This is a genomic window from Geodermatophilus amargosae (genome assembly GCF_041028265.1).
Classification (GTDB): domain Bacteria; phylum Actinomycetota; class Actinomycetes; order Mycobacteriales; family Geodermatophilaceae; genus Geodermatophilus; species Geodermatophilus amargosae_A.
Map to the genome: position 1 here is coordinate 458,824 of NZ_JABGCW010000002.1, position 57,668 is coordinate 516,491.

The following is a 57,668-nucleotide window of genomic DNA, read 5'->3' on the forward strand; positions in this document are numbered from 1 at the left end:
GTCCGGGCCGCCGAGGCGCTCCATGTCGACGTCCTCACCGGTGACCGAGCGGACCACGTCGGGACCGGTGACGAACACCCGCCCGGCCGGTCCCATGATCACCAGGTCGGTGAGCGCCGGCCCGTAGGCGGCGCCGCCGGCGGCCGGGCCGAGGACCACCGAGATCTGCGGCACCCGGCCCGAGGCCCGCACCATGGCGGCGAAGACCTCGCCGACGGCGTGCAGCGCGGTCACGCCCTCGGCCAGGCGCGCGCCGCCGGAGTGCCAGATGCCGACGACCGGCACCCGCTCGCGCAGCGCGGTGTCGATGGCGTCGACGACGTGGCGGCAGCCGTCGACGCCCATCGCGCCGCCCATCACGGTGGCGTCGGTGCAGAAGGCGACCGCGGGGGTGCCCGCCACCGTCCCCCGCGCGGCCATGACGCCGGAGGCGTCGCGGGGGACGAGCAGCGTGACGGACCCGCCGTCGAAGAACCGCTGCAGGCGGTCCTCGGGATCGCGGGGGTCGGGGCTGGGCAGGGTCGGGACGGCGTGGACGGTGGTCACCGGGCCTCCAGGGTCTCCCGGCAGCAGACCGGGTGGGCGGTGGCCCCGCTGCAGATCCCGCCGCGGGCTCGCGAGGGGCAGCGGGATCTGGGTCAGGCGGTCGTGAAGACCAGCGCGATGTTGTGGCCGCCGAAACCGAAGGAGTCGTTGACCGCGGCGTCGAAGGAGGCCTTCCGCGGCTCGCGGCGGACGATGTCGAGCGCCTGCACGGCCGCGTCGTCGTCGGGGTCGTCGAGGTTGACCGTGGCCGGGACCACCTGCTCGCGCAGCGCGAGGATGGTGAACACCGACTCCAGGGCGCCCGCGGCACCGAGCAGGTGGCCGGTCTGGCTCTTGGTGGCCGAGACCATGGCGTGCTCGCCGACGGCGCTGTGGATGGCCGCGGCCTCGGCGGTGTCGCCGACCGGCGTCGAGGTGGCGTGCGCGTTGACGTGGCCGATGTCGGTGGGGGAGAGGCCGGCGTCGCGCAGCGCCGCGCCGATCGCCCGGGCGGCGCCCTCGCCCTCGGGGTGGGGGGCGACCAGGTCGTAGCCGTCGGCGGTCGCGCCGGCGCCGGCCAGCCGGGCGTGCACCCGGGCGCCGCGGGCGGCGGCGGTGTCGGCCCGCTCGAGGACCAGCGCCGCCGCGCCCTCACCGAGGACGAAGCCGTCGCGGCCCTTGTCGAACGGCCGCGAGGCCCGCTCGGGCTCGTCGTTGCGGGTGCTCATCGCCCGCATCGCGGCGAACCCGGCCATGGGCAGCGGGTGCACGCAGGCCTCGGTGCCGCCGACGATGACGACGTCGGCGCGGTCGAAGCGCAGCAGGTCCAGGCCCCAGCGGATCGCCTCCGCGCCGGAGGCGCAGGCGCTCACGGGGGCGTGCACGCCGCCGCGGGCGCCGACGGCGAGCCCCACGGCCGCGGCCGGGCCGTTGGGCATGAGCATCGGGATGGTGAAGGGCGAGACCCGCTTGGGGCCCTTCGCCTCCAGGACGTCGTCCTGGCCGAGCAGGGTCAGCGCCCCGCCGATGCCGGTGCCGAAGACGACGGCGATGCGCTCGGAGGGCACCCCCGCCTCCGCGGCACCGGAGTGCGCCCAGGCCTCCTCGGCGGCGATGACCGCGACCTGCTGGCTGCGGTCCAGCCGCCGGGCGCGGACCCGGTCGATCTGCGAGGCCGGGTCACTGGCCAGCGCGGCGACGAGCTGGGCGGGGAAGTCCTTCGCCCAGTCGTCGGTCAGCCGGCTGATCCCCGACCGCCCGGCCAGCAGGGCCTCCCAGGTGCTCGCGACGTCGCCGCCGAGCGGCGTGGTGGCACCGAGACCGGTGACGACGACGTCGCGGTCGGACGTGCTCATGACGTGTTCCTCCTGGGATGGGGCGGCCGGGGGCCGGGGGAGCGGGCTGTCAGCCCTTGTTCTTCTGGATGAAGCTGATCGCGTCGCCCACGGTCTTGATGTTGGCGAGCTCGTCGTCGGGGATGGCCACGCCGAACTTGTCCTCGACGGCCGTGGCGATCTCGACCATCGACAGCGAGTCGACGTCGAGGTCCTCCGTGAACGACTTCTCCGGGGTGGCGTCGGCGGGGGCGACCCCGGCGACCTCCTCCAGGATCTCGGCCAGACCTGCCTGGATGTCCTCGCTCACGCGGGGGTCCTCTCTCTCGGTGGTGACGGGCGGTGCCCGCCGTCGGGCCCGGGGGATCCGGGGGCTGGGGTGCCGGTCAGGGCAGGACGAGCACCTGGCCGGCGAAGGTGAGGCCGGCGCCGTAGCCGAGGACCAGCGCGAGGTCCCCGCTCTTGGCCTCGCCGGACTCCATCAGCGCGGTGAGCGCCAGCGGGATCGAGGCGGCCGAGGTGTTGCCGGACTGCACGACGTCGCGGGCGACGACGGTCTCCTTGCCGAAGCCGAGCCGCTTGGTCATCGACTCGACGATGCGCAGGTTGGCCTGGTGCGGGGCGAACACGTCGATGTCCTCGGGGCCGACGCCGGCGGCCTCCATGGCCTGGATCAGCGTGTCGGTGAGCCGGGTGGTGGCCCAGCGGTAGACCGCCTGGCCGGCCATGGTCATGGTCCCGGTACCGGCGGCGATCTCGATCGCGGAGAACTGGTCGCCGTCGCTGCCCCACGCGACCGGGCCGATGCCCGGCTCGTCGGACGCGCCGACCACGGCCGCACCCGCACCGTCGGCGAAGATCACCGCGGTGGAGCGGTCGGTCTGGTCGACGACGTCGGTGAGCCGCTCGACGCCGACCACCAGCGCGTTGCGCGCCGAGCCCGCCCGGATGGACGACGCGGCCACCTCCAGCGCGTAGCAGAAGCCGGCGCACCCGGCGTTGAGGTCGAAGGCACCCGGGCGCGGGATGCCGAGGCGGTGGGCGACCTGGGGGCCGATGCCCGGGATCGGCTCCTTGAGGCTGGCGCTGGCCAGGATCACCAGGTCGACCTCGTCGGGGGAGAGGCCGCTGGCGGCCAGCGCCTTGCCGCCGGCAGCGACGGCCATCTCCTGCAGCGTCTCGTCCTCCGACGCCCAGCGGCGCTCGGCGATGCCGACCCGCGTCTGGATCCACTCGTCGTTGGTGTCCATCACCTGGGCGAGGTCGTCGTTGGTGACCCGCCGGCGCGGGCGGTAGGCGCCCAGGCCGAGGATGCGCGCGCCCGGGGCGCCCTCCGGCAGTCGGATGCTCACGCGGGGACCTCCGGGTAGAGACGGGCGAGGGGGTCGCCGGCGCCGACCAGGTCGCCGTCGTGCACCAGCCACTCGGCGAGGACGCCGTCGTAGGGGGCGGAGACGTTGACCTCCTCGCGGCGGCTGCGCACGCAGCCGAGCGGGGTGCCGGCGGGCAGGCGGGTGCCCTCGGGGACGTCGGCGGGGCTCACCGTGCCGCGGACGGGGGAGACGACGACGCGCCAGTCGGGCTGGTGCTCGGCCTCGGGCCGGCCGCGCGCGGCGTCGATGAGCGACCGGGCGCGGTCGAGGTCGCCGGGGCCGGCCAGCGCCAGCACCTCCACGTCGGTGCCCTTCCACTCCCGCTTGGCCAGGCCGGCGAGGGCCCCGGCCGGCGGCAGCTCGAGCGCCGCGGTGACGCCGAGCTCGTGCAGGGTGGTGAGGCACGCGTCGAAGTGGACCGGGCTGGTGACCTGGCTGACCAGGCGGGTGAGCACCTCGGCGCCCGTGGAGACCGCGGCGCCGTCGGCGTTGGACAGCAGCAGCCGGCTCGGGTCGGCCGGGCGCAGGCCGCCGACGAGGCCCTCGAGCTCCTCGCGGGCCGGGGCCATGTAGGAGGTGTGGAAGGCGCCGGCCACCGACAGCGGCACGACCCGCGCCTTGGCCGGCGGCTCGGCCTTGAGCGCGGCCAGCCCCTCCAGCGGACCGGCGACGACGACCTGGCCACCGCCGTTGAGGTTCGCCGCGCTCAGCCCGTGCCGCTCCAGCGCCGCCGACAGCTCGTCGGGGTCGCCGCCGAGGACGGCGGACATGCCGGTCGGGGTGAGACCGCAGGCGCGGGCCATCGCGCGGCCGCGGACGGCGGTCAGCGCGATCGCGGCCTCGACGGACAGGACGCCGGCCAGCGCGGCCGCGGTCAGCTCGCCGACGCTGTGCCCGGCGATGACGACCTCGCGGCCGGTGTGCGGCGTGTGCGCCACCGGACCGGGCAGGCCGCCGAGCTCGCGGGCGACGAACAGGCTCATCGCCACGACCAGCGGTTGGGTGACGGCGGTGTCGCGGATCGCCTCCGCGTCACCGGTCGTGCCGAGGGTCAGCAGGTCGGCGTCGGCGATCGCGCCGGCCCAGCGGAAGAAGGACTCGGCGCCGGGGAGCTCCAACCAGGGGGTGAGCATCCCGGGCTTCTGCGCACCCTGCCCGGGTGCGAGGACGGCCAGCACCTCCTCACCGTCTCATCCGGTCGGGGGTCCCGCGCGCTCGTCCGGAACGAAAGGACACCACATCCCTTTGGAGGATCTCCACAATCGGAGGACGCGGACGGGCCGTCGGGGAGCCGTTCCGTGGTGGGGACCACACGGAGCGCTCGGTCCCCTAGTGCCAGAGGGAGCGGTCGCCGTCGAGGTCGGCCAGTGCCAGCGCGACCTGCAGGGTCCAGGCGCCCCGGGGGTCGGTCACCACCAGGCCGGTCAGCTCGGCGGCCCGCTTGAGCCGGTACCGCACCGTGTTGGGGTGCACGAACAGCGCCCGCGCGCTGGCCTCCAGGTTGCCCCCGGCGGTGAGCACCGCCCGCACCGTCTCCAGCACCTCGCCGCCGGCGGCGCGCAGCGGCAGCACCGCCCGTGCGGTGAGGGCGGCGCGGGCCAGCGGGTCGCCGTCGAGCGCCCGCTCGGGCAGCAGTGCGTCGGCGGACACCGGACGCGGGGCGCCGGGCCAGGCGCGCGCGGCCCGGAGGCCCGCCAGCGCGGCGGCCGCCGACCCGCCGGCCGCGCTGAGCCGGTCGACCACGGGCCCGAGGACGACGGGGCCCGGCCCGAACTCCTCGGCCACCCGCTCGGCCGCCGTCGGCACGTCCTCGGCGCCGCCCAGGACGACCACCAGCTGCTCGGCGTGTACGCCGACGAGCACCTCGCAGCGCTGCGAGCGGGCCGCGCGCCGGACGCCGGTGTGCGCGTCGCCGTCACCGGGCGCGGCCCCGACCAGCACCGACACCGGGCCGGTCCCCGCCCAGCCGAGCGCGGCGGCGCGGCCGGGCAGCTCCTCGGAGCGCTCGCCGCGGACCAGCGCGTCGACGACGAGGGCCTCCAGCCGCGCGTCCCAGGCGCCGCGGTTCTCGGCGAAGCTGGCGTACACGTGCGCGGTGGCGAAGGCGACCTCGCGGCTGTACTGCAGCACCGCCATGCGCAGCGTGTCGGCGTCGCCGGGCGCGGCCACCGACTCGACGTGGTCCTCCATCACCTCGACGGTGAGCTTGACCAGGTCCACGGTCTGCTTGAGCGGCACGGCGCGGACCAGGTCGCGGGGGGCGGCGCCGAACACCTCGCCGGTCAGCCGGGGCGGGCGGCCGGGCGCGCGGCACCACTCGACGAGCGAGGCGATGCCGGCCTGGGCCACGAGCATCACCCACGAGCGCTGGTCGGCCGGCATGGTGCGGAACCACGGGAGGTCCTCGTCCATGCGGGCGACGGCGCGGGTGGCGATGGCGCCGGACGCGCGCTCGAGCCGCCGCAGCGTCGCCGCCGTCGGCGGGTGGTCGATCACCCGGTGGGCCACACCGGTCAGCGTGTCACGGTCCGGCGCGTCGGGGAGAGTGGGGGAGTGAGCGCCCCGACCACCACCCGTGCCCGGCTGCGCCGCCGGGTGCTGGCCGCCGCGGGCGCGGGGGTCGTCGTCCTCACCGTCCTGGGCGCCGGGGTGGCCGCCCGCTTCGGCCCGCAGGTGCGCCTCGACGACGCGGTCAGCCGCGGGCTCTACGCCGGCGACGACCGGTCGGCCCTGCGCGGCGGCCTGCTGGAGGTCCTCACCACCCCCGGCGTCACCTGGTTCCGCGTCCTCGTCTTCCTGCCGGTGCTCGTCTGGCTGGTGCGCCGCCGCGCCTGGCGCACCGTGGTGTGGGTGGTCGTCGCGATCACCGCGATCGGGCCCCTGACCACCGCGATCAAGGAGCTGGTCGGCCGCGCCCGCCCGGCGTTCGAGAACGGCGGCCTCGTCTACGAGGGGCTCAGCTTCCCGAGCGGGCACTCCTCGGGGATCGCCACGCTCGTCGTCGTCGGGCTCGTGCTGGCCTGGCCGCGGCTGGGCCCGCCGGGGCGCCGGGCCGCCGTCGCCGCCGGGGTCGCGCTGGCCGTCCTGGTCGGGCTGACCCGTGTGTGGCTGGGCGTGCACTACCCGTCCGACGTCGTCGGCGGGTTGAGCCTCGGGACGGCGTGGTCGCTGCTGCTGGCCCTGGGAGCCGGCGGCTTCCCCGGCGGGCCCGGCGCGCTGCCGGAGCGGGACGCCGTGCCGTGACCGGCCCCGAGGGCAGCACGCTGCTCGAGCCGGGCGACGGCTCGCTCGGACCGCTGCTGCGGGTCACCGACGACCGGCTGCCGCCCGGCGCCGGCTACGGCGTGCACGCCCACCGCGCGGTCGACGTCGTCGCCGTGGTGCTGGCCGGGTCGGTCACGCACCGCTGGGGGGCGGGCGCACTGGTGGGCGCCGGCGACGTGGGGGTGCTGCGGGCCGGCACCGGGCTCGAGCACGACGAGGTCGCCGGCCCCGACGGCGCCCGGGTGTTGCAGTCCTACCTGCGCCCCGCCGCGGCCGGGGCCGCGCCGGCGCACGAGGTGGTGCACGCCCCGCGCGGCTGGGTCGACCTCGGCCGCCCCGACGCGCGGCTCTGGCTGGGGGAGGACGGCCCGGACGTCCCCGCCGGCGTCGTGCTGCGCCCCGGCGGCGGGGTCGCCGTCGTGTGGCGGGTCGACGCCGCCCGCCCCGCCTGGGCCGGGTGACCGGGAGCCCTCCAGGTCGCCTCAGGCGGAGGCGCGCACCACGAGCCGGGTCGGGCAGACCCGTGCCTGCACCCCGGCGTCGCCCTCCACCTGGCGCAGCAGCAGGTCGGTCATGTGGCGGGTCATCTCGTCCAGCGGCTGCGCGACCGTGGTCAGCGGCGGGTCGGTCGTAGCGGCCGCCGCGGCGTCGTCGAAACCCACCACGGCGACGTCGCCGGGCACGGAGCGGCCGGCGTCCCGCAGTGTCCGCAGTGCCCCGACCGCCATCGCGTCGGAGGCCGCGAACACCGCGTCGAGGTCCGGCGCCCGCTCCAGCAGCGCGGCCATCGCGCGGGCGCCGCCGGCCTCGGTGAAGTCCCCCGCCGTGACCAGGGCGGGGTCCGGCGCGATCCCGGCGCCCTCGAGCGCCGCGCGGTACCCGGCGTGCCGGTCGATGCCGGCGATCATGTCCTGCGGGCCGCTGATGGTGGCGATCCGCCGCCGCCCTCCCCCGAGGAGGTGCGCGGTGGCGTCCCGGGCGCCGCCGGTGTTGTCGGCGTCGACGTAGCAGACCGAGTGGCCGTCGAGGGGCCGGCCGGACAGCACCAGGGGCACCCGGGCCTCGGCCAGGACGGCGGGCAGCGTGTCCTCGCGGTGCAGCGACATGAGGATGACGCCGTCGACGTGCCCCTGGCGGACGTAGCGGGCGACCTTCTCCTGCTCGCGCTCCCCGCGGGCGGCGAGCAGCACCAGGTTCAGGTCGGTGTCGGCCAGCGCGGCCGACAGCTCCCGGACGACCCGGGCGAAGAACGGATCGCTGAAGACCTGGGTGTTCGACTCCGAGAGGACCAGCGCGATCGTGTCGGTCCGCCGGGTGACCAGGCTGCGGGCCGCGGGGTTGGGCACGTAGCGCAGCTGGGCGACGGCCTCCTCGACGGCGCGGCGGGCCTCCGGGCGCACCTTCGGTGAGCCGTTGACCACGCGCGACACCGTCGCGCGGGACACCCCGGCGAGCTGGGCCACCTCGTCCAGGGTGGGCGAGGAACCGCGTCCGGCGAGCGTCGTCACGGGCCCTCCTCCTGTCGCGCGGCGGGTCCATCGTGCACGGCCCGGGCCTCCGGCGCCTTCTGCGACGTGCCCTCTTGACAGCGGTGTGTGGTGCCCATCACTCTCCTCCCATCGGTCGTGAGAGCGCTTTCACGGCCGTCACCATAGCCCGAGCGGAGCCGTTCGGGAACCGATCCTGGAGGACCGATGACCGTTCCCCCGAGACGCAGGGTGGCGCTCGGCGCCGCGCTCGTCGCGACCCTGATGGCCGCCGGTTGTGGGGGCTCCGGCTCCGACGACGGCACGATCACCCTCGACCTCGGACTCTTCGGCACGTTCGGCTTCGAGGAGGCCGGGCTCTACGACGAGTACATGGAGCTGCACCCCGAGATCCGCATCGAGGAGGAGTCGGTCGAGCGGTCGGCCGACTACTACCGGGCGCTGCAGACCCGCCTGGCCGCGGGCTCCGGCCTCGCCGACATCCAGGGCATCGAGATCGGCTTCGTCGCCGACGTCGCGGCCAACCACGCCGACGCCTTCGTCGACTTCGCCGCCCGCGACAACGCCGACGAGGTCCTCGGGCACTACTACGACTGGAAGGTCGAGGGGGCCACCACCTCCGACGGCCGCGTGGTCGGCCTGGGCACCGACGCCGGGCCCGAGGCCATGTGCTTCCGCCGCGACCTGTTCGAGCAGGCCGGCCTGCCCACCGACCGGGAGCAGCTCGCCCAGCTGTGGTCCACCTGGGACGGCTACCTCGAGCTGGGCCGGCAGTACGACGCCTCGCCGACCAAGCCCGAGGGCAGCGCGTTCCTCGACAGTCCGGCCAGCGTCTTCTCCGCCGCCGTCTACCAGGGCCAGACCGCCTACGACGACGAGGACGGCAACCCGATCCCCGAGTCCAGCGACGGCGTCGCGACGGCGTGGCAGCACGCCAGTGCCGCGGCCGGTGAGGGCATGACGGCCAACCTGATCCAGTTCGGCGACGAGTGGAACTCCGCGTTCGCCAACGGCGCGTTCGCGACCATCTCCTGCCCGGCCTGGATGCTCGGCTACATCACCGGCCAGGCCGGTGACGAGGGCGAGGGCGTCTGGGACGTCGCACCCCTGCCCGGCGGCGCCGGCAACTGGGGCGGCTCCTGGCTCGGGGTGACCGAGTCCAGCGAGCACCAGGAGGAGGCGATCGCCCTCGTCGAGTGGCTGACCGCGCCCGAGCAGCAGGTGCGCATGTTCACCGAGGAGGCGCACTTCCCCTCCAGCCAGCAGGCGGCAGAGGACCCGGCGGTGGCGACGGCGACCAGTGACTACTTCAGCGGGGCGCCGGTGGGGCAGATCTTCGGCGAGTCGGCGGCGGCGCTGCGGTTCACGCCGATCGGCCCCTACGACACCCAGATCCAGGAGGCGTTCACCAACGCCCTGAGCACCGTCGCCGAGGGGACCAGCCCCGACGACGCCTTCCAGGCAGCCCTCGACGAGATCGACCAGGTCGTCGGAGGCTGATCGACCCCGGCCGGTGCCCGCGCGCGTCCACCCGCACGGGCACCGGCCGGTTCCACCCCGTCCGAGGGACCCCGTTCGAGAACCCCCTGGAAGGCCCCGCATGACCATCGCCAGCGACGACCCCCGGGTCGCGGCGGCCGCCGCACCGCCACCCGCGCCACCGCCGGGCCCTCCGGTCCGCCGCCGACGCCGGCTCACCCGCAACCGCTGGGGCTACGCCTACGTCGCCCCGTTCTTCGTCCTCTTCGCCTGCTTCAGCCTCTACCCGTTCCTCTACACCGCCTGGATCTCGCTGCACGAGGTGCGGCTGTCCGACATCGACGGCGCGGAGTTCGTCGGGCTGGGGAACTACAGCGCCCTGCTGCAGAACGAGTTCTTCTGGAACGCCGCGAGGAACACGCTCACCATCGGCGTCCTCTCCACGGTGCCGCAGCTGGCCATGGCCCTGGGCCTGGCGCACCTGCTCAACTACAAGCTGCGCGGCCGGACCTTCTACCGGGTCGCGATGCTCATGCCCTACGCCACCAGCATCGCCGCGGCCACGCTGGTCTTCGCCCAGCTCTTCGGTCACGACTACGGGTTGATCAACACCCTGCTGGAGGCCGTCGGGTTCGACCGGGTGGACTGGGAGAGCGGCACCTGGACGAGCCAGTTCGCCATCTCGGTGATCGTCATCTGGCGCTGGACCGGCTACAACGCGCTGATCTACCTGGCCGCCATGCAGGCCATCCCCGGTGACCTCTACGAGGCCGCGACGCTGGACGGCGCCAGCCGCTGGCAGCAGTTCCTGCACGTCACGATCCCCGCGCTCAAGCCGACGATCCTGTTCACGATCGTGGTCTCGACCATCGGCGCGGTGCAGCTGTTCGGGGAGCCGCTGCTGTTCAGCGGCAACGGCATGACCAGCGGCGGGGTGTCCAACCAGTACCAGACCCTCGGCCTGCTCATGTACGACCAGGGCTGGACGAACTTCCACCTCGGCCAGGCCGCCGCCACCGCGTGGGCCATGTTCCTGATCATCCTCGTCGTCGTCGGCGGCTACGCGCTGCTCGCGCGCCGCCGGGCCCGGGCCGAGCGGTAGGAGCCGCCATGACCACCCTCGCCTCCGCACCGGAGGAGACCGTGTCCGCGGCCGCCCCCGTCGCTCCGCCGCGCCGCCGTCGCGGCCGCGGCGGGAAGGTGACCGCCGCCGGGCCGCTGACCTACGTGCTGCTCGGCCTGACCGCGCTGGTGTCGGTCTTCCCGCTGTACTGGACGGCGGTCGCGGCGTCGAAGACCAACGCCGAGCTCGCCGGCACCCCGCCGCCGTTCCTCCCCGACGCCGACCTGTTCACCAACATCGGCCGCGCCATGGAGGAGGCGCCGATCGGCCTGGCCATCGTCAACTCCGTCGTCGTGGCCAGCTGCATCACCGTGGGCACCGTCCTGTGCAGCACCCTGGCCGGCTTCGCCTTCGCCAAGCTGCGCTTCCGCGGCAACGGGGCACTGCTCGCCCTCGTCATCGGCACGATGATGGTGCCGACCCAGCTGGCGATCATCCCGCTGTTCATCCTCATCGCCGAGCTGCAGTGGGTCGACCACCTGCAGGCCGTGGTGCTGCCCACCCTGGTCAGCGCCTTCGGGGTCTTCTTCATGCGGCAGTTCCTGTCGCAGGCGCTGCCCGACGAGCTGCTCGAGGCCGCCCGCGTCGACGGCGCCTCGACGCTGCGGACGTTCTGGTCGGTCGTCGTCCCGGTCGCCCGGCCGGCGATGGCGGTGCTGGCGATGCTCACGTTCCTCACCGCCTGGAACGACTTCTTCTGGCCGATCATCGCCCTGACCACGGACAACCCCACCGTGCAGGTGGCGCTGGCCGGTCTCGGCGGCGGCTACGTCCCCGACACCGCGGTGATCATGGCCGGGACGCTCATCGGGACCCTGCCGGTCCTCGTCGTCTTCGTCGTCCTCGGCAAGCAGATCGTCGGCGGCATCATGCAGGGCGCGGTCAAGGGATGAGGCGCCCGTCCACCACCCCCGTCCCGTCCCGCACCCCGAGAGGCGCCTGAACCATGGCCACCGTCACCTTCGACTCCGCGACCCGCATCTACCCGAAGGCCGACCGGCCGGCGGTCGACACCCTCGACCTGGAGATCGGCGACGGCGAGTTCCTCGTCCTCGTCGGCCCCTCCGGCTGCGGCAAGTCCACCTCGCTGCGCATGCTCGCCGGCCTCGAGGAGATCGACGCCGGCAGCATCCGCATCGGCGACCGCGACGTCTCCGACGCCCCGCCCAAGGACCGCGACATCGCGATGGTCTTCCAGAACTACGCGCTCTACCCGCACATGACCGTCGAGCAGAACATGGGCTTCGCGCTCAAGATCGCCGGCGTCGCCAAGGACGAGATCGGCCGCCGGGTGGCCGAGGCGGCGAAGATCCTCGACCTCGAGGACTACCTGCGCCGACGGCCCAAGGCGCTCTCCGGCGGGCAGCGGCAGCGCGTGGCCATGGGCCGGGCCATCGTGCGCAACCCGCAGGTCTTCCTCATGGACGAGCCGCTGTCCAACCTCGACGCGAAGCTGCGCGTGCAGACCCGCACCCAGATCGCCGCCCTGCAGCGCCGGCTGGCCGTCACCACCGTCTACGTCACCCACGACCAGGTCGAGGCGATGACGATGGGCGACCGGGTGGCGGTGCTCAAGGACGGCGTCCTGCAGCAGTGCGACACCCCCGGCGCCCTCTACGAGCGGCCGGCCAACACCTTCGTCGCCGGCTTCATCGGATCGCCGGCGATGAACGTCGTCACCGGACCCGCCGTCGACGGCGGCATCCGGCTCGCCGGCGCGGTGCTGCCGGTGCCGCGCGAGAAGCTGGCCCGCGCCTCGGCCGGCACCGGCCGCGTCACCGTCGGCTTCCGCCCCGAGTCGCTGGAGATCGTCGTGCCCGGTGACGGTGGGACCGGCGGAGGCGTGCCCGTGGTGGTCAACGTCGTCGAGCAGCTCGGCTCGGACGCCTACCTCTACGCCACCCTCGGCGCCGACGACGACGGCGACGTCCTGCACACCGCCGACGTCGTGGTGCGGACCGAGCCCCGCACGGCCGCCGCGGTGGGCCAGACGGTGCACCTGCGGGTGCGCGAGGACTGCCTGCACGTCTTCGACCCGGTCACGCAGCTGCGCGTCGACTGAAGCACTCGTTCCACCCGACGGCGGCCCCGGTGCCGCCGCGCTGCCCCCTGCCCTGATCCCTCCCCCTGAGGAGTACCCCTGCCGTGACCAGCACCGACATCCGCGAGGACACCCTCGCCGGCCTCACCTTCCCGCCCGGCTTCGTCTTCGGTGCCGCGACCGCCGCCTACCAGATCGAGGGCGCCGTCACCGAGGACGGCCGCGGCCCCTCGATCTGGGACACCTACAGCCACACCCCCGGCCGCACGTTCCAGGGCCACACCGGCGACGTCGCCGTCGACCACTACCACCGCTACCGCGAGGACGTCGCGCTGATGGCCGGCCTCGGTCTCTCGGCGTACCGGTTCTCCGTCTCCTGGCCGCGGGTGCTGCCGGAGGGCGGCGGCCGGGTCGAGCAGCGGGGCCTGGACTTCTACCGTCGGCTGGTCGACGAGCTGCTGGCCGTCGGCGTGCAGCCCTGGCTGACCCTCTACCACTGGGACCTGCCGCAGGCCCTGCAGGACCGCGGCGGCTGGGCCGACCGGGACACCGCCGAGCGCTTCGCCGAGTACGCCTCCGTCGTCGTCGACGCCCTCGGCGACCGGGTGACGCACTGGTCGACGCTCAACGAGCCGATGTGCAGCGCGCTGCTCGGGCACGTGTCCGGAGCGCACGCGCCGGGGCTGCAGGAGCCCGTCGCCGGCGCCCGCGCCACCCACCACCTGCTGCTCGGCCACGGCCTGGCCGCGGCCCGGCTGCGGGCGGGCGGCGTCTCCTCGCTCGGCGTCACGCTGAACTTCACGCCGATGGACCCGGCCAGCCAGGACCCCGCCGACCTCGACGCGGCCCGCCGCCTCGACGGCCAGCAGAACCGGATGTTCCTCGAGCCGGTCGTGAACGGGGCGTACCCGGCCGACGTCGTCGCCGACCTCGAGGCGGCCGGCGCCCCGCTGCCGGTCCTCGACGGCGACCTGGAGACGATCGCCGCGCCGCTGGACTGGCTGGGCGTGAACTACTACTTCGAGCAGACGGTGCGGGCCGGCACCCGCCCGGCCGGCAAGCCGCCGACGTCGTTCATCGGCGGCGGGGACGTCGTCGAGCTCGACCCGGTGGGGCCGACGACGACGATGGGCTGGGGCATCAGCCCGCAGGCGTTCACCGACCTGCTGCTGTGGATCGGCGGGCGCGCGCCGGGACTGCCGCTCGTGGTCACGGAGAACGGCTCGGCCTGGGACGACGAGGTGGACGCCGAGGGCGCCGTGCACGACCCCGAGCGGGTCGACTTCCTGGTCCGCCACCTGGCGGCGATGGCCGCGGCGATGGACCGCGGCGCCGACGTGCGCGGCTACTTCGCCTGGTCGCTGCTGGACAACTTCGAGTGGGCCCGCGGGTACGCCCAGCGCTTCGGGCTGGTGCACGTGGACTACGCCACCCAGCGGCGCACCGTGAAGGACAGCGGCCGGGCCTACGCCGAGCTGCTGCGCCGCCACCGCGACCGGGCCTGATGACCGGCCGCCCGCCGGTGGGTCCCGTGCTCGACGACGGGACCCGCCGGCGGGTGCTCCGCGCGCTGCTCGTCGGCCAGCGGCACTCCTGGGACCAGGGCCTGACCGCCGCGGTCCTCGACGGCGACGGCGAGGTCTCCGCCCTGCGGGCACTCGTCGACGACGCCGTCGCGCGCCGGCTGCCCGACGGCCGGCTGGCCGAGCTCGACCCCGCCTGCAGCGTCAACGGCGGCGTCGTCGGCGAGTACGTGGACCTGGTGGCGCGCCGCACGGGCGACGCGGCCCTGGCGGCCGCCGCCGCGGGTCAGCGGAACTGGCTGCTGCGGTCGGCGCCCCGCGCCGCCGACGGCACCCTGTTCCACCTGGTGGGCCCCCGCGAGGTGTGGGCCGACACCGTCTTCATGGTCGTGCCGCCGCTGGCCGCGGCCGGGTACGCGGACGCCGCGCTCGCCCAGCTGGACGGGCACCGCTCCCGGCTGCGGCGACCCGACGGGCTGTGGTGCGCCCGGTGGGACGAGGACGCCGGCCGCCCCGCGGACGCCCGCGCCTGGGGCACCGGCAACGGCTGGGTGGCCGCCGGCCTGGCGCGGACGGTGGGCCGCCTGCCGGCCGCCTCCGGCGCGGTGCTCGCCGACGAGGCCCGGATGCTGCTCGACGCCTGCCTGGCGCACCGGCGGCCCGACGGGACCCTCGGCGACGTGCTCGACGACGCCGCGTCGCGCCCCGACCCCGCCGGGACCGCGATGCTGTCCTGGGCGGCACTGGCCGGAGCCGCCGAGGGCTGGCTGCCGACGCGGTACGCCGGCGTCGGGCGGTCGCTGCTCGCCACGGCCGCGGCGAGCCTCGACGGGCTGGGGAGGGTCACCGGCGCACCGGCCGCGCCCCGGTTCGACCGTCCCGGGCACTCGCCCGAGGCCCAGGCCCTCCTGCTGCTGGCCGACGCGGCGGCGCGGCGCCCCCGCTGAGGGGCGCCGCGCCGCTCGGTCAGGTGGCCGGGCTGGGGTCGGACCGCTCCTCCGGCGGCGCCGCCTGCACGTCGCGGATCCGGTACTTCTCCACCGCCTCCCGGACCGTCGAGCGGTCCAGCTGACCGCGGTCGGCCAGCGAGGCCAGCGTCCGGACGACGATGGACTCGGCGTCGACGTGGAAGTGCCGCCGCAGCGCCGGGCGGGTGTCGGACAGGCCGAACCCGTCGGTGCCCAGCGTCGACATCCCGCCCGGGACGTAGGGCGCGATGAGGTCGGGGACCGCCCGCATCCAGTCCGACACGGCCACGACCGGCCCCTCGGCGTCCTGCAGCCGCTGGGTCACGTACGGCACCTGCGGCTCGTCCTCCGGGTGCAGGAGGTTGTGCTCCTCGCACGCGTCGGCCTGCCGGCGCAGCTCCGTCCACGACGTCACCGACCACACGTCGGCCGACACGCCCCAGTCCTCGCGCAGCAGCTCCTGCGCCCGCAGCGCCCACGGCACCGCGACGCCGCTGGCCAGCAGCTGTGCCCTGTGCCCCTCACCGTGGCCCGGCGCGTACGGGTACATGCCGGCCAGCAGCCCCTGCACGTCGAGGCCCTCGGGCTCGGCGGGCTGGTGGAACGGCTCGTTGTAGACCGTGAGGTAGTACATGACGTCGGGGCTGCGGTGCCCGCCGAGCGGGGCGCCCGGGTCCTCGCCGTACATGCGCAGCAGCGCGTCCCGGGTGATGTGCCCGACCTCGTAGGAGAAGGCCGGGTCGTAGGACACGACCGCCGGGTTGGTGTGCGCCAGCAGCAGCGAGTGCCCGTCCTCGTGCTGCAGGCCCTCGCCGTTGAGCGTCGTCCGCCCGGCGGTGGCACCGAGCAGGAACCCGCGGGTCATCTGGTCGGCGGCGGCCCAGATCGAGTCCCCGGTCCGCTGGAACCCGAACATCGAGTAGAAGATGTAGATCGGGATCATCGGCTCGCCGTGCGTGGCGTACGACGTCCCGACGGCGGTGAACGACGCCGTCGAGCCGGCCTCGTTGATGCCCTCGTGCAGGATCTGGCCCTGCTCGGACTCCTTGTAGGCCAGCATCAGCTCGCGGTCGACCGAGGTGTAGCGCTGCCCGGCCGGGTTGTAGATCTTCTGCGACGGGAACAGCGAGTCCATCCCGAAGGTGCGGGCCTCGTCGGGGATGACGGGCACGAACCGCGGCCCGAGCTCCTTGTCCTTGAGCAGCTCCTTGAGCAGGCGGACGAACGCCATCGTCGTCGCCACCTCCTGCTTGCCCGAGCCGCGCCGCAGGACGTCGAAGGCCTTGTCGTCGGGCGCCTTGAGCGTCTTGAACTCCGCCCGGCGGCGGGGGACCGCACCACCCAGGGTCCGGCGCCGCTCGAGCATGTACTGCATCTCGTCGGAGTCCGCGTCGGGCCGGTAGTAGGGCGGCAGGGTCTTGTCCAGCGCCTCGTCGGGGATGGGCAGGTAGAGCCGGTCGCGGAACGCGGCGAGGTCCTCCGCGGTCAGCTTCTTCATCTGGTGGGTGGAGTTGCGGCCCTCGAAGTGGCTGCCCAGTGTCCAGCCCTTGATGGTCTTGGCGAGGATCACCGTCGGCTGGCCCTTGTGCTCCACGGCCGCCTTGAACGCCGCGTAGACCTTGCGGTAGTCGTGCCCGCCGCGGGAGAGGTCCCAGACCTCCTTGTCGCTCATGTGCTCCACGAGCTTGCGGGTGCGCGGGTCGCGCCCGAAGAAGTGCTCGCGGACGAACGCGCCGTCCTCGGCCTTGTAGGTCTGGTAGTCGCCGTCGGGCGTCTGGTTCATCAGGTTGACCAGCGCGCCGTCCCGGTCGGCGGACAGCAGCGGGTCCCACTCGCGGCCCCAGATCACCTTGACGACGTTCCAGCCGGCGCCGCGGAAGAACGACTCGAGCTCCTGGATGACCTTGCCGTTGCCGCGCACCGGGCCGTCGAGCCGCTGCAGGTTGCAGTTGACGACGAAGGTGAGGTTGTCCAGCTCCTCGCGGGCGGCCAGGCCGATCATGCCGAGCGACTCGGGCTCGTCCATCTCGCCGTCGCCGAGGAAGGCCCACACGTGCTGGTCGGAGGTGTCCTTGACGCCGCGGGCCTGCAGGTACCGGTTGAACCGGGCCTGGTAGATCGCGTTCATCGGGCCCAGGCCCATGGAGACGCTGGGGAACTCCCAGAAGTCGGGCATGAGCCGCGGGTGGGGGTAGCTCGACAGCCCGCCGCCGGGGTGGCTGACCTCCTGGCGGAAGCCGTCGAGCTGCTGCTCGGTGAGCCGGCCCTCGAGGAAGGCGCGGGCGTAGATGCCGGGGGAGGCGTGGCCCTGGAACCAGATCTGGTCCCCGCCGCCGGGGTGGTCCTTGCCGCGGAAGAAGTGGTTGAAGCCGACCTCGTAGAGCGAGGCCGAGGAGGCGTAGGAGGAGATGTGGCCGCCGACGCCGATGCCGGGCCGCTGCGCCCGGTGGACCATGATCGCGGCGTTCCAGCGGATGTAGGCGCGGATGCGCCGCTCGGTGTCCTCGTCGCCGGGGAAGTACGGCTCCCGCTCGGGCGGGATCGTGTTGATGTAGTCGGTGCTGCGGAGGGCCGGGACGCCGACCTGCTGCTCACGGCTGCGCTGCAGCATCTTGAGCATGAGGTAGCGGGCCCGCCCGCGGCCTGCGTGCTCGACGACGCTGTCGAGCGACTCGACCCACTCCTGGGTCTCGTCGGGATCGGTGTCGACCAGCTGGCTGGGGAGCCCGTCGGTGATGACCGCACGGGGCCGGCCGGCGTCGCGGGTGGGGTCGCCACCCTGCTGCGGAGCGCTCATGGGTCCATCGTCGCGCGCCGGGATGGTCCGCGTCACGTGAGACCTCCCGGCCAGCGGTGGACGGGGCCTCCCCGGGCGCGTCGGCGACGAGCGCTTGCGCGTGACCAGGCATGCCCTACGCTCCTGCCCACGCGGACCGACGCCGTCGGGACAGCGCCTTCCGGGCACGAGAGGGGTGACATGACCAGGCAGCGGGTGGATTCCCCGCCGGTCGTGTCCGCCGTCGGCCCCCACGACTCCCACGCGCCCGTCACTCGGCGCCTCGCGCCTGCCTGCGCACCGCCGGCGGCCGGCCACACCTCGGAGGAACAGCAGGGATGAGCGTCGACTCGGGCAGCGCCGGCATGGCGGCCCGCCTGGGCATCAAGCAGGGCATGGTCGTCCAGGAGCTCGGCTGGGACGAGGACGCCGACGAGGACCTGCGCGACTCGATCGTCGACCTCTCGGGCAGCGAGATGGTCGACGAGGACACCGACGAGGTCGCCGACGTCGTCCTCCTCTGGTGGCGTGAGGACGACGGCGACCTGGTCGACGCGCTCGTCGACGCCATCGCCTCCCTCGCCGACGACGGGGTCGTGTGGCTGCTGGTGCCCAAGTCCGGGCGTCCCGGCCACGTCGAGCCCGGTGACGTCACCGAGGCGGCGCCCACGGCGGGGCTGGCCCAGACGAGCAGCATCTCCGCGGCCAAGGACTGGTCGGGGATCCGGCTGGTCACCCCGAAGACGGCCCGCACCCGCCGCTGACGCCGTCCCGCTGACCGGACCGGCGGGCCCGTGCGGCACGATCGGGGACATGAGCCTCTCCGTCGGTGACGTCGCGCCCGAGTTCAGCCTGCCCGACCAGGACCGCCAGGTCGTCTCCCTCGCCGACCTGCGGGGGCGGCCGGTGCTCGTCGTCTTCTACCCGTTCGCGTTCTCCGGCATCTGCACCGGCGAGCTGTGCCAGCTGCGCGACGAGCTGACCACCTACACCGACGCCGGCGTGCAGGTGGTCGCGGTCAGCACCGACCCCGTGTTCAGCCTCAAGGCGTTCAAGGCGCAGGAGGGCTTCGACTTCCCGCTGCTGAGCGACTTCTGGCCGCACGGCGCCACCGCGCAGGCCTACGGCGTGTTCAACGACAAGGCCGGCATGGCCCTGCGCGGCACCTTCCTCGTGGATGCCGAGGGGAAGGTCGCCTTCGCCGAGGTCAACCAGCCCGGTGACGCGCGCGAGCAGTCCGGCTGGAAGGACGCCGTCGCCACGATCGCGGCCTGAGCCCCGGACCACCGCCCGGGGTCCCTACCCTGGGCGGGCGGGGCGCGTAGCTCAGCGGGAGAGCTCTCGCCTTACAAGCGAGCGGTCGCAGGTTCGATCCCTGCCGCGCCCACCCTTCCCCGTGCACGGCGCCGAGTGGTCGGTTGCCGTGGTCATCGACCCGCGGTCGTCTCAACGGGCTCGAGACGACCGCGGGTCCACGACGGGCGGCGACTGCCGCTGGGGCTCAGGCGGCCGCGGCGGGGCGGGAGCCGTGCCGGGGGACGTCGGGCCGCGGGAAGGCCGGGCGCAGCGCCAGCGGGGCGCGGAACGGCCGCCAGGTGCCCTCGGGCTGCGCGAGCCGGTCGGCGACCGCGTAGATGACCGCCGGGTTGTGGCCCATGCCCAGGTGGCTCGCGTAGACGGCGATGTTCTCCGACTGCGGGCCCAGCCGGTCCAGGCAGGCCTGCCAGGCGACGATGCCGTCGTGCTGGGAGTAGATCGACGTCGACGGCATCTCCAGCGGCGCGCACCCGCTCTCCAGCGGCAGCGTGCGCTTCTCCACGTGCAGGTGCGAGTACCGCTCGAACACCTTGTGGGCGCGGGTCTGGCTGTCCGACTGCAGGCCGAAGGGGCTGCCGAGGGTGATGACCTGGCGCACCGCGTCGGGGGCCTTGCGAGCCAGGTCGCGGGCGAAGATCCCGCCCAGGCTCTGCCCGATGAGGCTGATCGGCCGGCCGTAGCGGTCGCTGAGGTCCTCGATGCGCTGGGCCATGCCCTCGACGCACTCGGCGGTCGGGCCGATGTTGCGACCCAGGCGCCAGCCGTGCACGCGGTACCCGAGGCGCCGCAGCGTGCGGCGCAGGGTCACCGTGGACATGTCGTCGGCCATCAGGCCGGGGAGCACGAGCACCGGGTGCCCGTCACCGGCCGGGAGGCGCGGCATGAGCGGCCGGGCCGCGAGGTACAGGCCGTAGTCGGCGAACGCCCTGCCCACCTCGGTGACGTACAGGGGCAGGCCCGGCCCCGCGAACTGCTGTCGTGCCACGTCGTCCTCCTCGCTGGCGGTCCCGGGCCTCTCCTCGACCCATGACCACTGACCGGCTGGGTACCACTCTGGGGCTCCGGTCACACCTGACCGTTGCGGCGCGCTGGAGAGATCGTGATGCAGACCACAGCCGTCGCAGCCGTCGCAGGGGCACGGCGAGCGCCGTCCCGGAGGCCGTGGAACCGTACGGACGGCGGCGCGACGGGCGCCGTGGCGTACGGCAGGAGGACCGCAGGGTGGACGTGGACGTGGACGTGGACGAGGCGCAGGCGCCGGGGACGAGCAGGACCCTCGACCTGGGGGGCCCGGTACACGTCGTCGACTACGGCGGTGCCGACGGCGGCCAGGCGGTGGTCCTGGTGCACGGCCTCGGCGGCTCGCACGGCAACTGGGACCTGCTCGCGCCGCTGCTGACGCCGACCTGCCGGGTGTGGGCCGTCGACCTGCCCGGGTTCGGCCGCAGCGAGCCCGGGGAGCGCCGTGCCACCGTGCCGGCCAACGTCGAGGTGGTCCGGCGGTTCCTGCGCGAGGTCGTGGGCGAGCCGGTGGTCCTGGTGGGCAACTCGATGGGCGGGATGATCTCGCTGTTCACCGCCGCGGCCGAGCCCGGCCTGGTGCACGGCCTCGTGCTACTGGACCCGGCACTGCCCGGCGGACGGCGGCGCCTGGACCCCCTGGTCGCGGCCACGTTCGCCCTCTACGCGCTGCCCGGGCTGGGGGAGCGGTTCCTGGCGCTGCGCCGGTCGCGCTCGACGCCGCTGACCCGCGTGCGGGCGATGCTCGAGCTCGTCGGCGTCGACCCCGACGAGCTGCCCGCTCCGGTGGTCGACCGCGCGGTGACCCTGCTCGAGCAGCGCGAGGACGTCGCCGGGATGGACCGCGCGTTCCTCACCGCCGCACGCTCGCTGCTGCGGATCCTCCTCGACCCGCGCCGGTATCGGTCGGCCATGGACCGGATCACCGCGCCGGTGCTCCTGGTGCACGGCGACCGCGACCGGCTGGTCCCCGTCTCCGCGGCGCGCGAGGTCGCCGAGGCGCACCCCGCCTGGCGCTACGAGGAGCTGGCGGCGGTCGGGCACGTGCCGCAGCTGCAGGTGCCCGACCGCCTCGCCGGCCTCGTGCTCTCCTGGATGGGGGAGAGCGTCAGCGGGTCCGCAGCTCGGTCTTGAGCACCTTCCCGCTGGGGCCCTTGGGCAGCTCGTCGATCACCACGACCTCGCGCGGGTACTTGTAGGCCGCGAGCCGTTCCTTGCAGAACCCGATGACCTCGGCCGGCTCGGCCGAGGTGCCGGGGCGCAGGCTGACGTAGGCGACGACCTCCTCGCCGAGCCGCTCGTCGGGGCGGCCGATGACGGCGGCCTCGAGCACCGCCGGGTGGGCGTGCAGGACCTCTTCGATCTCGCGCGGGTAGACGTTGAAGCCGCCGCGGATGACCAGGTCCTTCTTCCGGTCGACGATGTAGAAGAAGCCGTCGTCGTCCTGGTAGCCGAGGTCCCCGGTGTGGAACCAGCCGCCCTTCATCGCCTCGGCGGTGGCCTCGGGCCGGCCGAGGTAGCCCTTCATGAGGTTGTGCCCGCGCAGCACGATCTCGCCCACGTTGTCCGGGCCGTGGGGCAGCTCGCGGTCGTCGGTGTCGACCACGCGCACCTCGCAGCCCCACAGGCGCTTGCCGATCGACATGACCCGGCGCTCCTCGGCGCTGCGGTTGAAGGTGGCCACCGCGCAGGTCTCCGACAGCCCGTAGCCCTCGAGGACCGTCGCGTCGTACGCGGCCTCGAAGCCCTTGATCACCTCGCCGGGGATCGACGCGCCGCCGGACACGCAGATCCGCAGCGAGGAGACGTCGCGGCCGGTGAGGTCGGCGTACATGAGCGCCACGAACATCGTCGGGACGCCGCAGAACACGGTGACCCTGTGCTGCTCCATCGCGTCGAGGACCGCGCCGACGTCGAAGCGCGGCACCAGCACCAGGGTCGCCCCCGCGCGGATGGCGCAGTTCATGACGCTGGACAGGCCGAAGACGTGGAACAGCGGCAGCACCGCCATGGCGACGTCGTCGTCCTGGTACCGGAACGTCTCCGCGGCGACCGAGGCCGCCATGTACGCCTGGAAGTGGGTGAGCTCGGCGCCCTTCGGCTTGCCGGTCGTGCCGCTGGTGTAGATGACCACCGCGGTGTCCTCCGAGGACATCTGCTCGACGTCGGAGGGGTCGGCGCCCTGCCCGGCGGCGAGCAGCGCGTCGAACGGGGTGGTGTCCGGCGGCGCCTCCGGCCCGCCCGGTGAGGGCACCACGTACACCCGCACGTCGCCGGCGCCGGCGGCACCCTTGACCGCCTCCTCGGCGAAGGCGTCGAAGGTGATCAGGACGCGCGCGCCGCTGTCGGACAGGTGGTAGCTCACCTCCGGTGCCTTGAGCAGCGGGTTGAGCGGCACGAGGGTCATGCCGGCCTTGAGCGCGCCGAAGTAGGCGAGCACGAACTGCGGCACGTTCGGCAGTTGCAGGGCCACGCTGTCGCCGCGCTGCAGCCCCGCCTCCCGGAGCCCGGCCGCGACCTGTCCCGACAACTGGTCGACCTGGCCGTAGGTCAGGGTGAGCGGGCCGAGGCGCAGCATCGGCTTGTCGGGGTGTGCGGAGGCGGACTCACGCAGGATGGTGGCGAGGTTGAAGCTCATGGCCGCTCCCTGGGCTCGGCTGTGACGCGGGTAACACCGTCGCAGTACCGCACCAGGGACCTGCTACACCTCACCGGCGGCCGAGAGCCACCACCTCGTCGAGTCCGGCCTGCAGGTCGGCGACCAGGCCGGCCGGGTCGGTGACCGCGGCGGCGTCGAGGTTGACGCCGATGCAGCACGTGTCCTCGTGCGAGAGCAGCGTGACCATCGCCGCGCAGCCGGGCAGCGGCCCGAACGGGAACATCCGCAGGATCCGCGACCCGGCGATCCAGACCGGGTGCGTGACGCCGGGCATGTTGCTCACCTGGACGTCGTTGGCGCCCGTCACCCGCCCGGACAGCGCCCCGACGACGGGGGCGGGGATCCAGTGCAGCACCGGGCCGAGCAGGTCGTCGGTGACCCCGCCGGCGCTGGTCTCGCGCGCCGACAGGACGAACTCGCGGATGGTGGAGACCCGCGCGGCCGGGTCCGCCTCGCCCAGCGGCGCGGTGAACCGCGCGCCGGTGAAGCGGTTGCCGCCCTGGGCGTCGTCGCGGGCGCGCAGGCTGATCGGGATGCCGATGGTCATCGTCTCCAGCGGCGCGCCGGAGCGCTCGTGGTACCGCCGGAAGCCGCCGAGCACCGCGGCGAGGAACCCGTCGTTGAGGCTGCCGCCGGCCGCCTTGGCGCCCGCCTTGAGGTCGGCGAGGGGCACCTCGAGCACCTCGAAGTGCCAGTCGCCGCCGCGGGGCGCGAGCAGCGGCGAGCTGCCGCGCGGCGGCGCGAGGGTCCGCGTGGCCGCGCGGGCCGCGTCGAGCGCCTGCGTGGCCACCTCGCGCGGGTGACGGAGGGTGCCCAGCGCCTCCACGCCGCGGCGCAGCGCGGCCAGCGGCACCGACCGCGCCGTCCCCACGAGCTGCTCGGTGAGCGCCCCCACGCGGGAGACCTCCCCGGGCACGGGGGCCGGCGGCTCGGGGCGGGCGGGGTCGGTCTCGGGGCCGCGGCGGTGCAGCAGGCCCATGAGCTGGACGGCGCCCAGCCCGTCGGTGGTGCTGTGGTGGGTCTTGACGACGTAGGCGGCGCGCCCGTCGGCCAGCCCCTCGACGAGCATCACCTCCCACAGCGGCCGGTCGCGGTCGAGCAGGGCGGAGGAGAACTCCCCGACGACGTCGAGCAGCTGGCGCATCGACCCGGGGTCCTCCAGCCGGACGCGGTGCACGTGCCGGTCCAGGTCGAGGTCCTCGACGGTCACCCAGCGCGGCGCGCCGACGCCGAGGGCCGGCTCGACCACCCGCTGGCGCATCCGCGGCACCATCCGCGAGGCCCACTCGTGCGCCCCGCGGAAGCGGGCCCAGTCGGGCGCGGTGTCCAGCACCTCCAGCAGCGTGACGTTGGCGCGCAGCCGCGGGTCGGCGGCCTCGGCGCGCCACATCGCCGTCTCGATGGGGTTCATCTCCGGCGAGGTGCCCCAGTCCAGCGGCGCGGCCGGCACCGCGGGGGCGGGCGCGCCGTCGTCGACGGTGGGGGACTCGGCGACGACCGGGCGCTGCGTACGGCCCGACCAGTTGGCCAGGGTGGCGAGGTAGGAGTCGCGGACCTCGGCCACGTGCTGCTCGATGTCCTCGGCCCGCCAGTCCGTCGTCGGCACCGGCGGCAGCACCCTGACCTGCACGGTGCCGGCGGTGACCACCGTGGCGCCGCGCCACATCAGCTCGCCGGCGTTGCGGATGACCACCGGCACGATCGGCACGCCGGCCTGCATCGCGACGTGGAAGGCGCCCTTCTTGAACGGGCCCAGCGTCGGGGTGGCCGAACGGGTGCCCTCGGGGGCGATGACCAGCGAGATGCCCTCCTGCAGCCGCTGGACGGCCGGCTCGAGGGCGCGGCGGGCCTGCGCGGGGTCGCTGCGGTCGACGAAGGCGACGTCGGCCAGCCGGAACGCCAGCCCGAAGCCCGGCGTCCTGGCCAGCTCCTTCTTGGCCACGCCGGTGAACCCGCCGCGCAGCAGCTTGGCGAGGATGAGGACGTCGAGCTGGCTCTGGTGGTTGAAGAGGAAGACCGCCGGCCGGGTGGCCAGGTGCTCGGCGCCCTGGACGTCGAGCCGGACGCCGGCCAGCGCGCTGCCGAGTTCACCCGCCAGGGTGAGCCCGAGGTCGACCGCCTCCCGCCGGGAGCCGCCCAGCGCGCCGACGGCGAGGCCGGTGGTGAAGCCGCCGAGCATGCCGCCGATGCCGGCGACGGTGCGGGCGAGGTCGGTGGCTCCCGTGCGGCCGCGCCGGCGGAAGCGGGCGACCGGCCACGAGTAGTGCCGGGCCGCGGCGGTCAGCCCCCGGCCCGGGTTGAGCGCGCGGGCCCGGCCGACGGTGCGCAGGAAGGGGACGTCCTCGTCGCCGTTGGAGTAGGCGTAGCTCTGCAGCAGGTCGATGCCGTGCTCCTCGGCGAAGGCCCGCACGGCCGCGGCCTTGCCGGCCCGCCACAGGAGCGGGCCGCCGGGGCGCCCGGTGCAGACGCCGTCGACGATCTCGACGGGGGAGACCAGCACGTGCTCCACGCCGAGGGCGCGGGCGGCCGGCTCCACCTGGAAGCGGGTGGCCGAGGAGGCCAGCACGACGGTGTGCCCGGCCTGCAGGTGGGCCGTGACCAGCCGCCATGCCTCGGGGTACAGCGATCCGGCGATGCCCTGGACGAACAGCCGCTCGCCGAGCTCGGCCAGCTCGTCCTCGCTGCGGCCGGCCCAGGCGCGCATGCCCGACACGGTGAACCGCTCGAAGTCCTCCTCGGTGGTGACCCCGCGCAGCCCGGTCAGCAGCAGCTGGCCCAGGTCGGTCGGCGTCACCTCCAGCGAGCGCAGGTGGTGGCGGGCGAAGGCGGCCAGCGAGTAGCCGTCGATCACCGTGCCGTCGAAGTCGAAGAACGCGCCGACCCGCCGGCCGGGCGGCGCCGCCTCGACGTCTGCGATCAGCTGCTCCTCGGTCCAGACGTTCGTCCGGGCCATCGCGGCCGCCTGCTCGCGCAGTCCACCTCCGGGCGGCGTCTCGGCCGTCACGGTTCCACCCCCACGTTCTCCCGCCGCGCCGCGGCGTCCAACTCGTCGATCACCACTACTCGGCCGACGACGTCCCGCACTTGAGCGGCCCACTCCTGCCGCCGCCGGGCCAGCTCCTCACGGCCGGGGTCGACGAGGTCGAGGTTCGCGGCCAGCCGCAGCGCGCTGGAGAACAGCTCCCGCGACAGCGACTCCGGCCCGTGCAGCCGGCCCTGCAGCAGCATCTGCTGGCCCACCCCACCGCACTCGGCGAGGAACTCCGGTTCCGTCACCGGGGTGCGGGGGTCGCGGGCGGCGAGCCGCTCGGCGACGACGAGCTGCGCGTCGACGAAGGACCGCAGCACCCGGTGGGCCACCAGGAGGTCGGCCCGGCAGAGGACCTCGCGGCCGCCGGACGTCTCCCACTGCGGGTCCAGCCGCTCGAGCTCGGCCGTCAGCCTCTCCCGGTAGGCATCCCGCTCGGGGAAGAAGAACTCGAACTTCAGCAGGTCGCGCAGGCGGTGGGCCTCGTCCCAGCGGTCGTCCGGGTCGCGGAGCATGACCAGCTCGGCGATCGCCCGGTCCACGAAGTGGTGGATGGCGTTGTTGCGGTAGAAGGCGGCCACCAGGTGCTGCCCGCGCTCGATGGCGTAGACCGGTTCCTCGCCGCCCTCGTAGACGGTCACCACGCCCTGCGCGGCCAGCGCGCCGAGCACCGGGCGCACGCCGCGGGCGCTCTGCAGGGCGGCGCCGGAGTGCGGCAGGTCCCGCTCGGTGAGGTAGCGCAGCAGCGGCTCGAGCACCCGCTGCACCTGCGCCAGCGTGAGCGCCCGGTCCCGGACGCCGAGCAGCGCCGTGGTCACCAGCGCCGTCGCCGTCGCCGGGGTGAGGGAGTTGATGCCGACGGCGACCTGGAAGGCCACCTTCTGCAGGGTGAGCCGGCGGGCGTCGGGGTCGGCCGGGTCGGCGCCGTTGCGCAGCGCGGCGGCCAGCGACAGCGGCTCGGCGAAGCCGACGTGCACCGTCCCCAGGGGGGTGCGCACCTGCTCGCGGATGTAGGAGGCCATCCACGACAGGCCCTCGCCGCGCTTGGCCGCGCCGCCCTGCTCGGCGGCCATCCCGGAGACCTCGCGCAGCTGGTCGTAGGTGATGGAGACCGGGACCAGGTAGACGTCCTCCACGCGCTTGCGCTCGACGGCGTCGGCGACGAAGCGCAGCAGCCCGTGCCGCGGCGGGCGCAGCTTGCCGGTGCGCGAGCGGCCGCCCTCCATGTACCACTCGAGGTTGAACCGCTTGGCCAGCAGGAACGCCAGGTACTCCCGGACGGCGGTCTTGTAGACCTGGTCGTCGCCGAAGGTGCGGCGGATGAACACCAGGCCGGCCCGCTTGGCGATCGGCCCGACCGGCCAGAAGCGCAGGTTCTCCCCGCCGAGCACGTGGTTGCGCGGGAAGTCGTGCCGGGCGAGGACGTCGGCGAGCACCAGCGGGTCGACGTAGGAGCGGTGGCTGGGCAGGAACACCAGCGGGTGGGTGCGGTTGAGCTCGCGCAGGCCGGTGAGCCGGGCGGTGTCGGCCTGCACGTCCCAGGCGCGGGAGTGCACCGGCCGCAGCAGACCGGTGAACACCTCGACGGCGGCCGGGTCCATCGCCGCGACCAGCTCGTCGAGGTCGGCGGCGGCCTCGGCGGCCACCTCCTCCTCGGGGGTCTCCAGCCGCTCGGCCAGCGCGGCCACCTCCGCCCGCCACTCGGGGCTGTAGCGGATCGCCTCGGCCACGTGCCGCGGCACCTTCGCCCGGTCGCCGACGACCTGCCGCTCGGCGCGGTCGAGGGCCAGGGCCGCCTGGTGGGCGACGAAGCCGGCCAGCGTGCCGGTGCCGTCCCAGCGCGCGGTCAGCTCGGCCACGGTGGCGGGCTCGGCGACCACCACGCGGGCCCGGTCGGGGTCGCGGCGCACCGCGGCGGCCTGCAGCGGGCGCGGCGGGCGCCGCTTGAGCGCGGGCCGGGCAGCCGACCACCGCTCCCGCCGGCGCCGCCGGCCGGTGCCCTGCCGGGTCACCTCGGACCCGCCGCCGGGCGCCCAGGCCACCCGCGTGGCGGTCACGACCGTGGCGGGGTCGGCGTCGGCCAGCGGCCCGGCCAGCGCCGTGCCCTTCAGCGGCAGGACCGTGCCGCCGAGCGGCAGGGCGCCGGCCACCAGCCGGCGCTCCACCTCGCTCGCGGCGTCGACCAGCACGATGCGGGGGACGTCGGTGTCCGCTCCGGGGCTCATGGCGCGCTCCTCTCAGGCACTCTCGTCGGCACTCGGTGGCCGGCGGACGGGATCCCCCGCTGGTCACGCGGACGCGCCGCGGGGGACGGATCCTGCCCCCTCGCGGCGCGGCGCGGCGCCGGTACCGGTCTCAGCGGTGGTCGAGGGTGGCGCGCAGGGCCTCCAGGCCGGTGAAGCGTGGCTGCCAGCCCAGCTCCCGCTTGGCCTTGGAGGTGTCCATGATCGCGGGGTGGCTGGCCGCCTCCACCCACTCGGCGACCGGGGGCAGGAACGGCAGCCGGGACACCGCGCGGGCGGCGAGCTGGGCCGGTGCCGCCGGCAGGGGCAGCGGGATGGCGCCGTACTCGCGGGCGACGTCGGCAGCGGTCAGGACGCCGTCGCCGGCGATGTTGTAGGCACCGGGCGGGCCGGCGGCGACGACGCACTGCAGCAGCGCCTGGCCGACGTCGTCCTCGTGGATGAACTGCAGCGGCAGGGCGGGGACGAACGCCGGCACCGGCACCGGCAGCCGCCGGGTGCCCTGCTCGGCCAGCCGCCGCCCCAGCGGGGCCAGCGGCCCGGGCAGCACGTCCTTGGCGCCGACGGTGTGCGGGCCGAGCACCACCGGCGGGCGCAGCAGGTACAGGTCGATCTCCGGGTGGGTCTCCGACTCCGCCTGCAGCAACTGCTCGAGCTCGGCCTTCTCCTGCGCGTAGAACAGCTTCGCCGCCGGGCGCACCGGCCACTCCTCGGTCATGCCGACCGGGTTGTCCGCGTGGAACCCGTAGGCGGCGACGGAGGAGGCGTAGACGAAGCGGCGGGCGCCGGCGGCGGCCGCGGCCCGGAAGGCGTTGAGCGTGCCGTCGACGTTGATCGCGCGCGTCGTCTGCCGCGAGGCGTTGCCGGTGATCAGGAAGGCCAGGTGGACGACGACGTCGGCGCCGGCGAAGGCCTCCCGCAGCGCGTCCGCGTCGCGGACGTCGCCCTGCCGGTACTCCATCTTGGTCCAGCCGCGGGCGGCCGGGTCGAAGGGACGGCGGGCGATGCCGACGACGCGGCCGACCCGCTCGTCGGCCTGCAGCAGCGGGACCAGGCCCTCGCCGAAGGTGCCGGTGGGGCCGGTGACGGCGACGGTCAGGTCAGCTTCGGGAGCGGTCACCCCGGACCGCTACCCCCGGCCGCCGGGCGTGAACCGGGTCACGCCCGGCGGCCGCCGGGTCACCGCGCGGCCGTGACCGGCTGCTTCGCGGCGGCCAGCTCGACGAGCTCGGCGATGCCGCGGCAGATGCCCTCGGACAGCACGTCGACGTCGGGGAAGCCGTCGAAGTCGGCGTTGATGCCGAAGGTCATCTCGTTGAGGTAGCTGAAGATCCCGATCGAGATCCGCGTGCCGCCGGCGATCGGCACGTACGGGTGCGCCGAGACCATGCGCTTGCCGAGCACGTAGAGCGGCACCCGTGGGCCGGGCACGTTCGTGGTCACCGCCTGGCACCACATCTGCCCGGTCTGCATGGCCGCCCGGACGCCCATGGCCAGCAGCGTCGGCGCCACGTAGTCGCCCATGCTGATGATCGAGCGGGCGTCGACCGCCTGCATCGTCCGCTTGTACTCGTCCATCTGGCTGCGGATGGACGCCAGCCGGGCCAGCGGATCGGCCTCCCCGACGGGCAGGTCGACGAAGACCGCGGTCACCCGGTTGTCCAGCGATCCGCGCTCGCCCTCCTTGCGCACCGAGATCGGCACCATGGTCCGCACCACCGTGTCGGCGCCGAGCGCGCCGCGGCCCTTGAGCAGTTCGCGGAACCCGCCGGTGATCGCGGTGAGGACGATGTCGTTGACCGTGCCGCCGAGCGCGGCCCGGGCGGTGCGCAGGTCCTCGAACCGGGCGTCGGACCAGGCCCAGCGGCGGTGCGGCCCGATCGGTCCGGTCAGCGTGCGGGCCAGGGGCGTGAGCGCCTGGCGGGCCAGCTGCGGGACCGTGCTGACCGCCGCCCGGGCGCTGCTCACCAGACCCTTCGCGCCGGTGGCGACGGCGTCGGGGCTGTGCACGAGCTGGCGCAGGGGAGCGGTGGCGGTCTCGGTGAGCGCGCCCGCGACCATCGCCAGGCTCGAGGGGGTCCGCTGCGGCGACCAGTCGCGCGGCGCCGCCTGCTCGGCGTTCGGGTCGAGGTCGAACATGATCTGCATCAGGTCGGTGCCGGCCACGCCGTCGACCATGCAGTGGTGGACCTTGGAGATGATCGCCCACCGGTCGTCCTCCAGGCCCTCCACCAGCCAGACCTCCCACAGGGGCTTGGCCATGTCCAGGCGCTGGCCGAGCACCCGCCCGGCGAGGTTGCGCAGCTGCTCGGTGCCGCCGGGCTTGGGCACCGCGGTGTGCCGCACGTGGTAGAGGATCTGGAAGTGGGGGTCGTCGACCCACAGCGGGCGGCCCAGGTTGAGCGGCACCTCGCGCACCCGCTGCCGGTAGCGCGGGACCTGCGGCAGCTTGCTCAGCAGCAGCCGCACCAGGTCGCCGTAGGACGGCGCCGGCCCCTCGAAGACCGCCACCGAGCCCACGTGCAGCGGCGCGTTCTCGGTCTCCGCGTAGTAGAACCCGGCATCGGTGGCACTCAGGCGGTCCACGGTCGCTCCTCGGCTTCATCGAGACGGTGTCGGCGGTGTTCCGTGTCCAGCGGCGCGGCCGGCGGAACACGGTCGTGTGGTGCCGGCCACACTAGGCGCGTCGCTGGTCAGCCTGCCCGCCGGGCCGAGCCGGGGCCAGTGGCGGCCACCCGGTCGAGCAGGTCGGTGAGCGCCCGGTCGACGACGGCGGTGCGGGTCATGTTGACGCTGTGCCCGGCACCCGGGACGACGACGAGCTCCGCGCGCTCGCCGATCCCCTCGGCCAGCCGGCGGCCGTGGGCGGCGGGCGTCAGCCGGTCGTACTCCGCGGCGACGACGGTGCACGGCACCCGGCCCAGCACCGGCAGCGACCCCGTCTCGTCGTGGTCGAGGAAGGTGCCGTAGAAGGCCAGCGTCACCGTCAGCGGCGTCTCCTCGAGCATCGCCTGCACCACCCGGACCGCCTCGCGCGTGGCGTCGTCGCGGCCGAACAGGAAGCGGCGGGTGAACCGGCGGCCGATCCAGGTGCCGCGGCGCCGCAGCCGCTCCAGCCCCGGCGCCAGCATCCGCAGCCACCACAGGTAGAGCCCCAGCAGGTGCAGCCGGCGCATCAGCTGCACCGCCCTGCCCAGGAGTCCGCTGGCGACCAGGCCGCCGGCCGAGGTGGCCAGCAGGAACGCGCCGACGACGCGGGTGCCGAACAGCTCCGGCCGCTGCCGCGCCAGCGCCATGACCGTCATCCCGCCCATCGAGTGCCCCGCCAGGACCACCGGCCCGGGGGGGACGACGGCGTCGAGCACCTGGCCGAGGTCGCGGCCGGTGCGGTCGATGGTCGCCGTCCGCGGGTCGACCCAGCGGGACCGGCCGTGGCCGCGCTGGTCCCACAGGACGATCCGGGCGCGGTCGCGGATCGCCTCGCGCTGCAGCTCGAACTCGCCGAGCCGGGCAGTGAAGCCGTGGCAGAAGACCACCGTCAGCGGAGCGTCCTCGGGTCCGTCGAACTCGACGTGCAGGTCCACGCCGTCGTCGGTGCGGACGGTGCGCGAGCCCGGCGGCGGGGGGCCGTCGATGCCCGGCACGACCGGGATGCGGGGTGGCACGGGGGCACGACGTCGTCGGAGCGGCACCGGTCCATGACAGCGCAACCGCCGGGGACCGGCGACTCAGCCGCCCGGTGCCGCCGTCTCGGGGCGGCGGCCCGGCGCGGCGTCGCGGACCAGCCGGCGGGCGGCGTCGACCTCCCGGGCGACCGGGGCGAGCACGCCGTCGGCGTGGATCTCGGCGTCGTCGGGCGGCCGGTGCGCCCGGACGTCGTCCTCCAGCTCGCGCAGCGCCCGGCGCAGCACCGCCACCTGCCCCGGCTCGGGGGTCTCCCCGCCGTGCCGCGCGGCGATGACCGCCTCGGTGACGGCGTCGGCGGTGCGCTCCAGCTGCACGATCACCGGCCACCAGGCCGCGGCGCGGGTGCTGATCGGCGGCGGCTCGGCCAGCCGGCGCTGCAGCTGGGTGGTCAGCTCGGTGAGCGCGCGGTAGGTGGCCCGGCGGGCGCGGCGGCGCGCGGTCGGGTCCCCGTCGAAGGCGGCGCCCACGAAGGCGTCCAGGGCCAGGGCGGCCGCGCGCAGGGCGTCCTCCAGCGGCGCCCGCCACGTCTGCGGCCACAGCAGGTAGCCGAAGACCAGCACGATCGCGCAGCCGATGAGCGTGTCGGCCAGCCGGGCGCCGACCAGTCCCGGACCGCCGGGGACCGCGAGGTCGAGCAGCAGGATGATCACCGGCGTCTGGAACACCGAGAACAGGCCGAAGTTGGCGCCGCGGGCCCACGGCAGCAGTCCGGCCGCGATCGCCATGGCCACGACCACCCAGCCGTCGCGCGGCAGGAACGACAGCAGCAGCGAGCCGATGAGGACGCCGAGCAGCGTGCCCGCGCCGCGCTGCACCGCCCGGGTGAACACCGAGCCGAAGTCGGGCTTGAGCACGATCGCGACGGTGAGCAGCACCCAGTAGGGCCGCTCGATGGGCAGCAGCTGGCGGGCGATCTCGGCGACGGTCATGCACAGCGCCAGCCGGACGGCGAAGTCGCGGGTGTCGGCGCTGCCGAGGGTGCGGTCGGCCAGGTCGCGCAGCCGCGGGCCCAGCGGCGGCCGGGGGAGTGCGACCGCCGCGCCCGCGCGCTCCTCCGGGTCGCCGACGACGGCCCAGGCCAGGCGCACGCCGTGGCGCACCGCACGGCGCGCGGCAGGGCCGTCCTCCATCGCCGGCGGCCGCTCGGGGGGCAGCTCCCGCCCGCCCGGGACGGCGGCGGCCAGCGCGTGCACCGCCGTGACGTCGTGCGGGTCGGCGTGCACCCCGGCGCGGGCGGAAGCGACCGCGGCCTCCACCAGCGGCGCCGCGGCGTTGAGGACCCCGGCGAGCTCCGACAGCTGCCGGTTGCGGCCGGCGGCGTGGCTGCGGGTGCGGATCACGCGGTCGTAGGCGGCGTTGAGCGCGGTGGTCAGGTCGCGGCGGGCGTCGTCGGTCCGGTCCGTGCCGACGGCGGTGAGCAGCTCCGCGATGCGGGTGAACACCGCCGCCACCGCCGTCCGGTCGGGGTCGCTGGGCTCGCTGGCGGCCTGCACCAACGTGGCGAGCGTCGCCCAGGCCGCGCCGGCGGCGAAGAAGGACACCTCCGCCCACTGCGGCAGCGGCGTGACCAGCCCGGAGGCGAGTGCGGTGTAGACGAGCAGCTGCAGCGCGCCCAGCGACATCGCCGCGTTGACCGAGCTGATCACCGCCGCGACCACCGACAGGACCGCCACCAGGACCACCGGCAGCACCCCGCCGCCGCTGGCGAACTGCCCGGCGACCAGGCCGACCGCCCCGAACCCGACGGCGGCCGCGGTGCGCCGGAGCCGGTCCCGCAGCGGCCTGGCCTGCGGCGCGAGGGTGGCGGCGAGCGCGCCGGTGGTGGCGAAGACGCCCGCGCCGAGGGCCGGCGAGCCGCCGACGGCGAGGGCGACCGCCAGCGGCGCGGGCACGGTGACGGCGAAGCGGGCGACGTCGCGCCAGGGCACCGGCGGGGGAGTGGTGCGGACCAGTTCCTCGAGCCACGCCGGGGCGCGCAGCGACCTGTCCGCCACGCCCCGCAGCCTGCCACCCGGCGCACGGCCCGGTGCGCACGCTGCGGCAGCATGGCGGGGTGGACGCCGACCTGCGCGACGCCGAGCCGGCCGACCTCGACCCGCCGGCGGACGGGGAGACCGCCGCCGACACGCCGGGTCGGCGGCCGTGACCGCCACCCTGGGCGAGGTCGTCGCCGCGCTGGAGGCCCGCTACGACCCCGCGCTCGCCGAGGGCTGGGACGCCGTCGGGCTGGTGTGCGGCGACCCGGCCGAGCCGGTGGACCGCGTGCTGGTCGCCGTCGACCCGGTCGCCGCCGTCGTCGACGAGGCGATCGAGCTCGGCGCCGGGCTGCTGGTCAGCCACCACCCGCTCTTCCTCACCGCGGTGCACGGCGTCCCGGCCGACGACCCGAAGGGGCGCCTGGTGCACCGGCTCGTCCGGGCCGGCTGCGGGCTGTTCGTGGCGCACACCAACGCCGACCGCGCCGCCGACGTCGGGGTCAACGACGCGCTGGCCGCCGTCCTCGGGCTGACCGGCACCCGCCCGCTGCAGCCGGTCGCCCCCGGCTCCCGCGAGGGGCTCGGCCGCGTGGGGGAGCTCGCCGAGCCGACGACGCTGGCCGCGTTCACCGCGCACGCCGCCGCGGTCCTCCCGGCGACGGCGGGCGGCGTCCGCGCGGCCGGCGATCCGGACCGGCCGGTGCGCACGGTCGCCGTCTGCGGGGGCAGCGGCGGCTCGCTGCTGCCCGACGCCGTCGCGGCCGGCGCCGACGTCCTCCTCACCAGCGACCTGCGGCACCACCCGGTCTCCGAGGCGCGGGAGATGCCGGGACCGGCCTTGTGTGACGTGGCACACTTCGCCACCGAGTGGCCCTGGGTGCCCGTGGTCGCCGACGTGCTGACCACGGACCTCACCGGCAAGGTCGAGGCGGTCGCCTCCCGGCGCCGCACCGACCCGTGGACGGTGCACTCCGGGGGCGAGGGGGACCGGACCGCAGGCGCGGCCGGCTGAGGAGGGGGACGGGGATGGCCAGCGCAGCGACACCACCCGCGGGCACGCCGGGCAGGACGGACGCGACGCCCGTGCGCAGCGACCGCAGCCCGTGGAACTGGCTGCTGCTGGTGCCGATCGTGATCCCGCTGCTGGTCCCGGTCTTCAACCGCGTCGAGCCGACCCTCTTCGGCTGGCCGTTCTTCTACTGGGTGCAGCTGCTGTTCGTCGGCCTCGGGGTGCTGACCACCGTGCTCGTGTACCGGGCCACCCGGCGCAGCCCGGCCGACCAGGCCGCCGCTCGCGACGCCATCACCCGCGACGCCAGGGATGCCCGCGATGCCAGGGACGCCCGCGACGCGGCGACCCGCTCGACCGACGACCGGGACGGGGGGCACTGAGCCGTGGACGGGGTCAACGTCGTCGAGCTGACGATCGTCATCGTCTTCTTCCTCATCGTCACGGTCATGGGGTTCGTCGCCGCGCGCTGGCGGCGCGCGGAGAGCCTCATGCACCTCGACGAGTGGGGCCTGGGCGGGCGCAGCTTCGGCACCTGGATCACCTGGTTCCTGCTGGGCGGTGACCTCTACACCGCCTACACGTTCGTCGCCGTCCCCGCGCTGATGTTCGGCGCGGGTGCCGCCGGGTTCTTCGCCGTCCCGTACACCGTGGTGATCTACCCGCTGGTGTTCCTGGTGGTCATCCGGCTGTGGTCGGTCAGCCACGTGCGCGGGTTCGTCACCCCGGCCGACTTCGTCCGCTCCCGGTTCGACTCCCCGGGCCTGGCCCTGCTGGTCGCGCTGACCGGCATCGTCGCGACGATGCCCTACATCGCCCTCCAGCTGGTCGGCATCGAGGCGATCCTCAAGGCGATGGGCGTCGAGGGCGAGCTGCCGCTCATCGTCGCGTTCGTGATCCTGGCGCTCTACACCTACAACTCCGGGCTGCGGGCACCGGCGCTGATCGCGTTCGTCAAGGACACCCTGATCTACCTGACGATCATCGTCGCCGTCATCGTCATCCCCACGAAGCTCGGCGGCTGGGACGTGATCTTCGGCGCGGCCGAGGAGAAGTTCTCCGCCGGCACCGGGGCCGGCGTGCTGCTGCCGGCGACCGGTCAGCTGGGCTACGCCACCCTCGCGCTGGGCTCCGCGCTGGCGCTGTTCCTGTACCCGCACTCGATCACCGGCGTGCTGGCCGCCAGCAACCGCGACGTGCTCAAGCGCAACATGAGCGCGCTGCCGGTCTACAGCCTCGCGCTCGGGTTCATCGCCCTGCTGGGCTTCATGGCGATCGCCGCCGGTGTCACGCCGATCGGCGAGGACGGCAACACGATCGTCCCGGTCCTGTTCCAGGAGATGTTCCCGAGCTGGTTCGCCGGCGTCGCCTTCGCCGCCATCGGCATCGGGGCGCTGGTGCCGGCGGCGATCATGTCGATCGCCGCGGCCAACCTGTTCACCCGCAACATCTACAAGGAGTTCCTCAAGAAGGACGCCACGCCGCGGCAGGAGGCGCAGGTCGCCAAGGTGACCTCGCTGGTGGTCAAGGTCGGCGCGGTCGCGGCCATCCTGTTCATCGACCCGCAGTTCTCCATCGACCTGCAGCTCATCGGCGGCGTGATCATCCTGCAGACGCTGCCCGCGGTCGCCTTGGGCCTCTACACCCGCTGGCTGCACCGCGGCGGGCTGATCGCGGGCTGGTTCGCCGGCATGGCCGCCGGCCTGCTGATGCTCTACAACATCCCGCGCCTGGGGCCGGACGGCACGGTCGTCCGCGAGCACTTCGGCGGGTCGTCGTTCGCGCTGTCCAAGCTCGGTCTCGACGCCGCCTCCAGCGTGTACGCGGGCCTGCTGGCGCTGCTGGTCAACCTCGTCGTCGCCGTCCTCGTGACGCTGGCGCTGCGCGCGGCGAAGGTGTCCGAGGGGGTCGACGGGACGGCGGACTCCGACTACACCGCCGAGCGCGAGGACCCGACCTTCCGCGACCTGCCCGACCCGCTGGAGTCGGCACCGCCCGGAGCGGCGGGGGAGCGGACGGTCCCCCGGTAGCCGAAGGACCCCCGTGCCCCGCGCCGCTCGCAGGCTCGCGGCGGGCCCCTGCACGGGAGCCGGGACACGAGGCGTCGCCCCTATAGGTTGAGGCGGTGAAGGCCGACCACTTCGAGCAGCAGAAGCTCCTGGCCCTGGCCGACGAGGACGTCGCGCTCACCCAGCTCGCCCACCGTCAGCGCACGCTGCCCGAGGTGGCCGCCGTCGAGGCGGCGGCCGAGTCGGAGCGGACCTTCGCGCAGGCCGAGGTCCGCGCCGACACCGAGGTGCGTGACCTCGACCGGGAGCAGAAGCGGCTCGAGGCCGACGTCGACACCGTCCGGCAGCGGGCCGGCCGCGACCAGGCGCGGATCGACTCCGGCGCGGCGACGGCGAAGGAGATCACCTCGCTGCAGTCGGAGCTGCAGTCCCTGGCGCGGCGGCAGTCCGACCTCGAGGACCAGGTGCTCGAGCTCATGGAGCGCCGGGAGACCGCCGACGCCGCGCTGGCCGACGCCCAGGCGGGGAAGGCCTCGGCCGCCGCCGACCGGGAACGGGCCGAGCAGCTGCGCGACGACGCCCTGGCCGACATCGCCGACTCCACCTCCCGCCACCAGGCCGAGCGCGACGAGGTCGCCGCCGGCCTCTCCGCTCCGCTGCTGGCGCTGTACGACCGCATCCGCACCCAGACCGGCACCACCGGCGCGGCGATGCTGCGGGCGCGGGCGTGCCAGGGCTGCCGCATCGAGCTCAACGGCCGGGAGCTCGCCGCCGTCCGCAACGCCGACCCGCACGAGGTGGTCCGCTGCGAGAACTGCGGCCGGATCCTGGTGCGCACCGCCGAGTCCGGGTTGTGAGCGAGCGTGCGAGCTCACCGATGAGCAGAGCAGCCTGGGTCACGACTCCGCCGAGCGCCAGCGAGGCGGCGGCGTGAGCCGCCGGTTCGTCGTCGAGGCGGACGGGGGATCGCGGGGCAACCCGGGCCCGGCCGGTTACGGCGCCCTGGTCCGCGACGCGCAGACCGGCAGGGTGGTCGCCGAGCGGGCCGCCTCGGTCGGCCGGGCCACCAACAACGTGGCCGAGTACGGCGGGCTGGTGGCCGGGCTGCAGGCGGCGCTGGACCTCGACGCGAGTGCCGACGTCGAGGTGCGGATGGACTCCAAGCTCGTCGTCGAGCAGATGTCGGGCCGCTGGAAGATCAAGCACCCGGACATGCAGAAGCTCGCCGTCCAGGCCCGCGACCTCGCCCGGCAGCTGGGCAGCGTCCGCTACACCTGGGTGCCGCGCGCGCAGAACGGCGCCGCCGACGCCCTGGCCAACAGCGCCATGGACGGCACGCCCGTGCACCGCGACCTCGCCGCCGAGCCGTCGGTGGCCGAGGACGACGTCCAGCCCGCCGAGCCCGCTCCGGTCGTCACCACGGTCACACACCTGCTGCGGCACGGGAGGACCGAGCACACGCCCGAGCGCCGCTACAGCGGCCGCAACGACCTGCCGCTGTCGGCCACCGGCCGGGCGGAGGCCGAGGCGGCCGCGGTGCGCGCGGGGGAGCTGGGCATCGACGTCGTCGTCGCCTCGCCGCTGCGCCGCACGCGGGAGACCGCCGAGGTCGTGGCCGGCGCCCTGGGCCTGCAGGTGGAGCTGGACGAGGACCTGGTGGAGCTCGACTTCGGCGACCTCGAGGGGCTGACCGCCACCGAGGCCCGCGAGAAGCACCCGCTGGCCGCCCGCCGGTTCACGGCCGACGTCACCGTGGCCGCGCCCGCCGGGGAGTCGATCGCCGACGTGTCGAGGCGTGTGGCCCGCGCGCGGACGCGGCTGCTCGAGCGGTACGCCGGGAGGACGGTGCTCGTGGTCAGCCACGTGACCCCGATCAAGCTGCTGCTCGCCGCCGGGCTCGGGGTGGGCGACGAGGTCGTGCACCGGGTGTTCCTCGAGGCGGCGTCGCTGTCGACGGTGGCGTGGAGCTCCGACGGCCGCACCTCCGTCCGCGTCGTCAACGACACCGCCCACCTGCGCTAGGCCCCCCTCCCGGCGAGATCACGCGATCTCGCACGTCCGGCCTGCTCGTGGCGTGCGAGATCACGTGATCTCGACCGGGATGTTCTTCAACCGATGAGTTGAGGACGCGCCGCCCGTCTCCCCTCGTGGACGGCTCCACCGGGGAGCCGGCAGCGAGGAGGTGCGCCATGGGTGCGGTCGTGGTGTTCGCGGCGGTGTCGCTCGACGGGTACGTGGGCCGCGACGACGACATGCCCGGCCCGCTGTTCGACTGGTACGGCAACGGCGACGTCGAGGTGACGTTCAGCGATCCGGCCCGGCCCTTCTCCGTCACCCCGCAGACGGCGGAGTTCCTGCGCGCGACGACGCCGCAGATGGCCGTCATGGTCTGCGGCCGCCGGCTGTTCGACATCACCGACGGCTGGGCGGGCGTGCCCCCGAACGGCGAGCACGTCGTCGTCGTGACCCACCGGCCCGCCGACGACTGGCCGCACCTCGGCACGGCGCCGTTCAGCTTCGTGCCCGACGTGCCCACCGGGATCGAGCGGGCGAAAGCGCTCGCCGGCGACCGGGACGTCACGGTCACGGCCGGCGACGTCGGCGGGCAGGCGCTGCGCGCGGGCCTGGTCGACCGGGTCGTGCTGTGCCTCGTCCCGGTCGTCCTCGGCTCGGGCAGGCCGTTCTTCGGCGCCGATGGCCCGCCGGAGATCCAGTTCGAGGACCCGCAGGTCGTCCAGGGGAGCAGGGTGACCCACCTGGTCTACGACGTCCGGCGCTGACCTCGCGGCGCACGCGGGAAGCGGGCCGGGGAGCGCGGCGTTGTACGGGGCACCCCGTTCCCGCCGTCGTCGGCGGAGCGGGGACGATGAGCCTCCCGCGCAGCCCCGAGGAGCCCCGTGACCGCGACCATCGCGCCCGCCACCCCCGCCGTCGCCGGCGACGAGCGCACCCTGTCGCCCGCCGAGTACGAGACCTGGGCGGCCGAGGTCCGCCGGCTGGCCGAGGAGCGCGGCGCGGTGGTGCTCGCGCACAACTACCAGGTGCCCGAGATCCAGGACGTCGCCCACTTCACCGGCGACTCCCTGTACCTGTCGCGGGTCGCCGCGCAGACCGACGCCCGCGAGATCGTCTTCTGCGGCGTCCACTTCATGGCCGAGACGGCGAAGATCCTCTCGCCGGACAAGACCGTGCTGCTGCCCGACCACGCCGCCGGGTGCTCACTGGCCGACTCGATCACCGCCGAGCAGCTGCGCGAGTGGAAGGCCGAGCACCCCGGCGCCGTCGTCGTCAGCTACGTCAACACCACCGCCGCGGTGAAGGCCGAGACCGACATCTGCTGCACGTCGTCGAACGCCGCCGACGTCATCCGCTCCATCCCGGCCGACCGGGAGATCCTCTTCTGCCCCGACCAGTTCCTCGGCGCGCACGTCAAGCGCGTGACCGGGCGCGAGGACATCCACGTGTGGGCGGGGGAGTGCCACGTGCACGCCGGCATCAGCCCGGCCGACGTCCGCGCGCAGGTGGCCGCGCACCCGGACGCGGAGATCCTGGTGCACCCCGAGTGCGGCTGCACCACCTCCGTGCTCGACCTGGTCAGCCACGGCGACCTGCCCGCCGACCGCACCCGCGTGCTGTCCACCGGCGGGATGGTCGAGGAGGCCGCGACCACCCGCGCCTCCCAGGTGCTGGTGGCCACCGAGGTCGGCATCCTGCACCAGTTGCGGTCGCTCAACTCCGGCACGGCGTTCATCCCGATGAACGAGCGGGCCGCCTGCCGCTACATGAAGATGATCACCCCGGCCAAGCTGCTGCACACGCTGCGCACCGGCGAGGGCGCCATCGACGTCGACCCGGAGACCGCGGCCCGCGCGCGTCGCGCCGTCGAGGCGATGGTGGCCATCGGCGAGCCCGGCCGCGGCGGCGAGTAGCGGGGCTCAGATCCGGCTGAAGAGGTAGACCGACACCGCGACGCCGAAGACGACGATGAACACCCGCAGCGGCGTCGTGGGGATCCGGCTGGCGATCCGGGCGCCGACGAAGCCCCCGACCAGGCTGGCCGGCGCCGCGACGGCGACCACCTGCCAGGCGACCGGCCCGAAGAGGCCGAAGACGACGAGCGTCACGCTGGCCGTCACCGCGGACAGCGCCGACTTCAGCGCGTTGGCCAGCTGCAGCCGGTGCAGGGCGGTGCCCAGGACGCCGACCAGGATCACGCCGAGCGCGCCGCCGAAGTAGCCGCCGTAGACGGTGGCGAGGAACAGCGCGAGGTAGAGCCACCAGGGGTCGCGGACGGTGGCGTCGTCGCGGTCGCGCAGCCGGCGGGTCAGCAGGGGCTGGACGGCGAGCAGCAGGCTGGCGAGCAGCACGAGCACCGGGACGACGACGTCGAAGGCCGCGCTCGGCGTGGTGAGCAGCAGGACGCTGCCGGCCGTGCCGCCGAGGACCGCCACGGCGCCGAGGCGCACCATCCGGCCGCGCTGCCCGGCGTACTCGCGGCGGAACCCGACCATCCCGCCGAGGTAGCCGGGCCACTGCGCCACCGAGTTGGTCACGTTGGCCGCCACGGTCGGCAGCCCCAGCGCCACGAGGGTGGGGAAGAGGATCAGCGACCCGCCGCCGGCGATGGAGTTGATGACACCGGCGGCCAGGGACACCGCGGCCGCGACGAGCAGGTCGGCGGCTGACACGGAGCGGCAGCCTACGGTGACGCCATGCGCCTCCCCGCCCCGGCGACCTGGCTGGCCGCCGCCCTCGGCGGCTCTGGCGTGCTGCACCTGGCGCGGCCGCGGACCTTCGAGTGGCTGGTGCCGCCCGAGCTCGGCGACGCCCGCGCCTGGGTGCTCGGCGGCGGTGTGGCCGAGGTCGGCACCGCGGCGCTGCTGGCGGCACCGGCGACCCGGCGGGCCGGGGGCTGGGCGGCGGCCGGGCTGCTGACCTCGTTCCTGCCGGCGCACCTGCACCACGTCCGTGTGGCGCGCGGCCGGCCGGCGTTCCTGGCGGCCGCGGCGGTGCGGCTGCCGCTGCAGGCGCCGATGATCGCCGCCGCGCTGCGGGTGGCCCGCGGGCGCTGAGCCTCGGGGTCGCGGCTGTCCGCAGGTCCGCGGCGGGCCGATCCCGGGCACACTGCCCCGCATGGCCGAACCGCTGCCCGACGACTGGGAACGTGCGCTCGTCGTCGTCGCCCACCCCGACGACGTCGAGTACGGGTGCGCGGCCGCCGTCGCCGCGTGGACGGCGGCCGGGCGCGACGTCCGGTACGTGCTGGCCACCAGCGGCGAGGCCGGCATCGCCGGGCTGCCGCCGGAGGAGGCGGGGCCACTGCGCGAGCGCGAGCAGCGGGCCGCGGCCGCGGTGGTGGGCGTGTCGGTGGTGGAGTTCCTCGGGCACCCTGACGGGCGGCTGACCGAGGGCCCGGGCCTGCGCCGGTCGCTCGCCGCGGCGATCCGGCGGCACCGGCCGCAGCTGGTGGTGACGATGCACCCCGCCGACACGTGGACGCCGCCGGGAACGGCGCCGGCGTACTGGAACAGCGCCGACCACCGGGCGCTGGGGCGCTGCACGCTCGACGCCGTGGGGGACGCGGCCAACGAGTGGATCTTCCCCGAGCTCGCTGCCCAGGAGCCGTGGCGCGGCGTGCTCTGGACCGCCGTCTCCACGCCGTTCGGGGTGACGCACACGGTCGACGTCACGGGCGTCGTCGACCGTGCGGTGGCCTCCCTCGCCGAGCACCGGCGCTACCTCGAGGCGCTGTCGGACGACCCGGTCGAGCACCAGGCGCGCCGGCAGGTCGACATGGCGACGCCCGAGGTGGACGGCCGGCGGGTGGCCGGGTTCGCCCTCTACGGGGGGTGAGCGGGGGACGCGGCCCCGGAGGACCCGGGGCCGCGTCCCGGCCGATCAGGGGTTGAAGCTCACGTGGACGTGGTCCATGTGGTTGGCGGTGGCGGACCCGCGGTCCTCCATCGCCGACCAGCCGGAGCCGCCGATCATGTAGATCCGCTGCTGCCAGATGACGTACTCCACGTTCAGCCGCGCCGCGTTGTCGATGACGTACTGGGCGACGGCGTTCCCCTTGGCGGAGTCGGCGTAGACCATGAAGTCGGCGGCGAGCTGCTGGGTGGGGGAGTGGCCGGGCCGGGTGAGGACCGTGGACACCCCGAAGGTCTGGGTGACCTCCGCGACGACCGGGCGGACGTGCGCAGCCCAGGAGCTGTAGGCGGTCGACGTCGAGGTGGGCTTGCCGGTGAGGTCGGCCGACACGGCGACCGCCGCCGTGGCCGCCGCTGCGGCCGGCGCCGCTGCTGCCGGAGCCGGGGCCGGCGCGGCGGCCGGTGCCGCCGCGGGGGCGGGCGCGGCCTGCTGGGCGGGCGCCGCGGCGGCGGTCCGGTCCCAGCGGTCCGAGCCGCGGTCCCAGTCCCGGCCGTGGTCGGCCTGCGCGGCCGTCTGACCGGCCAGGCCGAAGGTGACCGCGAGCGCGCCGACGGTGAGGGATCGGCGAACGGTGCGCCGGTGGGTGTTCGAGGGCATGGGAAAGAGAGCTCCTGACGAGTGGTCCGGGGCCGCCGTGGATGGGCGGCTCCCGACGTGACGAGGGACGGCGCGAAGCCGGACGGGCAACCGGACACAGGGCCGCAGGCGGAGGACCCGCTGGATGGCAGGCCGACGCGGGGACCGTCGAGGTCCGTTCCCGTCACGCGGCGACCGGCGGGCGTGCGGAGCGGGTCGCCGCGGAGGTGTCTGAAGGGGTGCGGGCACGCCGGGGCAGGGCGCCGGTGGCGCACCCCGTGTGCGGTTCTCCGTTCTCTCCTGGAGCCGCCTACCGGGTCAGCTGACGGGTTCGGGCGGGAGGTTGCGCCCTACCCACCTCCGAGCGGGCTCGGAGGCGGGACTCACCCCAGTGGTTCGGTGGGTCCCCGGCTCGCGTCCACGAGGTGGATCACGACTCGGCGGCGTCCGGCACGGCTCCCCCGGGTGGGGTGGTGACGACCTGCCGGACGCCGAAACCGTAGGGGTGTTATCGGCTTGTGACAAACCGAACCGGGTGCGATTGGTGAGTTGCCTGGTCGCCACCGGCGTGTCTCTTTCGGGCGTCGCGTGTCGACGGCGCCGCGGGCTCCGTCCGGAGCCGTCGAAGGTCCGTAGACTGGCCGGCACGACGGACGAGTCGGCTGGGCGGTCGCGTCGGCGGGGGAGACCCCGTCGCCGAGGAACGTCCGGGCTCCACAGGGCAGGGTGGTCGCCAACAGCGACCCGGGGTGACCCGCGGGACAGTGCCACAGAGAACAGACCGCCAGCGGCTCGCCGCTGGTGAGGGTGAAACGGTGGTGTAAGAGACCACCAGCGCACCGGGTGACCGGTGCGGCTCGGTAAACCCCACCCGGAGCAAGGTCGAGAAGGGACGGCGGCTGGGAAACCGGACGTCGTCCTGCGCAGGCGTTCGAGGGCTGCCCGCCCGAGCCTGCGGGTGGACCGCTCGAGCCCGCCGGCAACGACGGGCCTAGATGGATGACCGCCCATCGGGAGGCCGCGAGGCGCCCGAGGACAGAACCCGGCGTACAGGCCGACTCGTCCGTCGCCCCTCGCCTGACCTGCGCGTTCAGGTTCGGCGGGGGTCCCCGGTCCTCAGATGTTCCTCAGCCGCGGGAGCGAGCACGGCGTCCACCGCGGCGCGTGTCCGGTCGTCGGAGTCCGGCCACAGGTGGCTGTAGGTGTCGAGGGTCTCGGAGGCGCTCGCGTGGCCCAGCCGGGCCTGGACGGTCTTCACCGACTCGCCGTGCCGGATGAGCAGGCTGGCGTAGAAGTGCCGGAGGCCGTGGAAGGTCACGGTGTCGTCCAGGCCGGCCGCGCGGACGGCTGGGCGCCACACCATGGCGGAGAAGGCGGTCCGGCGGATCGGGTTGCCGAGGTCGGTCGTGAAGACGAACCCGTCGCTCGGCCACCGCGCGAGCTGGGCGGCGAGGGCGTCGACGACGACCTGGGGGAGCGGCACCACCCGGACCGAGGCCTGGGTCTTGGGCGGTGCCAGGTAGGGCGGGCGGTCGGGCATGGTGACCAGCTGCCGGTCGACCGTCAGTTGCCGGCGGAGGAAGTCGATCCGGTCGACGGTCAGCCCGAGGGCCTCGCCCTGCCGCAGGCCGGTGCCGGCGGCCAGGGTGATCAGCGCCCGGTAGCGCTCGGGGACGGCGTCGGTGAGCGCCCGGACGGCCTCGATCGACAGCGGCTCGATGCGCTGCTTGTGGACCTTGGGCAGTCGTGTCCCCGTGCAGGGCGACGCGATGATGCGGCGGTCCCGGACGGCGGCCTTGAAGACCGCGGACAGGATGCGGTGGACGACGCCGACGGTGCCCGGCGCGAGCGTCTTGGACAGGCGCTTCACGAGGGCCTGCACGTCGCTCGGGAGGACGGCGGACAGCTGCTTGTCACCGAGGCTCGGATAGACGTGCCGGCGCAGCATCGTCTCGACGTGGGCGGCCGTGGTCGGTCGGTGCACCTGGGCGGCGCGCCACTGCTCGGCGTACTCCCGGACGGTCTGGCGGCCGGCGCGAGGATCGACGTACTGACCGGTGACGATGCTGGCGCGGACCTCGTCGAGCCAGCGCTGGGCATCGACCTTCCGCGTGAAGACGCGGGACCTCTGCGGTCCGCCGGGGGCGGCGCGGTAGCGGGCCTGCCACGTGCCGTTGGGTCGCCTTGAGATGCTCGCCATGCCGTCTCCTCCCGCGGGACAGAGCGGGCGGGATCTCCGGCCGCTGCACCCGGGCTAGCGCGTGGCTGCAGGCATCGGGTCCATGCCGAGGGATCTGTGGACCGGCCTGCACCTGTGGACGGGCAGCGGTTCGTTCGCCGCAGCTGGACCGGAGGCTTGAAGCTGTCCGCCCACCCTGCAGACGGCGCTGCAGAGAATCTCCAGTTCCCCGGCAGTGGTGAGATGCGGAACCGGTCGGCTCCTGTCGAGGATCGCTTGGCCGATGGTGACGTCGTGAGCTCGTGGAAACGCTCGTCACGAGCCGGCCGTTACGCCGCGCAGCACTACCGGCGACTGCGCCGTCGATGGCGGCGCCGCGTCCTCGGACCGTTGCTCCTGATCGTGTCGCCCTTTCTGGTTGCGGCGGTCGCCCTCACAGCGTTCTCGGATGGCTGGCTGCGTTGGAATGGTGGCGTCGTGCTCGGTGCAGGCCTGGCGCTCTTCGTCATCGCCTGGAGGACGCCGCCGCAGCACATCGAGAGCTGGAACAACGGAGCAGAGGGCGAGCGGCGCACCGAACGGGAGCTGAGGCCGCTCGTGCGGTCGGGCTGGCACGTGGTGCACGACCTCGACTGGCCTGGAGCCGGCAACGTCGATCACCTGGTGGTCGGGCCCGGCGGCGTCTTCGTGCTCGACAGCAAGGCGTGGAGCGGCGTGGTGAACGTCGACGACGCCGGAGCGACCGTCACGCCGAGGGACAACCCGGACGCGGCGTGGACGGCCCGTGGGCAGCGTGCAAGGCAGGCACGTGCCGGGACTGCGGTAGCCCGTGCCCTTGCATCCCGGAGCGGCTTGGCCGTCCCTCAGCCCGAACCAGTGGTCGTGGTGTGGGCACGGTTCCCGCAGCGCGTCGAGAGCGCCGGCGGGGTGACCTACGTCGAGGGGGAGCACCTGGCCGAGTGGCTCATCAGCCGGCCGCAGAGATTGCACCGCGATCAGGTGGCTCAGCTGGCGGCAGCGGCGGACGACGACCTGTTGCAGCTCTTCCCTCGTAGCTCGTGAGTCAGCCGTAGGGCTGCCTCGACCGCACATGTCCTGAGGCCGCAGCACTGGCTGTTCCGCCTGACCCGGAGCCGACGATCCAGCTCCACTGGAGCATCCATGATCACGAGGCGACACACCTCATGCACTGTCGGGTCAGCGACTCGTTGTGCCGAGTTAGTCGAGGGAGCAATGACGTGCAGATGGGTCTTGGTGCCCGCGGGTGAAGACTCCCTGCCTCAGTCGCAGCCGTCTCCGTCGCCGAGATGCAAGAGGTGTGAAGGCTCGCGTCCTTGTATCGCTGCTGGTGAGGATTGAAGCCCAGGGCCGTCCGGCGACGTCGTTGCACACTGCTGCCCTCGGGCCCGTTGCGATGTACGGCGTGGGGAATCCGGGTGCCTGCGATTGCTGCCAAGGTGCGCGTGTGTCTGTGTATTCGGCAGAGGACCCTCCCGACGGCGTCCGCCGGCCGTCGCCAGGGAGGAGTGGTCCCAGATAGAGGTGTTGCTCGAGCGGATCGCTGGGCTAGACATCGGCAAGGCGAGCCTGACGTCCGCCTCCGAGCTCTCGGCCCGGGTGGTCGCCGAGTCAGTGAGAGGCGGACAGCCACAACGACCACTCGCTCGCTGGGAGTGATGCGCGTCTAGCTGCTAGCGGTAGGGTTGGCCGTCGCGGCGATGGAGTCGCCGGCTTGGACGCTTCCGTTGGCGCGGACAAAGCCAAGGGCGCCGCAGCGGTCGTGTGTGTGGTCGAGGCGGGCCGCCGCCCAGGTTCGCCCGCAACGGCCCCCATTGAGGCCGCCGGGCTGGCGAACCCGCGACGCAGCGCGTAGGGAATCGTCTGGCGCGACCAGGCACCCGCTTCCTCGGCCCTCGGCTACGGCCGACCGGCGGTGCCCTGACGCGTCAGCTGACGGCACATGCCGCCTGCGATGTCCGTCGCGGCCACATATGCAGCCGTGGCTTGCCTCACGAGAGCCGCCAGGCTGCGGACGGTGAAGACGCGTGACGCTGCGCATGCGATCGGTAGCATCTGACCATGGCGGTTGCTGGAAATCAGTTCTCTGCTGCGGGTCCTGCGCTTGGCTACTTGGCTCAAGTTGATTATGCGCTGGTCCTCCTGCTCCAACGCATGGACACCAATGTCGACCTCGCCGTAAGCATAGAGACACTCGAGGATATTGTCTTTGAAGACGCGACCAGTGGGGACGCCAAAGAATTGCTGCAGTCCAAGCATCACGTCGGTAAGGCTGGCAGCCTCGGAGATGCGAGCCCCGACATATGGAAGACGCTCCACAATTGGATCGTCGAAGCAGTGCCGAGTGAAGATATCTCCTATATCCTACTGTCCACTGCGAAGGCGCCCACCGGATCCGCCGCCGCGGCGCTTACATGCATGCTGCCAATGCGAGACTGCGGGAAAGCCGCCGCGGCGTTAGAGGCCTCGGCTCAATCGTCCACGAATGTCGACAATCAAGCGTACTACAAGGCCTACCTCGACCTCGAACCCTCAAGCCGATGCCGCCTCCTAGACCGGGTATTCGTAATTGATGGGTGGCTCCAGGCTGATGACATAGCCGCCGCCCTAGATCGCTCGCTCAGAAAATCAGTCACTGGCGAACGTCGCGCGGCCCTCGCCGAACGCCTCAGGGGTTGGTGGCAGGCTCGAACCATCCGTCACTTGACCCTGGTGGCGTCTGGAACCCCCGACGCGATCACAATGGTTGAGGTCGAGAATCAGCTCCACTATATTCGGCAGGCGCTTCGAGATGATGACTTGCCGTTGGATTACGCAACTCTGCCGGAACCATCGCCGACCGACCTCAAGGAGGATGACCGCGTCTTCGTAGAACAGCTTAGACTCGTTTCCCTGCACAGCAGCCGCATTAGACAGGCCGTCTACGACCACAATCGTGCGTTCCTCCAACGGTCGAGATGGCAACGTGAACGTCTTCTTCACATCAACGAACTCGCCATCTATGACCAGCGACTAATCGATGAGTGGCGCCGTCACTTCCTGCCGGAAGAGGAGGGCGACGAGCGCGCTTCCACCGACGAGGACGAGATGCGGCGCAAGGGTAGAAGCGCACTCCTGCGCCTGCAAAGCAGCGCCCTTCCGGAAGTTCGCAGTGCCGTGCAATCTGGTTACGTACCCCACGGCTCCCTGCACCTACTTGCCGACCAATTGCGTATCGGATGGCATCCTGAATGGATTGACCGCCTCCGCCACCTCGTTGACGCGGCCGGAAATTATGGGGATGGTCGGAACACCGCATGAGCGCGCCTTACGCCACTAGCGCTACTCCAGAACAACGCGCCCTTTTCAACCCCGCGTTCATCTCAGTACTCGCCCACGCATGCGCCACGGGTTTTCTTGCGCGAGCGGAACGAGGCATGCCCCTTCCGTACTTCTATCTATCTCTGCCTATAGCCCTACACGCCCGCGACCGCCAAGTGTTGCCCGGAACTACCGGTGCATACATGTCGGCATGGATTCGAGGCAACCCTGAGGTGCTTGCAGGGTTCCCAAGCCGCGTCAGGAGTCTGCGCGCCATAATATCTCAAGGACTCGTCTTCTCGCTTCGGCATCAGGCACTTGCTGCTGCCAATGATGGCTTAGCACCTCGGCCACTTCGACGACGTCCGAAACTCCTTCAACCCACGGAAGATTGGTCAGGATGCGTGAAAGCCGCCAGCTTCATGGGGCGGTGGTTGGGGAGTCAGCAGACGGACACCGCTTCCACTCTGGCACTTTGGGGACTTCGACCATGATGCAACTGGACCAACTGGTGCTGTATGGGCCGCAAGGACAGCAGCGATCTATTCTCTTCAGGCCCGGACGGTTGAATATAATCACTGGCGAGTCCGGGACGGGCAAGACCAGCATCATCGCAATCCTGCGCTTCCTACTCGGCGACAACAGTCCTCACGCACCGCTAGGACCAATTCAACGAACGGTGCAATGGTACGGACTGCTTGCGCATGTCGATGAGACGTCCTTCTTCATCGGACGGCCTGCTCCGCCGCACGGCGCCACGACAACCCGTGCCTCGCTCGTGATCGGGCAGTCGACAGTTCCAGATATGAGTCAGCTGCAGGCGAACATCTCCGCCGTGGAGCTGCGGGACTACTTGGGCGGCCTGCTGGGAATCGAGGATAACCTCAACGAGCCGGCCGTGGGCCAGACTCGGCGCCCCCTGTCCGCAACCTTTGTGCACTCGCTCTACTATTGCTTTCAAGGGCAGGGCGAGGTGGCGAACCCCGATATTCTGTTTCATCGCCAGAACAGAGAATGGCAACCCCAGACAATCAGGGACACGCTTCCCTACTTCCTTGGGGCGCAAGGAATTGACGCACTGCGCAAGCGTGAAGAGCTGGCCCGCCTCCGACGAACGCTGCGGTCGCGCAGTCAGGAACTTGCGGGCATCGAGCAAATGAGAGAGGGCGGCATCGGACGCGTAAGCGGCCTCCTCGCCAACGCTCGGGAGGCGGGTCTGATTGAGCGCAGTCTAGTTATCACGAGCTGGCCAGAGGCGTTCGAGGTCCTGCAGGCGGCTTTGGTGAACGGTCTGCGCGACGGGGATGTTAGTTCGGCGGGGGAAGAAGCGGACAACCTGATCGCGCGGCGGGCCGATCTCAGGGCGCAGTATCGCGCCAACTCCCTGGCCCTGCGAGGATTGGATGATTACGCTGACATCGAGGATGATTTCATCATCGAACTCAACGAGCATCGGTCCCGGCTTGCATCGATTGGCCTCATGCCAGACGCCGCGCCGGACGCAGAATGCCCCCTGTGTAGCCACCAGCTCCCGGAGTCGATTGACTGGGAGACGAGCATTGGCAGCGAATTAGAGGCGGTCAACCACAGGCTGTCCTCAGCGCGGCGTGACCGCCCACGCGTCGAATCCGCCAGGGCAGACCTGGTGGAGGCTCGTACAAGTATCCGAAGGGCTTTAGATGAGGTAGAGGCTGCCCTTGAGTCTTTATCGCGCGACGACGACTTACGTCGCTTGCGTCGGCAGTTGTGGGAGCAGCAGAGTTTCACCAAGGGGCGAATCGCTCAGTTCCTGGAGACGACAGCGCTTGCCTCTGATGCGGAACTGGACGCGCTCAGGGCGGCTGTTGAGGCTCTTACTCGCGACATTGAAGGGCTGACTAGTGAACTTGATCCCGACGCGCTCAGATCCCGCGTAAATTCAATCCTCAATATCATAAGCCGGCGCATGACCGACTGGGCGCGTGAGTTGGGCCTTGAACATTCTCAAGACGGCGCCCGCATCGACTCCGATCGTCTTACGATTGTGGCCGATACGCCGGATGGGCCCGCATATATGGACACTGGCGAGATCGGCAGTGGTATGAATTGGGTAGGCTATCACCTAACCGCCTACTTGGCCCTGCAGGAGTTCTTCATCACTCGTAGGCGCCCCGTTCCCAGTTTTGTTGTTGTTGACCAGCCAAGTCAGGCGTTCTTCCCGCGAGATCGCCAGGAGGGTGGCGATCTCGACGAGCTAGCGGATGTGGACCGCGAACACACGCGCCAACTGTATCGATTGATGCATACGGTTACGGGTCGACTCGAGGGTGCGCTTCAAGTAATCGCATTCGACCATGCCGATTTTGAGGATGAGTGGTTCCAAGAGTCTGTCGTGGAGCGGTGGCGAGGGGGTCAGGCGCTGATTCCGAAGGCCTGGTACGAGGGCTAAATGTACCGACCGGGGAGGTTGGCCAAGGGGCTGATGAGCGGGTGGCCGCCGTTGTCGGTGTGGGGCCATTAGTGGTCGTATTCGTGTGCCAATCAGCCAAGGCTGCTCGGCGGTCGGTTTCGGTGGTGAGAACTGGGTGAAGGCCCTCTCGCAGGTCAAAGCGCGGTTGGAACGTTCGACCTTGCCGTTGGTCTGCGGCCGGTAGGACCGGGTTCGCTTGGGAGTGATGCTCAGCTCGATAAAGTCCGCGGCCCAGTCGCCGCTCCGGTGGCAGCCACCGTTGTCGGTCAGCTTCCGCTGCGGGGTGGACCCCCCGTTCACCGGACCAGTTGGTCGCCCGCCGGAGCACGGCAGTGGCGGTAGTGGCGAGCTCGTCCTCGTGCATCTCGGCGTAGGCCAGCCGGGAGTGGTCATCGAGGAGGACATGGATGAAGCCGTGACGCATCAGCGGCTGGCCTCAGCGGCTGCGGACTGGCCACCGTCGTGATGCCGGTTGGCGTTGCTCCGTCGCCGGCGAGGGAGCCAGCAGTCGCCGCCGGCCGGGATGTTGCCCAGCTTGTTCATGTCGACGTGCAACAGGCTATCGGGTGCCCGCGCTCGTAGGGCTGCTCGCGGCGCTCTAACCGGGACAGCCGGTTAATCCGGCAGCGGAGCAACGCGGCTTCAGCGGTTGACGCGCCACCTCACACTCCGCGGCCGGCCGGACCGCGCCCCCGCGCTTGCACAGCCGCAGCTGCAAGATCGACTTTGTCGTCGCCACATCGGCGTTGGCCGGGCTGGCTTGCGGCCGGGTGGAGCGATCGGTCATCCCGGCCTTGCCTTGGCCCTATACCGCTCGGCCTACCGGTTGGCGGTCTTGTAGGCCACTGCGAAGACTCCCGCGGCTGGCTCTTAGGCCAGTTGTCCTCGACGACCTCCCGGGCCAGCCGCAGGCGCTGGCGCGGGGTCAGGACGGCGTTAGCGTGGAGCGCGAGAACCTCCGGGGGGTGTGGTCGCCTCCAGCAACTCCACTCCAGCTCGGAGGTCCCCCATCACAAGATCCGTCATTCAAACCTCTTGGTTACCCGTCCTGGACCAACGTCTCCGCCAGGACATCTAGCCAGCGTGCGAGGTCGCAGCGACCGGCGGCTGGCCGTCATGCAACACTCGGCGTTGTGGGCGGCCCGACTGATGTCCCCGAACACCTGCTCGGCGATCCCCGAAACGTAGCTTGGGAGGACATGTCGCAGTTCGTCGTCCACTTCACCAAGAGCCCAAATGTCCTCGCCAAAATCCTTGCGACGGGTCAGCTGCAGGCGTCGGGAACGCTGTTTGGGTTCAGTTGGGCGCGGAACGTGGATGAAGTGCGGAGTCTGCACCGCTCCGTGTGCTTCAGCGAAGTGCCCTTGGACAAGATTGAGCGGCTTACCCGCCGCCACGGCAACTACGGTATCGCCTTCACCAAGGATTTCCTCCGAAGCAAGCGGGGTGCACGAGTCTGGTACATCGATCAAGGGTCAAACCAGGCATGCAAGCTCAATGAGCACCTGCGCGATCTAGTGACGCGACGTGATTTCGCCAATCCTATGTGGGACCTTACGCCGTTCATGGATCTCGTGATGCCCGGCAGGTACGAGTGGGATTGGGAGCGCGAGTGGCGGGTTCGCGGAGACCTTCGCTTCGATCTCGCGGACGTATCTTTCGTCATCACGCCAGAGGGCGTGGGTGAAGTGCCCGCCTTGAATGGTCTATACATGCATCCAAAGCACGACCTCATTGTGGCTGCATCTCCGCAGCCCCTGGTCGAGTATGTGGAGGATCTGGTCCAGCAGTACTTCCTGACCTTCGAGAATCCAGCCGAGAGCCTCCCGGTCGATGACGGCGGCTATGTCTGGATTGTGGATGAGTGGGAAACTGAGCAGGCCGCCGACGAGACTTTTCCGGAGTTGCTGGGATCGGTGCGCGACCAACTCGTGGCATACCTCAACGGCATCAGTTGGTCCTGGGTCCTGTCCGCCGACGTGGCATCCATCTACGAGTAAGGCGGCACGGCTCGTGACTGCGCTCTGGGGTGTCGTTGCCCGCCAACGCCAACTGCTTGATTGCAATACCGGTGTCAGGGGTCACTATTGGACGCGTTCCGGTACATGCTGGCCGTTGGCTCCCTTCCTCTATTAGGCGGCCTCCGCGGGGTGCCACTGCGGTGGCCTAAGGCGGTCTTTCAGGGTGATGGGCGCGTTTCCCTAGCTGACCGCGCAGCGCACTGAGCTGCGGAGTTGCGCTGCAGCGAACTGCACCGAAGCCTCCCAAGTCGCCCCAGCCGTGCGGGGCTCTGTCTCGTCCGTGCGCCTCGCCAGGATGCGCCGCGGCCGTTGCTCAACGACCGCCGACGCGGGTGCAACGACTGGGGGCGTTCCTCAGTCGTTCCTCAACACGGTCAATCGCGGGTCATCCTGACCAGCAGCTGCCAACGGCGAAGCCGCAGGTCAACAGGCATATCCGGTGTCGGACAACGCTGATCAACATCCCCGGATCCGTCCCCGGCGTACAGGCCGACTCGTCCGTCGCCTCCTCTGACCGGCTTGCATGGCGGCGCCTCCAGGGACGCCGTCGAGGCCTCTCAGGTGACACGCCGCCGGGTGCGCGGACATGCTGACCGGATGGACCCGAGGGCCGCGGACCTGCTGCGCCGCTTCGTCGGCGAACTGGGCGGCGAGGTCGAGGTCTCCGTCCGTCGTGGGTCCGGACGGTCCGAGCGGTGGGAGACGTCCACCGAGATCCGGGAGACCGTGACGGGCTTCGACCCGGAACAGGGCGTCGTGGAACTCGAACTCCGTGATGGGCAGACGGTTCGGCTGCACTTCGACGAGACGCAACTCGTCCACCTGCTGGACGGTGCGGCTGCCGACGGTACGGAGGCATGGGGAGAGCCGCTGTCCGACGAGGAGGCGGCGGCCCGCTTCCTGACCGTCCACCTGGGGGAGTCCCTCGCCACGCAGGAGGGCCATCCGTCAGGGTGGTGGGAGTACGAGGACGGCTCCTTCATGCCCGCCCCACCCTGGGAGGCATTCGCCCGACGCCGGCAACGAGGGTGATGCACGGCAAGCAGCAGCGTCCCCGTGTCCGATCCGTGGCGGGCCGCTCAGGGGTGTCGGACCCGGTCCTACGGACGTCGGACGGCGTAGCGCAGCAGGACGACACCGTTGCCGAACTGCCGGGTCTCCACCAGGTCCAGGTCGGTCGGCTCGTCGGCGGTCTCGAACAGCCGTCGACCGCGGCCGACGACGACCGGGTTGACGTAGAGCCGGTACTCGTCGATCAGGTCCAGCCGGCGGAAGGTCTCGACCAGGTCGACCCCGCCGAGCGTCATGTCCCCGCCGGGCTGCTGCTTCAGTGCGCGGATCTCGTCGGGGTCCACCTCTGCCCGAAGTGAGGCGTTGGGGCCGACCTCCCGCAGCGTGCGGGAGAACACGATCTTCGGCACCGCGCGCCAGATGCCGGCGAACTCGTGCATCACCGGCGGGTGGTCCGGGTCCTGGTCGGCGGTCGGCCAGACCGCTTCCATGAGCTCGTAGGTGACCCGGCCCTCCACGAAGGCGCTCATGGTCGCGAGCTGCTGGTTGAAGTGCGCGTGCAGCTCCTCGTCGACGCGGTGCCAGCTCAGGTCGTGGTCCGGCCCCTCGAAGTAGCCGTCCAGCGACAGCATCATGTGCACGACGATCTTCCGCATGCATCCTCCTGGTCCACGACTCGGTCCGGAGCTCGGACCGGCGGACGCGGACGTTCTCATCGGTCCCGCCGGTCCTCTCTCGCCACGGCCGGGCGGGGACACCGCCGGTGCGGCGAACGCGGATCAGCGAGCGGGCCTCGACCGATGAGATCGGGCGGCGGAGAGGGTCATCCGCTCGTGAGCGCGGCCAGACGGGCCGCCACGACGACCGCGGAGGGTCACCGTGACGCAGTACCTGCTGTCCATGCCGCACGACTCGGCCGAGGAGCCCACGATGGCGTCGATGGATCCCGCCGAACTGGAGGCCACGCTGGCAGTGGCCGGTGCCTTCCTCGAGGAGTTGGCGGGGTCCGGCGCCCTCGTCTTCGCGGGTGGCCTGCACCCGCCCTCGACGGCGGTCACCGTCGACCACACGGGCGACGACCTCGCCCTGACCGACGGGCCGTACACGCAGGCGCCGGAGTACCTCGGGGGCCTGTGGGTGGTCGAGGCAAGGGACCGGGAGGCTGCCGTCGACTGGGCCGCGAAGGCGTCCAAGGCGCTCGGTGCCCGGATCGAGGTCCGCGCCTTCCAGGAGGTCCCGGCCTGACCGGGGTGTCCCGTTTCCCAGCGCCTCCGGCCCGGGGAGCGGGTGCGCCGTCCTGCCGGGATGCGGATGCCGTACCCGTCGCTGCTGCTCGGTCGGGTCGTCACGCGTGGACGTGCTGAGGCGGCACTTCCCCGACTGCCCTGATCGGCGGAAGGATCCGGATCGTGACAGCGCGCGCTGAGGTCTCGCAGACGTCGGCTCGGAAGGGTCAGACGTGCGGTGACGACCCAGGGATGGCGGTCGGGAGATGAGCGGCAAGGTCGTCGTGAACCGGTGCATGTCGCTCGACGGCTTCATCGCCGGTCCCGGGGATTCCATGGACTGGGGGGATGACCGGGCTCTCGCCGACTTCGTGGCACCGGACGATCTCGCGGAGATCGCAGCGGCCACCGGCGCCTTGCTCGTCGGCCGGCGGACCTGGGAGGTGGGCGAGCGGATGAAGACCGAGGAGCCGGTCAGCGCCGACTACCCCGTCTCCGGACCCGTGTTCCTCCTCACCCACAGGCCGCTGGAGCCGCCGGACCCGAACGTCACGATCCTCACCGGCGACATCGGCGAAGCGGTCGCCACGGCACTGGACGCTGCCGGCGGCAAGGACCTCGAGATCCTCGGCGCCGACGTGGCCGGCCAGTGCCTGCAGCGGGGGCTCGTCGACGAGATCCTGGTGTACGTCCTGCCGGTTCTGCTCGGCGACGGCATCCGCTTCTCGTCCCCGGGCCTCGCGAGGACAGGCCTGGAACCGATCAGCAGCACGCGGTCGGGAGACGCCACCATCCTCCGCTTCGGCGTCCGCAAGCAGTCCGAGCAGCCTGTCTGACAGCGCCGGATCTCGCGCGCCAGGACCCGAACGACCCGGGCAGGAACCGCCACGCGCAGCCGGTGTGGCAGATCGAGAGCATGGCGTCCACCCGCGCCGTCACTTCTTGGTGAACGTGAGGTGGGTGACGCCGCTGGGTGTCGAGACCGCCTCGATGTCGTAGTCCGCCTCCAGGGCTTCGAGGCCGTCCCACAGCCGCACCCCGCGGCCGAGCACGATCGGCACCTGGACCAGGTGGACGTGGTCGACGAGCCCCGCCGCGATGAAGTCGCGGGCGACGGTCGGGCCGCCACCGATGCGCACGTCCTGGCCGGCCGCCGCCTCGCGCGCGACGTCGAGGGCCTCGGCCGGCGAGGCGTCGAGGAAGTGGAACGTCGTCCCGCCGGCCATCTCGATCGGCGACCGCGGCCGGTGGGTCAGCACGAAGGTCGGCGTGTGGAACGGCGGGTTCGGGCCCCACCACCCCCTCCACTCGGCGTCGTCCTGCCAGCCCGGGGGGCCGAACTTGCCCGCGCCCATGATCTCTGCGCCGATGCCCGGCTCGTGCTGGCGCGCGATCGCGTCGTCGACGCCGACGGTGCCGCCGCTGCGTCCCACGATCGGGGCGCCGAAGCGGGTGGCGATCATCCACTCGTGCAGCCGTTGGCCGGCGTGGCCGAAGGGGGTGTCGAGTGCCTGGCCCTCACCGGTGGCGAATCCGTCCAGCGACATCGAGAGGTTGTGGATGCGGGTCCGTGTCATCTGCTTCCTCCGCGTGCTCGGTTGCCTTCCACCGGTGGAGACCTCCGCCGGACCCGGCGTTCATCGGTGCCGCGCGGCCCCGCGTCGTCCGAGCGGAGGCGTCCCCGCCGCGGGACCGCCGGGGTCGCACGGGTCCGGTGGCGATGAGTTCCCCCGTGGTGCCCGGTCTGCCCCACACCGGACCCACCGCACCCGAGGAGAGCGTCATGACCGCGACCTACACCTTCGACGTCTTCTGCAGCCTCGACGGTTTCGGGTCCTACGACGAGAACGGCGACTGGGGCGGCTACTGGGGCAAGCACGGTCCCGAGTTCCTCGAGCGCCGCCTCGCGGCGTACGAGGCGGGGCAGCGGATGGTCCTCGGGGCCACCACGTTCCGGGAGTTCGTGGAGATGCTGGGTCCGAGCGACGAGCAGGCCACGATGGACGACCCGGTGAGCACCCGGATGCGGAACATGCCGACGACGGTGGTGTCGACGACGCTCCGAGAGCCCCTCGACTGGCCGGACGCGACCCTCCTGAGCGGGGACGCCGTCGAC

The 57,668-nt window shown here is 73.0% G+C and carries 49 protein-coding genes, 1 tRNA gene, 1 other RNA gene, 1 pseudogene and 1 riboswitch (1 of these 53 running past the window's edge); of the genes and pseudogenes, 31 read left to right on the top strand and 21 right to left on the bottom strand.

The window, feature by feature from the left end; genetic code table 11:
• From HLV61_RS03130 to HLV61_RS03155, 6 genes and pseudogenes are all read right to left on the bottom strand, one after another.
• On the bottom strand, positions 1 to 546 hold the beginning of the coding sequence (locus tag HLV61_RS03130) for an acyl-CoA carboxylase subunit beta (protein ID WP_369252866.1). It extends 867 nt beyond the left edge of the window; 546 of the gene's 1,413 nt are visible here — the first part of the coding sequence; it begins with the start codon at positions 544 to 546; the stop codon falls past the left edge of the window.
• A gap of 92 nt (positions 547 to 638) precedes the next feature.
• Positions 639 to 1,880, bottom strand: coding sequence for a beta-ketoacyl-[acyl-carrier-protein] synthase family protein (locus tag HLV61_RS03135; RefSeq protein ID WP_369252868.1), 1,242 nt, complete (start codon positions 1,878 to 1,880; stop codon positions 639 to 641).
• 49 nt (positions 1,881 to 1,929) lie between these two features.
• Positions 1,930 to 2,106 (bottom strand): annotated as a pseudogene (locus HLV61_RS03140) (acyl carrier protein); the annotation flags it as partial.
• 139 nt (positions 2,107 to 2,245) lie between these two features.
• On the bottom strand, positions 2,246 to 3,211 hold the full coding sequence (locus tag HLV61_RS03145; protein ID WP_369252872.1) for a beta-ketoacyl-ACP synthase III: 966 nt from the start codon (positions 3,209 to 3,211) through the stop codon (positions 2,246 to 2,248).
• The gene (locus HLV61_RS03150; RefSeq protein ID WP_369252874.1) at positions 3,208 to 4,410 is read right to left on the bottom strand and encodes an acyltransferase domain-containing protein; all 1,203 of its coding nucleotides are present in this window, start codon (positions 4,408 to 4,410) and stop codon (positions 3,208 to 3,210) included. The genes HLV61_RS03145 and HLV61_RS03150 overlap by 4 nt, the downstream gene beginning before the upstream one ends.
• 151 nt (positions 4,411 to 4,561) lie before the next feature.
• Positions 4,562 to 5,740, bottom strand: coding sequence for a PucR family transcriptional regulator (locus HLV61_RS03155; protein WP_369252876.1), 1,179 nt, complete (start codon positions 5,738 to 5,740; stop codon positions 4,562 to 4,564).
• Positions 5,741 to 5,785: 45 nt separating this feature from the next.
• On the opposite strand from HLV61_RS03155, the gene HLV61_RS03160 reads away from it, so the two are divergent.
• On the top strand, positions 5,786 to 6,475 hold the full coding sequence (locus HLV61_RS03160; RefSeq protein ID WP_369252878.1) for a phosphatase PAP2 family protein: 690 nt from the start codon (positions 5,786 to 5,788) through the stop codon (positions 6,473 to 6,475).
• Positions 6,472 to 6,957 (top strand): pirin family protein, encoded by a 486-nt coding sequence (locus HLV61_RS03165; protein WP_369252880.1) that lies wholly within the window; start codon positions 6,472 to 6,474, stop codon positions 6,955 to 6,957. The genes HLV61_RS03160 and HLV61_RS03165 overlap by 4 nt, the downstream gene beginning before the upstream one ends.
• 21 nt (positions 6,958 to 6,978) lie before the next feature.
• Here HLV61_RS03165 and HLV61_RS03170 read toward each other — a convergent pair whose 3' ends face one another.
• Positions 6,979 to 8,004, bottom strand: a complete 1,026-nt coding sequence (locus tag HLV61_RS03170) for a LacI family DNA-binding transcriptional regulator (protein ID WP_369252882.1) — start codon at positions 8,002 to 8,004, stop codon at positions 6,979 to 6,981.
• Between the two features lie 186 nt (positions 8,005 to 8,190).
• Here HLV61_RS03170 and HLV61_RS03175 point away from each other — a divergent pair, with 186 nt between their 5' ends.
• From HLV61_RS03175 to HLV61_RS03200, 6 genes are all read left to right on the top strand, one after another.
• On the top strand, positions 8,191 to 9,483 hold the full coding sequence (locus HLV61_RS03175) for an extracellular solute-binding protein (protein ID WP_369252884.1): 1,293 nt from the start codon (positions 8,191 to 8,193) through the stop codon (positions 9,481 to 9,483).
• 100 nt (positions 9,484 to 9,583) lie between these two features.
• A complete protein-coding gene (locus HLV61_RS03180) occupies positions 9,584 to 10,564 on the top strand; it encodes a carbohydrate ABC transporter permease (RefSeq protein WP_369252886.1) in 981 nt (326 codons plus the stop codon).
• 8 nt (positions 10,565 to 10,572) lie between these two features.
• On the top strand, positions 10,573 to 11,478 hold the full coding sequence (locus HLV61_RS03185) for a carbohydrate ABC transporter permease (RefSeq protein ID WP_369252888.1): 906 nt from the start codon (positions 10,573 to 10,575) through the stop codon (positions 11,476 to 11,478).
• Between the two features lie 53 nt (positions 11,479 to 11,531).
• On the top strand, positions 11,532 to 12,647 hold the full coding sequence (locus HLV61_RS03190) for an ABC transporter ATP-binding protein (protein ID WP_369252890.1): 1,116 nt from the start codon (positions 11,532 to 11,534) through the stop codon (positions 12,645 to 12,647).
• Positions 12,648 to 12,730: 83 nt separating this feature from the next.
• On the top strand, positions 12,731 to 14,131 hold the full coding sequence (locus HLV61_RS03195) for a GH1 family beta-glucosidase (RefSeq protein WP_369252892.1): 1,401 nt from the start codon (positions 12,731 to 12,733) through the stop codon (positions 14,129 to 14,131).
• 26 nt (positions 14,132 to 14,157) lie between these two features.
• On the top strand, positions 14,158 to 15,096 hold the full coding sequence (locus HLV61_RS03200) for a glycoside hydrolase family 88 protein (protein ID WP_369252894.1): 939 nt from the start codon (positions 14,158 to 14,160) through the stop codon (positions 15,094 to 15,096).
• Positions 15,097 to 15,115: 19 nt separating this feature from the next.
• Here HLV61_RS03200 and aceE read toward each other — a convergent pair whose 3' ends face one another.
• Complete coding sequence (gene aceE, locus HLV61_RS03205) at positions 15,116 to 17,914, bottom strand: pyruvate dehydrogenase (acetyl-transferring), homodimeric type (protein ID WP_369252896.1); 2,799 nt, start codon at positions 17,912 to 17,914, stop codon at positions 15,116 to 15,118.
• Positions 17,915 to 18,231: 317 nt separating this feature from the next.
• On the opposite strand from aceE, the gene HLV61_RS03210 reads away from it, so the two are divergent.
• From HLV61_RS03210 to HLV61_RS03220, 3 genes are all read left to right on the top strand, one after another.
• A complete protein-coding gene (locus HLV61_RS03210; RefSeq protein WP_369252898.1) occupies positions 18,232 to 18,657 on the top strand; it encodes a DUF3052 domain-containing protein in 426 nt (141 codons plus the stop codon).
• A gap of 49 nt (positions 18,658 to 18,706) precedes the next feature.
• Complete coding sequence (locus HLV61_RS03215; protein ID WP_369252900.1) at positions 18,707 to 19,168, top strand: peroxiredoxin; 462 nt, start codon at positions 18,707 to 18,709, stop codon at positions 19,166 to 19,168.
• A gap of 40 nt (positions 19,169 to 19,208) precedes the next feature.
• Positions 19,209 to 19,280 (top strand) — tRNA-Val (locus HLV61_RS03220).
• Positions 19,281 to 19,394: 114 nt separating this feature from the next.
• Here the strand turns inward: HLV61_RS03220 and HLV61_RS03225 are convergent.
• A complete protein-coding gene (locus HLV61_RS03225; RefSeq protein WP_369252902.1) occupies positions 19,395 to 20,195 on the bottom strand; it encodes an esterase/lipase family protein in 801 nt (266 codons plus the stop codon).
• Positions 20,196 to 20,431: 236 nt separating this feature from the next.
• On the opposite strand from HLV61_RS03225, the gene HLV61_RS03230 reads away from it, so the two are divergent.
• Complete coding sequence (locus tag HLV61_RS03230) at positions 20,432 to 21,364, top strand: alpha/beta fold hydrolase (RefSeq protein ID WP_369252904.1); 933 nt, start codon at positions 20,432 to 20,434, stop codon at positions 21,362 to 21,364.
• On the opposite strand, the gene HLV61_RS03235 is transcribed toward HLV61_RS03230, so the two are convergent.
• From HLV61_RS03235 to HLV61_RS03265, 7 genes are all read right to left on the bottom strand, one after another.
• Positions 21,339 to 22,868, bottom strand: coding sequence for a long-chain-fatty-acid--CoA ligase (locus HLV61_RS03235; RefSeq protein WP_369252906.1), 1,530 nt, complete (start codon positions 22,866 to 22,868; stop codon positions 21,339 to 21,341). The genes HLV61_RS03230 and HLV61_RS03235 overlap by 26 nt on opposite strands.
• Positions 22,869 to 22,938: 70 nt before the next feature.
• Complete coding sequence (locus HLV61_RS03240) at positions 22,939 to 25,893, bottom strand: wax ester/triacylglycerol synthase family O-acyltransferase (RefSeq protein WP_369252908.1); 2,955 nt, start codon at positions 25,891 to 25,893, stop codon at positions 22,939 to 22,941.
• Positions 25,890 to 28,142, bottom strand: coding sequence for a glycerol-3-phosphate 1-O-acyltransferase (locus tag HLV61_RS03245; protein ID WP_369252910.1), 2,253 nt, complete (start codon positions 28,140 to 28,142; stop codon positions 25,890 to 25,892). The genes HLV61_RS03240 and HLV61_RS03245 overlap by 4 nt, the downstream gene beginning before the upstream one ends.
• Positions 28,143 to 28,272: 130 nt before the next feature.
• On the bottom strand, positions 28,273 to 29,280 hold the full coding sequence (locus HLV61_RS03250) for an NAD-dependent epimerase/dehydratase family protein (protein ID WP_369252912.1): 1,008 nt from the start codon (positions 29,278 to 29,280) through the stop codon (positions 28,273 to 28,275).
• A gap of 59 nt (positions 29,281 to 29,339) precedes the next feature.
• Complete coding sequence (locus HLV61_RS03255; RefSeq protein ID WP_369252914.1) at positions 29,340 to 30,746, bottom strand: WS/DGAT/MGAT family O-acyltransferase; 1,407 nt, start codon at positions 30,744 to 30,746, stop codon at positions 29,340 to 29,342.
• A gap of 107 nt (positions 30,747 to 30,853) precedes the next feature.
• On the bottom strand, positions 30,854 to 31,825 hold the full coding sequence (locus HLV61_RS03260; RefSeq protein ID WP_369252916.1) for an alpha/beta fold hydrolase: 972 nt from the start codon (positions 31,823 to 31,825) through the stop codon (positions 30,854 to 30,856).
• Positions 31,826 to 31,888: 63 nt separating this feature from the next.
• Complete coding sequence (locus HLV61_RS03265) at positions 31,889 to 33,841, bottom strand: FUSC family protein (protein WP_369252918.1); 1,953 nt, start codon at positions 33,839 to 33,841, stop codon at positions 31,889 to 31,891.
• A gap of 148 nt (positions 33,842 to 33,989) precedes the next feature.
• Between HLV61_RS03265 and HLV61_RS03270 the strand changes: the two genes are divergently transcribed.
• The 7 genes from HLV61_RS03270 to nadA all read left to right on the top strand — a co-directional run bounded on the left by HLV61_RS03270 (position 33,990) and on the right by nadA (position 40,770).
• Positions 33,990 to 34,835, top strand: a complete 846-nt coding sequence (locus tag HLV61_RS03270) for a Nif3-like dinuclear metal center hexameric protein (RefSeq protein WP_369252920.1) — start codon at positions 33,990 to 33,992, stop codon at positions 34,833 to 34,835.
• A 14-nt stretch (positions 34,836 to 34,849) separates the two neighbouring features.
• Positions 34,850 to 35,215 carry a DUF3311 domain-containing protein gene (locus HLV61_RS03275; RefSeq protein WP_369252922.1) on the top strand — a complete coding sequence of 122 codons (366 nt, stop codon included), beginning with the start codon at positions 34,850 to 34,852 and terminating at the stop codon, positions 35,213 to 35,215.
• Between the two features lie 3 nt (positions 35,216 to 35,218).
• Positions 35,219 to 36,862 (top strand): monocarboxylate uptake permease MctP, encoded by a 1,644-nt coding sequence (gene mctP / locus HLV61_RS03280; RefSeq protein ID WP_369252924.1) that lies wholly within the window; start codon positions 35,219 to 35,221, stop codon positions 36,860 to 36,862.
• Between the two features lie 95 nt (positions 36,863 to 36,957).
• Complete coding sequence (locus tag HLV61_RS03285) at positions 36,958 to 37,698, top strand: zinc ribbon domain-containing protein (RefSeq protein WP_369252926.1); 741 nt, start codon at positions 36,958 to 36,960, stop codon at positions 37,696 to 37,698.
• A gap of 73 nt (positions 37,699 to 37,771) precedes the next feature.
• Positions 37,772 to 38,863 (top strand): bifunctional RNase H/acid phosphatase, encoded by a 1,092-nt coding sequence (locus HLV61_RS03290; protein WP_369252928.1) that lies wholly within the window; start codon positions 37,772 to 37,774, stop codon positions 38,861 to 38,863.
• A 167-nt stretch (positions 38,864 to 39,030) separates the two neighbouring features.
• The gene (locus tag HLV61_RS03295; protein WP_369252930.1) at positions 39,031 to 39,621 is read left to right on the top strand and encodes a dihydrofolate reductase family protein; all 591 of its coding nucleotides are present in this window, start codon (positions 39,031 to 39,033) and stop codon (positions 39,619 to 39,621) included.
• Between the two features lie 117 nt (positions 39,622 to 39,738).
• Entirely contained in the window at positions 39,739 to 40,770 is a 1,032-nt protein-coding gene (nadA, locus tag HLV61_RS03300; RefSeq protein ID WP_369252932.1) for a quinolinate synthase NadA, read from the top strand.
• A gap of 6 nt (positions 40,771 to 40,776) precedes the next feature.
• On the opposite strand, the gene HLV61_RS03305 is transcribed toward nadA, so the two are convergent.
• Positions 40,777 to 41,529, bottom strand: a complete 753-nt coding sequence (locus HLV61_RS03305; protein ID WP_369252934.1) for a sulfite exporter TauE/SafE family protein — start codon at positions 41,527 to 41,529, stop codon at positions 40,777 to 40,779.
• Positions 41,530 to 41,553: 24 nt separating this feature from the next.
• Between HLV61_RS03305 and HLV61_RS03310 the strand changes: the two genes are divergently transcribed.
• The gene (locus HLV61_RS03310) at positions 41,554 to 41,913 is read left to right on the top strand and encodes a DoxX family protein (RefSeq protein ID WP_369252936.1); all 360 of its coding nucleotides are present in this window, start codon (positions 41,554 to 41,556) and stop codon (positions 41,911 to 41,913) included.
• A gap of 61 nt (positions 41,914 to 41,974) precedes the next feature.
• The gene (locus tag HLV61_RS03315) at positions 41,975 to 42,694 is read left to right on the top strand and encodes a PIG-L deacetylase family protein (protein ID WP_369252938.1); all 720 of its coding nucleotides are present in this window, start codon (positions 41,975 to 41,977) and stop codon (positions 42,692 to 42,694) included.
• Between the two features lie 45 nt (positions 42,695 to 42,739).
• Here the strand turns inward: HLV61_RS03315 and HLV61_RS03320 are convergent, their stop codons facing one another.
• A complete protein-coding gene (locus HLV61_RS03320) occupies positions 42,740 to 43,369 on the bottom strand; it encodes a hypothetical protein (protein WP_369252940.1) in 630 nt (209 codons plus the stop codon).
• Positions 43,370 to 43,640: 271 nt separating this feature from the next.
• A riboswitch (cyclic di-AMP (ydaO/yuaA leader) is annotated at positions 43,641 to 43,801 on the bottom strand.
• A gap of 201 nt (positions 43,802 to 44,002) precedes the next feature.
• On the opposite strand from HLV61_RS03320, the gene rnpB reads away from it, so the two are divergent.
• Positions 44,003 to 44,414, top strand: an RNA gene (gene rnpB, locus HLV61_RS03325) — RNase P RNA component class A.
• Between the two features lie 24 nt (positions 44,415 to 44,438).
• Here rnpB and HLV61_RS03330 read toward each other — a convergent pair.
• Complete coding sequence (locus tag HLV61_RS03330; RefSeq protein ID WP_369252942.1) at positions 44,439 to 45,548, bottom strand: tyrosine-type recombinase/integrase; 1,110 nt, start codon at positions 45,546 to 45,548, stop codon at positions 44,439 to 44,441.
• Positions 45,549 to 45,704: 156 nt separating this feature from the next.
• On the opposite strand from HLV61_RS03330, the gene HLV61_RS03335 reads away from it, so the two are divergent.
• From HLV61_RS03335 to HLV61_RS03360, 6 genes are all read left to right on the top strand, one after another.
• Positions 45,705 to 46,589 carry a nuclease-related domain-containing protein gene (locus tag HLV61_RS03335; RefSeq protein ID WP_369252944.1) on the top strand — a complete coding sequence of 295 codons (885 nt, stop codon included), beginning with the start codon at positions 45,705 to 45,707 and terminating at the stop codon, positions 46,587 to 46,589.
• Positions 46,590 to 47,606: 1,017 nt separating this feature from the next.
• On the top strand, positions 47,607 to 48,845 hold the full coding sequence (locus tag HLV61_RS03340) for an ABC-three component system protein (protein WP_369252946.1): 1,239 nt from the start codon (positions 47,607 to 47,609) through the stop codon (positions 48,843 to 48,845).
• Complete coding sequence (locus tag HLV61_RS03345; protein WP_369252948.1) at positions 48,842 to 49,339, top strand: three component ABC system middle component; 498 nt, start codon at positions 48,842 to 48,844, stop codon at positions 49,337 to 49,339. The genes HLV61_RS03340 and HLV61_RS03345 overlap by 4 nt, the downstream gene beginning before the upstream one ends.
• Positions 49,336 to 51,273 carry a DUF3732 domain-containing protein gene (locus tag HLV61_RS03350; protein ID WP_369252950.1) on the top strand — a complete coding sequence of 646 codons (1,938 nt, stop codon included), beginning with the start codon at positions 49,336 to 49,338 and terminating at the stop codon, positions 51,271 to 51,273. Before HLV61_RS03345 ends, HLV61_RS03350 begins: the two co-directional genes overlap by 4 nt.
• 1,220 nt (positions 51,274 to 52,493) lie before the next feature.
• On the top strand, positions 52,494 to 53,294 hold the full coding sequence (locus HLV61_RS03355; RefSeq protein WP_369252952.1) for an abortive infection system antitoxin AbiGi family protein: 801 nt from the start codon (positions 52,494 to 52,496) through the stop codon (positions 53,292 to 53,294).
• 618 nt (positions 53,295 to 53,912) lie between these two features.
• Positions 53,913 to 54,347, top strand: a complete 435-nt coding sequence (locus tag HLV61_RS03360) for a hypothetical protein (RefSeq protein WP_369252954.1) — start codon at positions 53,913 to 53,915, stop codon at positions 54,345 to 54,347.
• A gap of 68 nt (positions 54,348 to 54,415) precedes the next feature.
• On the opposite strand, the gene HLV61_RS03365 is transcribed toward HLV61_RS03360, so the two are convergent.
• Positions 54,416 to 54,982: a dihydrofolate reductase family protein gene (locus tag HLV61_RS03365; protein ID WP_369252956.1), complete on the bottom strand. Its 567-nt coding sequence runs from the start codon at positions 54,980 to 54,982 to the stop codon at positions 54,416 to 54,418.
• 223 nt (positions 54,983 to 55,205) lie between these two features.
• On the opposite strand from HLV61_RS03365, the gene HLV61_RS03370 reads away from it, so the two are divergent.
• On the top strand, positions 55,206 to 55,571 hold the full coding sequence (locus HLV61_RS03370) for a YciI family protein (protein WP_369252958.1): 366 nt from the start codon (positions 55,206 to 55,208) through the stop codon (positions 55,569 to 55,571).
• A gap of 247 nt (positions 55,572 to 55,818) precedes the next feature.
• Positions 55,819 to 56,388 (top strand): dihydrofolate reductase family protein, encoded by a 570-nt coding sequence (locus HLV61_RS03375; RefSeq protein WP_369252960.1) that lies wholly within the window; start codon positions 55,819 to 55,821, stop codon positions 56,386 to 56,388.
• Positions 56,389 to 56,487: 99 nt separating this feature from the next.
• On the opposite strand, the gene HLV61_RS03380 is transcribed toward HLV61_RS03375, so the two are convergent.
• Positions 56,488 to 57,129, bottom strand: coding sequence for a dihydrofolate reductase family protein (locus tag HLV61_RS03380; protein ID WP_369252962.1), 642 nt, complete (start codon positions 57,127 to 57,129; stop codon positions 56,488 to 56,490).
• 206 nt (positions 57,130 to 57,335) lie between these two features.
• Here HLV61_RS03380 and HLV61_RS03385 point away from each other — a divergent pair.
• A partial coding sequence (locus HLV61_RS03385) for a hypothetical protein (RefSeq protein WP_369252964.1) occupies positions 57,336 to 57,668 on the top strand: 333 nt, incomplete at its 3' end.

Coding starts and splice junctions, on each gene's coding strand:
- HLV61_RS03190 (WP_369252890.1), top strand. CDS start 11,532: ATGGCCACCGTCACCTTCGACTCCGCGACCCGCATCTACCCGAAGGCC.
- HLV61_RS03180 (WP_369252886.1), top strand. CDS start 9,584: ATGACCATCGCCAGCGACGACCCCCGGGTCGCGGCGGCCGCCGCACCG.
- HLV61_RS03295 (WP_369252930.1), top strand. CDS start 39,031: ATGGGTGCGGTCGTGGTGTTCGCGGCGGTGTCGCTCGACGGGTACGTG.
- HLV61_RS03320 (WP_369252940.1), bottom strand. CDS start 43,369: ATGCCCTCGAACACCCACCGGCGCACCGTTCGCCGATCCCTCACCGTC.
- HLV61_RS03210 (WP_369252898.1), top strand. CDS start 18,232: ATGAGCGTCGACTCGGGCAGCGCCGGCATGGCGGCCCGCCTGGGCATC.
- HLV61_RS03330 (WP_369252942.1), bottom strand. CDS start 45,548: ATGGCGAGCATCTCAAGGCGACCCAACGGCACGTGGCAGGCCCGCTAC.
- HLV61_RS03215 (WP_369252900.1), top strand. CDS start 18,707: ATGAGCCTCTCCGTCGGTGACGTCGCGCCCGAGTTCAGCCTGCCCGAC.
- HLV61_RS03340 (WP_369252946.1), top strand. CDS start 47,607: ATGGCGGTTGCTGGAAATCAGTTCTCTGCTGCGGGTCCTGCGCTTGGC.
- HLV61_RS03245 (WP_369252910.1), bottom strand. CDS start 28,142: ATGAGCCCCGGAGCGGACACCGACGTCCCCCGCATCGTGCTGGTCGAC.
- HLV61_RS03365 (WP_369252956.1), bottom strand. CDS start 54,982: ATGCGGAAGATCGTCGTGCACATGATGCTGTCGCTGGACGGCTACTTC.
- HLV61_RS03275 (WP_369252922.1), top strand. CDS start 34,850: ATGGCCAGCGCAGCGACACCACCCGCGGGCACGCCGGGCAGGACGGAC.
- HLV61_RS03235 (WP_369252906.1), bottom strand. CDS start 22,868: ATGAGCTTCAACCTCGCCACCATCCTGCGTGAGTCCGCCTCCGCACAC.
- HLV61_RS03350 (WP_369252950.1), top strand. CDS start 49,336: ATGATGCAACTGGACCAACTGGTGCTGTATGGGCCGCAAGGACAGCAG.
- HLV61_RS03315 (WP_369252938.1), top strand. CDS start 41,975: ATGGCCGAACCGCTGCCCGACGACTGGGAACGTGCGCTCGTCGTCGTC.
- HLV61_RS03345 (WP_369252948.1), top strand. CDS start 48,842: ATGAGCGCGCCTTACGCCACTAGCGCTACTCCAGAACAACGCGCCCTT.
- HLV61_RS03185 (WP_369252888.1), top strand. CDS start 10,573: ATGACCACCCTCGCCTCCGCACCGGAGGAGACCGTGTCCGCGGCCGCC.
- HLV61_RS03360 (WP_369252954.1), top strand. CDS start 53,913: ATGGACCCGAGGGCCGCGGACCTGCTGCGCCGCTTCGTCGGCGAACTG.
- HLV61_RS03380 (WP_369252962.1), bottom strand. CDS start 57,129: ATGACACGGACCCGCATCCACAACCTCTCGATGTCGCTGGACGGATTC.
- HLV61_RS03310 (WP_369252936.1), top strand. CDS start 41,554: ATGCGCCTCCCCGCCCCGGCGACCTGGCTGGCCGCCGCCCTCGGCGGC.
- aceE (WP_369252896.1), bottom strand. CDS start 17,914: ATGAGCGCTCCGCAGCAGGGTGGCGACCCCACCCGCGACGCCGGCCGG.
- HLV61_RS03355 (WP_369252952.1), top strand. CDS start 52,494: ATGTCGCAGTTCGTCGTCCACTTCACCAAGAGCCCAAATGTCCTCGCC.
- HLV61_RS03375 (WP_369252960.1), top strand. CDS start 55,819: ATGAGCGGCAAGGTCGTCGTGAACCGGTGCATGTCGCTCGACGGCTTC.
- HLV61_RS03135 (WP_369252868.1), bottom strand. CDS start 1,880: ATGAGCACGTCCGACCGCGACGTCGTCGTCACCGGTCTCGGTGCCACC.
- HLV61_RS03175 (WP_369252884.1), top strand. CDS start 8,191: ATGACCGTTCCCCCGAGACGCAGGGTGGCGCTCGGCGCCGCGCTCGTC.